43 protein-coding genes (1 of these 43 running past the window's edge) are annotated in these 57,671 nt (G+C 63.2%); 23 read left to right on the top strand and 20 right to left on the bottom strand.

Going from position 1 to position 57,671, the window contains the following annotated elements; translation table 11 throughout:
* From VFO93_RS04125 to VFO93_RS04115, 3 genes are all read right to left on the bottom strand, one after another.
* Window positions 1-976, bottom strand: the beginning of a protein-coding gene (locus tag VFO93_RS04125) for a T9SS type A sorting domain-containing protein (protein WP_325133052.1). Its footprint begins 2,837 nt before the window's first position; only the first 976 of its 3,813 coding nucleotides appear in the window; its start codon is at window positions 974-976; the stop codon falls past the left edge of the window.
* Window positions 977-1,150: 174 nt separating this feature from the next.
* A complete protein-coding gene (nagA, locus tag VFO93_RS04120) occupies window positions 1,151-2,266 on the bottom strand; it encodes an N-acetylglucosamine-6-phosphate deacetylase (protein WP_325133051.1) in 1,116 nt (371 codons plus the stop codon).
* Between the two features lie 180 nt (window positions 2,267-2,446).
* Complete coding sequence (locus VFO93_RS04115; RefSeq protein WP_325133050.1) at window positions 2,447-3,811, bottom strand: UDP-N-acetylmuramate--L-alanine ligase; 1,365 nt, start codon at window positions 3,809-3,811, stop codon at window positions 2,447-2,449.
* A 441-nt stretch (window positions 3,812-4,252) separates the two neighbouring features.
* Here VFO93_RS04115 and dnaB point away from each other — a divergent pair, with 441 nt between their 5' ends.
* Together dnaB and VFO93_RS04105 are read left to right on the top strand one after the other, a co-directional pair.
* Complete coding sequence (gene dnaB, locus VFO93_RS04110; protein WP_325133054.1) at window positions 4,253-5,809, top strand: replicative DNA helicase; 1,557 nt, start codon at window positions 4,253-4,255, stop codon at window positions 5,807-5,809.
* A gap of 121 nt (window positions 5,810-5,930) precedes the next feature.
* Window positions 5,931-6,701, top strand: coding sequence for a sulfite exporter TauE/SafE family protein (locus tag VFO93_RS04105; RefSeq protein WP_325133049.1), 771 nt, complete (start codon window positions 5,931-5,933; stop codon window positions 6,699-6,701).
* A gap of 131 nt (window positions 6,702-6,832) precedes the next feature.
* Here the strand turns inward: VFO93_RS04105 and VFO93_RS04100 are convergent, their stop codons facing one another.
* Both VFO93_RS04100 and VFO93_RS04095 read right to left on the bottom strand, forming a co-directional pair.
* A complete protein-coding gene (locus VFO93_RS04100; protein ID WP_325133048.1) occupies window positions 6,833-8,059 on the bottom strand; it encodes a PepSY-associated TM helix domain-containing protein in 1,227 nt (408 codons plus the stop codon).
* 105 nt (window positions 8,060-8,164) lie between these two features.
* A complete protein-coding gene (locus VFO93_RS04095) occupies window positions 8,165-10,705 on the bottom strand; it encodes a TonB-dependent receptor (RefSeq protein WP_325133047.1) in 2,541 nt (846 codons plus the stop codon).
* Between the two features lie 292 nt (window positions 10,706-10,997).
* Here VFO93_RS04095 and VFO93_RS04090 point away from each other — a divergent pair, with 292 nt between their 5' ends.
* Together VFO93_RS04090 and VFO93_RS04085 are read left to right on the top strand one after the other, a co-directional pair.
* Window positions 10,998-11,711: a dienelactone hydrolase family protein gene (locus VFO93_RS04090; protein ID WP_325133046.1), complete on the top strand. Its 714-nt coding sequence runs from the start codon at window positions 10,998-11,000 to the stop codon at window positions 11,709-11,711.
* 173 nt (window positions 11,712-11,884) lie between these two features.
* A complete protein-coding gene (locus tag VFO93_RS04085; protein WP_325133045.1) occupies window positions 11,885-12,922 on the top strand; it encodes an SDR family oxidoreductase in 1,038 nt (345 codons plus the stop codon).
* A 115-nt stretch (window positions 12,923-13,037) separates the two neighbouring features.
* Here the strand turns inward: VFO93_RS04085 and VFO93_RS04080 are convergent, their stop codons facing one another.
* From VFO93_RS04080 to VFO93_RS04065, 4 genes are all read right to left on the bottom strand, one after another.
* The gene (locus VFO93_RS04080) at window positions 13,038-13,505 is read right to left on the bottom strand and encodes a hypothetical protein (protein WP_325133044.1); all 468 of its coding nucleotides are present in this window, start codon (window positions 13,503-13,505) and stop codon (window positions 13,038-13,040) included.
* Between the two features lie 189 nt (window positions 13,506-13,694).
* Window positions 13,695-14,522, bottom strand: a complete 828-nt coding sequence (locus VFO93_RS04075; RefSeq protein WP_325133043.1) for a SusE domain-containing protein — start codon at window positions 14,520-14,522, stop codon at window positions 13,695-13,697.
* Between the two features lie 79 nt (window positions 14,523-14,601).
* A complete protein-coding gene (locus VFO93_RS04070) occupies window positions 14,602-16,251 on the bottom strand; it encodes a RagB/SusD family nutrient uptake outer membrane protein (RefSeq protein ID WP_325133042.1) in 1,650 nt (549 codons plus the stop codon).
* Window positions 16,252-16,264: 13 nt separating this feature from the next.
* Window positions 16,265-19,324 (bottom strand): SusC/RagA family TonB-linked outer membrane protein, encoded by a 3,060-nt coding sequence (locus VFO93_RS04065; RefSeq protein WP_325133041.1) that lies wholly within the window; start codon window positions 19,322-19,324, stop codon window positions 16,265-16,267.
* A 590-nt stretch (window positions 19,325-19,914) separates the two neighbouring features.
* On the opposite strand from VFO93_RS04065, the gene VFO93_RS04060 reads away from it, so the two are divergent.
* From VFO93_RS04060 to VFO93_RS04050, 3 genes are all read left to right on the top strand, one after another.
* On the top strand, window positions 19,915-20,634 hold the full coding sequence (locus VFO93_RS04060) for a hypothetical protein (RefSeq protein WP_325133040.1): 720 nt from the start codon (window positions 19,915-19,917) through the stop codon (window positions 20,632-20,634).
* 24 nt (window positions 20,635-20,658) lie between these two features.
* On the top strand, window positions 20,659-21,840 hold the full coding sequence (locus tag VFO93_RS04055) for an alpha/beta hydrolase-fold protein (RefSeq protein WP_325133039.1): 1,182 nt from the start codon (window positions 20,659-20,661) through the stop codon (window positions 21,838-21,840).
* Between the two features lie 239 nt (window positions 21,841-22,079).
* The gene (locus VFO93_RS04050) at window positions 22,080-22,934 is read left to right on the top strand and encodes a hypothetical protein (RefSeq protein ID WP_325133038.1); all 855 of its coding nucleotides are present in this window, start codon (window positions 22,080-22,082) and stop codon (window positions 22,932-22,934) included.
* 201 nt (window positions 22,935-23,135) lie between these two features.
* On the opposite strand, the gene VFO93_RS04045 is transcribed toward VFO93_RS04050, so the two are convergent.
* Complete coding sequence (locus VFO93_RS04045) at window positions 23,136-23,993, bottom strand: dienelactone hydrolase family protein (RefSeq protein WP_325133037.1); 858 nt, start codon at window positions 23,991-23,993, stop codon at window positions 23,136-23,138.
* A gap of 215 nt (window positions 23,994-24,208) precedes the next feature.
* On the opposite strand from VFO93_RS04045, the gene uxuA reads away from it, so the two are divergent.
* Window positions 24,209-25,372 (top strand): mannonate dehydratase, encoded by a 1,164-nt coding sequence (gene uxuA, locus VFO93_RS04040; protein WP_325133036.1) that lies wholly within the window; start codon window positions 24,209-24,211, stop codon window positions 25,370-25,372.
* Between the two features lie 92 nt (window positions 25,373-25,464).
* Here the strand turns inward: uxuA and VFO93_RS04035 are convergent, their stop codons facing one another.
* From VFO93_RS04035 to VFO93_RS04005, 7 genes are all read right to left on the bottom strand, one after another.
* Entirely contained in the window at window positions 25,465-26,775 is a 1,311-nt protein-coding gene (locus VFO93_RS04035; protein WP_325133035.1) for an AarF/ABC1/UbiB kinase family protein, read from the bottom strand.
* 63 nt (window positions 26,776-26,838) lie between these two features.
* Window positions 26,839-27,480, bottom strand: coding sequence for a TetR family transcriptional regulator C-terminal domain-containing protein (locus VFO93_RS04030; protein WP_325133034.1), 642 nt, complete (start codon window positions 27,478-27,480; stop codon window positions 26,839-26,841).
* A 135-nt stretch (window positions 27,481-27,615) separates the two neighbouring features.
* Window positions 27,616-28,926, bottom strand: coding sequence for a deoxyribodipyrimidine photo-lyase (locus VFO93_RS04025; RefSeq protein WP_325133033.1), 1,311 nt, complete (start codon window positions 28,924-28,926; stop codon window positions 27,616-27,618).
* A 78-nt stretch (window positions 28,927-29,004) separates the two neighbouring features.
* Window positions 29,005-29,721, bottom strand: coding sequence for an SDR family oxidoreductase (locus tag VFO93_RS04020; protein ID WP_325133053.1), 717 nt, complete (start codon window positions 29,719-29,721; stop codon window positions 29,005-29,007).
* A 60-nt stretch (window positions 29,722-29,781) separates the two neighbouring features.
* Window positions 29,782-30,192: a PIN domain-containing protein gene (locus VFO93_RS04015; protein ID WP_325133032.1), complete on the bottom strand. Its 411-nt coding sequence runs from the start codon at window positions 30,190-30,192 to the stop codon at window positions 29,782-29,784.
* Entirely contained in the window at window positions 30,182-30,376 is a 195-nt protein-coding gene (locus VFO93_RS04010) for a hypothetical protein (RefSeq protein ID WP_325133031.1), read from the bottom strand. Before VFO93_RS04010 ends, VFO93_RS04015 begins: the two co-directional genes overlap by 11 nt.
* Before the next feature lie 53 nt (window positions 30,377-30,429).
* Window positions 30,430-31,347: a DMT family transporter gene (locus VFO93_RS04005; RefSeq protein ID WP_325133030.1), complete on the bottom strand. Its 918-nt coding sequence runs from the start codon at window positions 31,345-31,347 to the stop codon at window positions 30,430-30,432.
* A 151-nt stretch (window positions 31,348-31,498) separates the two neighbouring features.
* Between VFO93_RS04005 and VFO93_RS04000 the strand changes: the two genes are divergently transcribed.
* The 12 genes from VFO93_RS04000 to VFO93_RS03945 all read left to right on the top strand — a co-directional run bounded on the left by VFO93_RS04000 (window position 31,499) and on the right by VFO93_RS03945 (window position 51,148).
* On the top strand, window positions 31,499-32,794 hold the full coding sequence (locus VFO93_RS04000; protein ID WP_325133029.1) for a replication-associated recombination protein A: 1,296 nt from the start codon (window positions 31,499-31,501) through the stop codon (window positions 32,792-32,794).
* Window positions 32,795-33,068: 274 nt separating this feature from the next.
* Window positions 33,069-34,844, top strand: a complete 1,776-nt coding sequence (sppA, locus tag VFO93_RS03995) for a signal peptide peptidase SppA (RefSeq protein WP_325133028.1) — start codon at window positions 33,069-33,071, stop codon at window positions 34,842-34,844.
* 192 nt (window positions 34,845-35,036) lie between these two features.
* Window positions 35,037-36,929 carry a M1 family metallopeptidase gene (locus VFO93_RS03990; protein ID WP_325133027.1) on the top strand — a complete coding sequence of 631 codons (1,893 nt, stop codon included), beginning with the start codon at window positions 35,037-35,039 and terminating at the stop codon, window positions 36,927-36,929.
* A gap of 93 nt (window positions 36,930-37,022) precedes the next feature.
* Window positions 37,023-37,841, top strand: coding sequence for a purine-nucleoside phosphorylase (locus VFO93_RS03985; protein ID WP_325133026.1), 819 nt, complete (start codon window positions 37,023-37,025; stop codon window positions 37,839-37,841).
* A gap of 142 nt (window positions 37,842-37,983) precedes the next feature.
* Window positions 37,984-39,144, top strand: a complete 1,161-nt coding sequence (lepB, locus tag VFO93_RS03980; RefSeq protein WP_325133025.1) for a signal peptidase I — start codon at window positions 37,984-37,986, stop codon at window positions 39,142-39,144.
* 255 nt (window positions 39,145-39,399) lie between these two features.
* Window positions 39,400-40,731, top strand: coding sequence for a tetratricopeptide repeat protein (locus VFO93_RS03975; protein ID WP_325133024.1), 1,332 nt, complete (start codon window positions 39,400-39,402; stop codon window positions 40,729-40,731).
* 112 nt (window positions 40,732-40,843) lie between these two features.
* Window positions 40,844-41,521, top strand: coding sequence for a HupE/UreJ family protein (locus VFO93_RS03970; protein ID WP_325133023.1), 678 nt, complete (start codon window positions 40,844-40,846; stop codon window positions 41,519-41,521).
* Window positions 41,522-41,675: 154 nt separating this feature from the next.
* A complete protein-coding gene (locus tag VFO93_RS03965) occupies window positions 41,676-42,071 on the top strand; it encodes a hypothetical protein (protein WP_325133022.1) in 396 nt (131 codons plus the stop codon).
* Window positions 42,072-42,216: 145 nt separating this feature from the next.
* The gene (locus VFO93_RS03960) at window positions 42,217-44,535 is read left to right on the top strand and encodes a TonB-dependent receptor (protein ID WP_325133021.1); all 2,319 of its coding nucleotides are present in this window, start codon (window positions 42,217-42,219) and stop codon (window positions 44,533-44,535) included.
* Window positions 44,536-45,266: 731 nt separating this feature from the next.
* Window positions 45,267-46,985, top strand: a complete 1,719-nt coding sequence (locus tag VFO93_RS03955; protein WP_325133020.1) for a DUF4331 domain-containing protein — start codon at window positions 45,267-45,269, stop codon at window positions 46,983-46,985.
* 33 nt (window positions 46,986-47,018) lie between these two features.
* On the top strand, window positions 47,019-50,849 hold the full coding sequence (locus tag VFO93_RS03950) for a DUF4331 family protein (RefSeq protein WP_325133019.1): 3,831 nt from the start codon (window positions 47,019-47,021) through the stop codon (window positions 50,847-50,849).
* 83 nt (window positions 50,850-50,932) lie between these two features.
* On the top strand, window positions 50,933-51,148 hold the full coding sequence (locus tag VFO93_RS03945; protein ID WP_325133018.1) for a PID-CTERM protein-sorting domain-containing protein: 216 nt from the start codon (window positions 50,933-50,935) through the stop codon (window positions 51,146-51,148).
* A gap of 261 nt (window positions 51,149-51,409) precedes the next feature.
* Here the strand turns inward: VFO93_RS03945 and VFO93_RS03940 are convergent, their stop codons facing one another.
* The 3 genes from VFO93_RS03940 to trxA form a co-directional block, all read right to left on the bottom strand.
* On the bottom strand, window positions 51,410-52,276 hold the full coding sequence (locus tag VFO93_RS03940; RefSeq protein WP_325133017.1) for a DUF4249 family protein: 867 nt from the start codon (window positions 52,274-52,276) through the stop codon (window positions 51,410-51,412).
* A 96-nt stretch (window positions 52,277-52,372) separates the two neighbouring features.
* On the bottom strand, window positions 52,373-54,721 hold the full coding sequence (locus tag VFO93_RS03935; protein WP_325133016.1) for a TonB-dependent receptor: 2,349 nt from the start codon (window positions 54,719-54,721) through the stop codon (window positions 52,373-52,375).
* 81 nt (window positions 54,722-54,802) lie between these two features.
* Complete coding sequence (trxA, locus tag VFO93_RS03930) at window positions 54,803-55,108, bottom strand: thioredoxin (RefSeq protein ID WP_325133015.1); 306 nt, start codon at window positions 55,106-55,108, stop codon at window positions 54,803-54,805.
* Window positions 55,109-55,268: 160 nt separating this feature from the next.
* On the opposite strand from trxA, the gene VFO93_RS03925 reads away from it, so the two are divergent.
* The 3 genes from VFO93_RS03925 to VFO93_RS03915 form a co-directional block, all read left to right on the top strand.
* Complete coding sequence (locus VFO93_RS03925) at window positions 55,269-56,000, top strand: polysaccharide deacetylase family protein (RefSeq protein ID WP_325133014.1); 732 nt, start codon at window positions 55,269-55,271, stop codon at window positions 55,998-56,000.
* A gap of 18 nt (window positions 56,001-56,018) precedes the next feature.
* Window positions 56,019-57,140, top strand: a complete 1,122-nt coding sequence (locus VFO93_RS03920) for a glycosyltransferase (protein ID WP_325133013.1) — start codon at window positions 56,019-56,021, stop codon at window positions 57,138-57,140.
* A gap of 85 nt (window positions 57,141-57,225) precedes the next feature.
* A partial coding sequence (locus tag VFO93_RS03915; RefSeq protein WP_325133012.1) for a deoxynucleoside kinase occupies window positions 57,226-57,671 on the top strand: 446 nt, incomplete at its 3' end.

The following is a 57,671-nucleotide window of genomic DNA, read 5'->3' as shown; positions in this document are numbered from 1 at the left end:
GGCCCATCACGAGGCTGGGCCGCACCCCGTCGAGGTACGCCACGGTGGCCAGAAAGCGGTCTACCCGGTTGCCGTAGTTGTCGCCCCAGCTGCTCACGGTGCCGCGGGCGGGCAGGTAGTTGGTAGTGGCCATCGCGGCCCCAGTCTGGCCGTTGAAGATGGTCAGAAATTCCGGTCCGCTCAGCACGTAGCCCGCCGAGTTGCGGTAGTCGGCGTTGGCATTGCCGATGACTACCCCGGCCCCGTCGATGGTAGCGTCGGCGGTGCGGCAGGCCACCTCCGCCTTGCCGTCGCTGTCGAGGTCGTACACCATAAACTGCGTGTAGTGCGCCCCCGCCCGGATGTTGCGGCCCAGGTCGATGCGCCACAGCCGGGTGCCGTCGAGCTTGTAGGCGTCGAGGTACACGTTGCCGGTGTAGCCGCTCTGCGAGTTGTCTTTGGCGTTAGAAGGGTCCCACTTGAGAATAATCTCGTACTCGCCGTCGCCATCCACGTCGCCCACGCTGGCATCGTTGGCCGAGTAGGTGTAAGCCACGCCATCGGGGGTAGTGCCCCCGGCGGGCCGCTGAATCGGGATGCGCAAAAACTTGTCGGCCCAGGGGCTGGCGGCGGCCGAGGCGGCCTGCTCCACGCCATTGAGCACCGGGCGCACGGTGTAGGTGGCCGTGCTGGTAGTGGCGTCGGTGAGGTTAGTAGCGCCGGTGAGGGGCGCGGCGTTGAGTTTCGTGGTGCCGCGGTACACGTTGAAAGCCAGGCCGGCCGGGTCGGTGCCCAGCAAGCGCCAGCTTACAAACACCGTGTTAGCATCGGTGCGCATGGCCACGACGCTGCGGCCCAGCTTTTCGACGTAGCGCTGGGCGTGGGCCGGCGTGGCCAGCAGCAGCGGCAGGGCCAGCAGGCCCGGCACGCCGGCCCGGCCGCGCGCGTAGAGGGCGGCGCACACGCGCGCGCCTTTCACCAGAGAGGAGAGCTTCATCAAGATAGGGTGGGAAAAGGGTGAGTAGACGCTGCGAAGTAGCGGCGACTACCCCGGGCCACCAACCTGTACCCTCCTGCCTAACCGCCTGACTATCTCTGGTTAATGGGTAGCTAAACGGAGCGATAGCCGTTGCTCAGGTAGCTTGAATGAGCGCATTAGGCGCGTCTAGCGCTACTCGTGCCACTCGCCGCCCTGCACGGTAGCCAGCACGTTGAAGTCGTTATCAAACAAGCACATGTCGGCCCGCGCGCCGGCGCTGAGCTGGCCTATTTCGCCATCCAGGCCCAGCAGGCGGGCTGGGTAGAGGGTAGCCATGCGCAGGGCTTCCTCCAGGGCAATGCCGGCGTGGCGCACGCAGTTGGCCACGGCCTGCGGCATGGTGAGGGCCGAGCCGGCCAGTGTGCCGTTCTCATTTACAAAGTGGTCGCCCTCGCGGTGAAAGCGGTACGCGCCGTGGTTGCTGCTATCTACCGCATCGGTGATGAGAAAGAGCCGCTCGCCCAGCATTTTCTGGCTGATGCGCAGGGCCGCGTAGTCGCAGTGCACGCCGTCGGCAATGATGCTGGCCACGGCCGTGGGGTGGTCGTACACGGCCCCTACCAGGCCAGGCGCGCGGCTCTCGAAACCCGACATGGCGTTGAACAAGTGCGTGGCCGCCCGGTAGTTGCTATCAAAAGCGGCCGTAGCCTGGGCATACGTAGCCAGCGAGTGGCCCGCCGACAGCACCACGCCGGCCCGCCGCAGCCGCAGCGCCAACTCGGGTGCCACGCACTCGGGGGCCAGCGTCAGGATGCGCAGCACGTCTTGGGTTTCGGCTAGTAGCGCGGCTACCGTTTCAGCAGTAGGAGTTTGAATAAATTCGGCTTGGTGCGCGCCTTTTTTGGCGGGGTTAATGTAGGGGCCTTCAAGGTGCAAGCCCAGCAGGCCGGGCACGGTGGCCTGGGCCGCGCGCACGGCCTGCGCGGCAGCGCTCATCAGCTCGGGCGCGTTGGTGGGCATGGTGGGTATGAAGCTGGTGGTGCCGTGGCGGCGCAGGTGCGCGCCCAGCGTGGCCAGCACCTCCACCGTGGGCTCGGTGGAGAACAGCACGCCCCCGCCGCCATACACCTGCACGTCCACGAAGCCAGGGCTCAGGTGCAGGTCGTGCCCGTCGCGGCGGGGCAGGTCGCGCGGGGCGGCCACGGCGGGCAGCAGCGCCTCGATGCGGTCGCCATCGACTACCACCGCATGGTGGGGCAGGGTAGAAGTGCCCGTGTACACGGTGCAGGGCGAAATGAGGTAGCGCATGGGGTGGTGCTTGGTCGGGTTGGTGCTTAGGGCCTGATTGTCATGCTGAGCGCAGCGCAGCGGAGTTGAAGCATCTCTACCGCTTCGTTGCTGGCGTTAGAAATTAGTCTGCTAAAGAGATGCTTCGACTCCGCTGCGCTGCGCTCAGCATGACGGGCGGAAACCGCCGTATGCCATCAATTACCCGACCACCTCGGCCGCGAGCGCCCCCAAATCCAGCCCGTCAAACGTGCCGCTCGTCATCAGCAGCAGGTTGGTATCGGCCCACTGCTGCGTGTGCAGAAACTTGGCCAGCGCGGCCGAGTCGGTAAACACTTTCAGGTCGGGCCGCTGGAAAGCTTGCTGCACGGCCTCGGGGGCGAGTGGCGGCAAGCGCTTGTGCTCCAGCACGTGGGGGTTGAAATACACCACGGCCACGTCGGGCGCGTCGAAGCAGTGCGCGTACTGCGGCAGAAAATCGGGGTTGAGCGAGCTGAAGGTGTGCAACTCGAGGCAGGCCACCAGCCGCCGCTCGGGAAACTGCTTTTTCAGGGCCGCCGCCGTGGCCTTGAGCTTGCTGGGCGCGTGGGCAAAGTCCTTGTACACCACCGACGTAGCGCCGGCCTGCACCAGCTCCAGCCGCCGCGCCGCGCCCTTGAAGCTCGCGATGGCCTGGTAGAAGTCCTTGCCCTTGATGCCCAGCTGCTTGCACACCTCTTTGGCGGCCGAGATATTGCGCAAATTGTGCTCGCCGAAGACCTGAATGGGTACTTCCTCGTCGCGCTTGGTGATGAGAAAAGTTTGACCATTGCGAATGACGTGCTCGTGCGGGCCGTAACCCACGTAGGTAACGTCGGGGCTGGTGGGCACGGCCACGAGCTGGGTTTGCTCGTCGTCGCGGTCGTAGATGAGGGTGCCGGCCTTGGGCGTTTGGCGGGCAAAAATCTCGAACTGCTGCCGGTAGATTTCCTCGGTCGGAAACACGTTAATGTGGTCCCAGCTGATGCCCGAAATCACCCCGATGTGGTGCTGGTAGAGGTGAAACTTGGGCCGCCTGTCCACCGGCGACGACAGGTATTCGTCGCCCTCGATGATGATAATCGGCGCGTCGTCGGTGAGCTGCACCATGAGGTCGAAGCCCGCTAGCTGTGCGCCCACCGCGTAGTCGAACTGCCGCCCGTGAAACCGCAATACGTGCAGAATCAGCGCGGTAATACTCGTTTTGCCGTGCGAGCCGCCGATAACGACGCGCTGCTTGTCCTTGCTGGCCTCGTAGATGTACTCGGGAAATGAATAGATTTTTAAGCCCAGCTCCTGGGCCCGCGCCAGCTCGGGGTTGTCGGGCCGGGCGTGCATGCCCACGATGACGGCCGCGAGGCCGGCGTGGATTTTTTCGGGAAACCAGCCTTCGGCTTCGGGCAAAATGCCGGCCTTGGCGAGGCGCGCGCGGGCGGGCTCAAAAATCTCGTCGTCGGAGCCCGTGACGTGGGCGCCGCGCTGGTGCAGGGCCAGCGCCAGGTTGTGCATGATGCTGCCGCCAACGGCAATCAGGTGAATACTTTCCAAGGGAAAAAAAGGGCTATTTGCGGGGGGCGAAAGTACGGCCCGCCGCCAACTTGGGCGCGGGGCCGAGCCGTAGAAGGTAACCCCAAAAAACTGCAAAACCCAGCTTTATTTTTCCGGGCTTGGCAGTGAAGTAGTTGCCGGTCAGACTTGCAGGTATCGCCAGGCCAGCGAGCAGCGCAAGCGTTGTAAGCTTTTCCCGAATGGGTTAGCTTTGTTAGTTCCGGCGCTCGCGCCGGGGTGCTGCGCCTGACCCTTAAAATTCAGCCGCAGTGGAATTGAAACCGGCCGCCGCGGGTTACGCGCGGCCGCCGCGCTGTTACTTTCTGATTCGCCTTCCCGCTACTACCTATGTCTGACCGTATGGACGACCGCCTCAAGCAATCCGCGGCCCGCGCCGCCGCCGCCTTCCAGGGCGTGCGCGGCAGCCGCGTGCCCGTGCCCATGTCGCCCACCGGCAAGCTACCCCCGCAGCGCCTCGAAATGGAAGCCGCCGTGCTCGGCGCGCTCATGCTCGAAAAAGACGCGCTTACTACGGTAGTCGATATTCTGAAGCCGGTGAGCTTCTACAAGGATGGCCACCAGCGCATCTACAAGGCCATCAGCAACTTGTTTGACAAGTCGGAGCCCATTGACCAGCTCACGGTAGTGCAGGAACTGCGCGAAATGGGCGAGCTCGAAGCCGCTGGCGGCGTGGGCTACGTGGCCGGCCTGACGATGCACATCAACTCGGCGGCCAACATCGAGGCGCACTCCCGCGTGATTCTGGAGGCGGCCATCAAGCGCGAGCTCATCCGCATGGCTACCGATGTGCTGCGCGACGCCTACGAAGAAACTACGGACGTATTTGAGCTGCTCGACGCAACCGAGAAAAACATCTTCCAGGTGTCGGAAGACAACATGCGCAAGGGTGTGGACTCGATGCAGGATTTGATGGTGAAAGCCATCAAAGAGCTCGAAGAAAAGAAGCACCAGAAGGACGGCCTCACCGGCGTGCCCACCGGCTTCTCGGCGCTCGACCGCGTCACGAGCGGCTGGCAACCATCTGACTTGGTGATTGTTGCGGCTCGGCCAGGTATGGGCAAAACTGCCTTCGTAGTGTCGGCCATGCGCAACGCGGCGGTCGATTTCAAGAAGCCGGTGGCCATTTTCTCGCTGGAAATGTCGTCGTTGCAGCTCGTCAACCGTCTGATTTCGGCCGAGGCGGAACTGGATTCCGAGAAAATCAAGAAGGGCAACCTCGCCGACTACGAGTGGTCGCAGCTCAACCACAAGATTTCGGCGCTCTCGTCGGCTCCGATTTTTATTGATGATACGCCCGCGCTCAGCATCCGTGAGCTGCGGGCCAAGTGCCGGCGCCTCAAGTCGCAGCACGATATTCAGCTTATTATCATCGACTACTTGCAGCTGATGAGCGGCAACGAGGGGGGCAAAAACGGCAACCGTGAACAGGAAATCGCCAGCATCTCGCGGGCGCTCAAGGGCATTGCGAAGGAGCTGAACGTGCCGGTAATTGCCCTGTCGCAGCTCTCGCGCTCGGTAGAAACGCGGGGTGGCGACAAGAAGCCGCAGCTGAGTGACCTTCGTGAATCGGGCTCTATCGAGCAGGACGCCGACATGGTTATCTTTCTCTATCGCCCTGAGTACTATAAGATAACCGAAGACGAAATGGGCAACCCGACTCAGGGCATGGGCGAGGTTATCATTGCCAAGCACCGAAACGGCTCGCTCGAAACGGTGCAGCTCAAGTTTATCGGTCGCTTCACCAAGTTTGCCGACCTCGACGGCTTCGATGGCGGCGGCGACGCGGGCGGCTTTGGCGGGGGCGGCTACACGCCGGGCGCGCTGCCTGGTAGCAGCTTCGACAGCGAAGGGCCGGCTGGCGGCGGCGACGCGGGCGGCTTTGGCCAGCCGCAGACCATCCGGCTGGGCTCGCGCATGAACGAGCCCACTACCTCGTTCCCCAAGAGCAATAGCTTTGGCGAGGAGCCGCCGTTTTAACGGAGCGCTTTCTAACAGCAAACGCCCGCGCAGCCAAGCTGCGCGGGCGTTTGCATTTTGCTGGCAACACGCCTTCCAAGAGGCGGGGGCGGTATTTTTGCCCGCTATGGCTGCCACGTTCATGCTTCCTCTGCTTTGTTTTTTCGCCTTTCTGGCCGGCCTCATCGATGGCATGGTGGGCGGCGGGGGCCTCATTCAGCTACCCGCGCTACTGCTGCTACTGCCCAAGGAAGTGCCGGTGCCCACGGCCCTTGGTACGGGTAAGGTAGCCAGCCTGGCGGGCACGGCTGCTTCGCTTCAGCGCTACCTCAGCGGGGCGGGGGCGGTGCCCATGCGCTGGCGCACGGTGGCCGTGGCGGCGGTGGTGGCGGGCTGCTTCGCGCTGCTGGGGGCGCAGGCCGTAAGTCATTTTGATAAAAACCTAGTGCGCCCGCTGGTGCTGGCGCTGCTGGTGCTCATGGCCGTTTATACCTTCTGGCGCAAGGACTTTGGCAGCCTGCACGCACCGCGCCTGCACGGCCGCCGCGAGCTGCTGACGGGCGTGGCGCTGGGGGCGGCGCTGGGGTTTTACGACGGGTTTTTTGGGCCGGGCACGGGTAGCTTGCTGCTGTTCGCGTTCGTGGGGTTGTTTGGCTACGATTTTCTGTCGGCCTCGGCGTCGGCCAAGGTCGTGAACGTGGCCACCAACGTGGCCGGGCTGGCGTATTTCATCTCGACCGGGCAGGTGCTTTACCGCATCGCGCTGCCCATGGCGGTGTGCAACATGCTGGGCTCGGCGCTGGGGGCGCGGCTGGCCTTGCGGCGGGGCACGGGCTTCGTGCGGGTGCTGTTTCTGGTGGTCGTGAGCGGGTTTATTCTGAAATTGGGCTACGACGCCTGGCAGGCGTGGTAGGGACGTAGGCGTGAGCTTGCGGGCGGCTGCCCGACCAGTAAAAAAACCTTATTCATAGTAAAGAGCCGCCTTTCGTGCTTGGTACGAAAGGCGGCTCTTTACTATGAAGCCCTGATAGCACCCGCTGAAGCTTAGGCGACCGAGGCCACGCGGGGCAGTGGTTTCTTCTTGGTTTTGCGGGTGCGGTTCAGCCACATGATGGTGCCCGTGATGGGAAACGTAACGCCCAGCAGCGTGAATACAAACGCCAGCACCTTGGTCGGCCAGCCGAAAATAGCGCCCGTATGCACGGGCTTAAAGAAGCCGCGAATGCGCTGGCCCACGGGCTTTTCGGCATAGGGCTGCTGGCGCAATACCTGGCCGGTGTGCTGGTCGAGGTAAGTGTCGTTGGTAGCGCGCTCGGTAAGCGCATCGGCGGGTAAAATACCAACCTGGATGCTGCCGGTAGGCTCTTTGGGCAGCTGCACGGTGTAGCTGCGAGCGTTGGCATCCTGGCGGCGGGCCAGGGCCAGCGCGGCATCGGCCCTGAAAGTGGGCGCACCGGGCGCGGCTGCGGCCGAGGTAGGCGGCTCAAGCCGCTGCTGGGGCGAATGGGTGAGGGTATTGATGGTTTGGCCGACCCAATCGAACGACATGCCCACGCCCGTGGCGGCCATGATGAACAAAAACACCGAGGCATAAAAGCCCAGCACGACGTGAAAATCGTGGTTCAGCCGCTTCCAGCTGCTGCCCCACTTGATGCGCAGGCGCTGCGAAAACGCCTGCTTCGCCGCCGGCCACCATAACACAATGCCCGTGCCCAGGATGAAGAGAAAAATGATGGAGTTGATGCCCATGATGAGCTTGCCCACCCGGCCCGCCACCAGCCCCCGGTGTATCTCCTCGATGAAGTGAAAGCCCGATTTGTGCGAGTCGTACTCGCCCAGAATAGCCCCGGTGTAGGGGTTTAGAAACAGGGTAGGGCCGCGCTCGGCTTTGCCCCCTTTGCCGCCTTTGGCGTTGGGGCCGCCCATTGGGGCGCGGCCTTCGGCGCGCGGGGCGCGCTCGCTGCGGCCTTCCCCTTTGGGGCCGCCGGGCCGGCCGCCGGCCAGCATTATCTCGACGGTGCGGGCGGGGTCGGCGTAGACTTTGATGGCGTTGATTTTGGCCTTGGGGCGGGCGGCGCGCACGGTTTCGCTGAGCTGGGCCAGCGAGAGGCGCGGCGTGGCGGCTACCTCCACCGTGTAGCGCCCGGGGTTGAAGGCGTGCGTCAGCTCTTCCTCAAAAACCAGGATGGTGCCGGTGAGACACACTACCACCAGAAACAGCCCCGACACCAGCCCGAGGTACAAGTGAATGCGGCGAAAAAAGAGCTTCATAAGCAAACGTAAATTTCAGCAAAGAACCCACCGGGAAGCCCGGTGGGTCAAGGGTTTGGCGACGAAAAGGCGAAAAGTAGCGGCCGGGCGCGACGCTTTGCCTACCTACAGCCGGAAGCTGAGCGTGGTCGAGTAGTTGCGCGGCGCAATGGGGTTCACGCTGTTGTCGTCGTGCACGTTGTAGCTGAGCTTGCCCAGTAGGTTGGCGGCCTTGGCGCGCAGCGTGAAGCGCTGGTAGCTGTAGCCGATGCTGGCATCGAGCTGGAAGTAGTTGGGCAGGGCGATGAGCTGGAAGGGCTCGGGTTTGGCGGCCGTCCAGGGCTTGCCGGTGCTGGGGTCGAGCAGGCGGTTGTTGCGGCCGGCCAGGCGGTCGCCCACGTAGTAGCCGGTAGTACCCAGCGAGAGGCCGCGCAAAAAGCCACTCGCGGCCAAGGAACTGAAGTTGTAGAACACGCTGGCGTTAGCGGTGTGCGCGGGGGCGTAGCGCAGGCGGCTGCCCTCGGCGTAGAGGTTGCTGCCGGTGTAGGCGGTGTTGTTGTAGCTGTAGCCCGCCAGCACCGACCAGCCCAGGTAGGGCTTGGTTTGCACATCGACCTCCAGGCCCTTGCTGGTAACCTGGCCCGCCATTTCCTGGGCGCTGGGGTAGGTGGGGTTGTAGTTGGGCGCGCCGGGTAGGATGGTCTGCGTCTGGTTGCTGTTCACGATGCGGTACAGCGTTACGTTGGCCGACAGCGCGCCCTTCAGCAGGTCGTTTTTGATGCCTACCTCGTATTGGTCGATGATAGACGGCGGCAGCGCCGCGCCGGTAGCATCGATGCCCGAGTTGGGCGAAAACGAATTGGAATAAGAGGCAAACACCGCCGACGTTTTAATGGGCTGGTACACCACGCCCAGGCGTGGCGAAAAGGCGTTGTCGTAGCGGCGGTTCTCAACGTATTTGCCGGCCGTGCCCGCGCTGCGGCTGGCCACGGTCGAGTAGGTGTACACGTCGCTAGGCGTTTCCTGGTAGCTCCAGCGCAGGCCGGCCAGCACTTTCACTTTCTCGCCGAGGCTTATCAGGTCCTGGGCATAAAAGCCGGCGCGGCGGGTATTATCCTTGGTGATGCTGGCCGAAACGAGGTCGTCGAAGCCATTCAGACGCAGGGCCGGCTGGGTCAGCACGCGGCTGCGGTCGAGCACGTTGATGACGTCGTAGGCCGATACGGCCACGGTAGTGCTGCCGGGCGCGTCGGGGTTGGTGTAGGCCAGGGTATTGCCCTGGTACTGGTCGGCATCAGCCCCCACCAGCAGCGTGTGCCCGATGGCCCCGGTGCGGAACTGCCCGGTGAGGTCAACTTCGGCCAGAAAGTAGTTCTGGCTGGTTTCGGTGCGCTGCAAGGTGCGCGTCCAGTTGCCGTAGGTAGCGCCGGCCGTGCCCACGATGTTGGTGGGGCGGGCCCCGCTTTTCAGCTCGTTATCATAACGCTGAAAGCCGCCGATGGCCCGGATGCTCCACGCGTCGTTGATTCGGCTGGTGAGGGTAGCCGTGGCGCTGGTTTGGTTGGTTGAGTTGAGCGCGCCGGGCACGTTGAGAAAGCGCGTGCGCGAGTCGATAATCTGGTAGTTGATGGCCCCGATGCCGAAGTCGGGCGTGCGGCGGTCGCGCAGGTAGTCGCCTTCCAGCACCAGGCTCGTCTTGGGCGTGAGCTGAAAAAGCAGCGAGGGGTTGACGTACACGCGGTTGCCCCTCACCTCATCGCGGAAGCTGTCGCCGCGCTCGTAGGTGCCATTAAGCCGAAAAGCCACCTTGTCGCTCGCGCCCACCGCGCCGTACACGTCAAAGGTTGGCTTCACGAAGCCGAAGCTGCCCACCCGCAAGCCCACCGAGCCGCCGCGCTCGAAGCGCGGCTTTTTGGTCACGAGGTTGAGCACGCCGCCCGCCGCCACGTTGCCGTAGAGAATGGCCGCGCTGCCCTTCAGCACTTCCAGCCGCTCCAAGGAGCTGGCTTCGGGGAAGATGGCGTTGTTGTAGCGCACCCCGTTTTTAAAGGTATTATTGCTGGTGTAGGCAAAGCCCCGGCTAGCCAGCTCTTCCTGGGTGCCGCCGGTGCTGCCCATCACATACAGGCCGGGCGTGTTCACCACCGCATCGCTGAGGCGCAGCACCTGCTGCTGCTCCAGCACCTGCCGCTCTACCGTGATGGCCGACTGCGGCAAATCGAGCGGGGCCACCGGCATTTTGCCCACGGCGGTGGGGCGCTGGTTCAGGGTTTTGGTGCCGGTCACGCTCACCTCGTCGAGCTGGCGGGTGCCGCGGACCAGCGTCAGGGTAGGGGCGGTCACGGCCTGGCCATTCTGTACCTCTACTGTCACTTCCTGGGTGGCGTAGCCCAGGCCCGATACCGTCAGTACCTGCCAGCCGGCGGGCGCTTCGAGGCGGAAGTTGCCGCTGGCATCGGGCGTGGTGCCGCGCGTGGTGCCCTTCACCAGCACCGACACGTGGTCGGGCGACTGCCCATCGGCCAGCGCCACGCGGCCCACTATGGTACCCGTGCGGCCGTGGTGGCCCCGATGGCCGCTGGGCTGCGGAGTAGTAGTAGTTTGGGCAGAAAGCAGGGCTGGCAGCAGGCTGCCCGAAAGCAGCAGAGGAAGTACAAGTGGGCGCATTCGCTTATTTAGAATCATTCAATACAGCTGCAAAGGTGCAGCGTGTTTAGAAAAATTCCAAATAAATAAAATCGGTTACTGCCTTAAAAGCAGCTGTTTATGATGAAGATTGGATGAAATTTAGGCGAAAGTGTGTACAGTTGATGCCGCCTTTTCGGCAGTGCTTTAGCTCGTGCGCAGCCAATGAACACACTCAATATGAATAGATTTAAACCAAAAGGCCAAGGGCAAGAAACAACCCATCCGGCGCGGTGTTGCTGGCGGTAACTTTCATTCACTTGTCTCTCTCTCAATGAGCACTCCCAATACCCTTGTGCTGACGGCCGCCGACGGTACCCAGCTGCACGCCTACGTGGCCTGGCCGCAGGCCAGCGGCCCCGCGCCCGGCATCATCCTCTTGCAAGAAGCCTTCGGCGTGAACGGCCACATCCGCCGCGTGGCCGACCGCCTGGCCGCCGCCGGCTACGTGGTGGTGGCGCCCGAGCTGTTTCACCGCACCGCCGCGCCGGGCCTCGAAATCCCGTACAGCGAGTTTGCCACCCAGGCCATGCCGCACTACGGCGCCCTCACGCCCGACGGCCTCAACCAGGATTTGCACGCGGCCTACGACTGGCTACAAACCCAGCCCGACGTGCAGCACGACAAAATCGGCAGCATCGGCTTTTGCCTGGGCGGGCAGGTGTCGTTTCGGGCCAATGCCGTGCTGCCGCTGGCAGCGGCCGTGTCATACTACGGCGGCGGCACCCACACCATCACTAGCCTGGCCCCGGACCTGCACGCGCCGCACCTGTTCTTCTGGGGCGGCCTCGACCAGCACATCAGCCAAGAGAACATCAAGCAGGTAACCGACGCCGTGGGCGCGGCCGGCAAGCCCTACCTCAACACCGTCATCTCCTACGCCGACCACGGCTTCCACTGCGACGAGCGCCCCAGCTATAACAAGGACGCCGCCGCCGAAGCCTGGGCGCTCACGCTGGCCTTTTTCAAGCAGAAGCTCGGCGCGTAGCATAGTCTGAGGCTACTGGGCCAACCCGCCAGTGCCGCCAGCTGCCTTCGGGTGCTGGCGGTGCTGGTAGAGGCAGGTGCCTTCATTAAAAGAAACCAGGCTCGAGCTGAAAACAGCCGCATTTTGCACGTTGCCCGCGCAACCTTTCGGCCCCCAAATGCATACAGCCTAGCATGAAACCAACTACCCGCACTTCCTCCTGGCTGTGGGCCGCCGGCTTTGGCCTGGCCGCTCTGGCTACCACCGTTTGGCGCAATCGCCGGGGCTCGTATGAGCTGGCCGGGCGCACCGTGCTCATCACCGGCGGCTCGCGGGGGCTGGGCCTGGTGCTGGCCCGCCGCGCGGTGGCCGAGGGCGCGCGCGTGGCCATTTGTGCCCGCGACGAGCAGGAGCTGGCCCGCGCCCGGCAGGACTTGCTCGACTGCGGCGCCACGGAGCGCGACGTGCTGGCCCTCGGCCGCGACCTCACCAATGCCGACGAGGTACGCTCGCTGGTGGCCGAGGTCGAAAGCCGGTTGGGCAGCATCGATGTGCTCATCAACAACGCGGGCATCATTCTGGGCGGGCCGCTGGAGAATATGGACGCCCGCGACTTCGAAGACTCGATGAACACGCACTTCTGGGCACCTTTCCATGCCATGCAGGCCGTGCTGCCGGGCATGAAGCGGCGCGGTGAGGGGCGCATCGTCAACATCTCGTCGCTGGGCGGCAAGGTGGCCATTCCGCACCTCACGGCCTACAGCGCCAGCAAGTTTGCCTTGGTGGGCTTGTCGGAAGGCTTCCGGGCCGAGCTCAATCAGCACGGCATCTACGTCACCACCGTGTGCCCCGGCCTGCTGCGCACCGGCAGCACTGGCCACGCCGAAGTAAAGGGCCAGCACAAAAAAGAGTACGCCTGGTTTAGCATCGCCGATGCCATGCCGGGTTTCACGATGAGCGCCGAGCAAGCCGCCCGCAGCATCTGGAACGCCACCCGCCGCGGCGACGGCGAGCTCATTTTGTCGCTACCGGCCAAGCTGCTCGCAGCCTTCCACGGCCTGCTACCCGGCACCACCGTCGACGTGCTGGCTTGGGTCAACCGCGCCCTGCCCGCCACCGGCGAAAGCGACGCCGCCAACGAGCGCCGCTCGGGCTACGAAAGCGAAACGCCCCTGACGCGCTCCTTCCTCACTACCCTCAACCAGCAGGAAGCCCGCCGGAACAACGAATAAGAACGTGAGGAGGTAAGAAGGTGAAGATGTGAGAATGTGAAAAATGTGCAGATGTGACAATGGTGCTTAAGCCCTTGACACATCTGCACATTTTCCACATTCTCAAATTTTTAACCTACTCTTCACCACCCCGGCCGCCGAGGCTGGGCGGGGGCGTGCCCTGGTAGCCGCGCACGGTCGGAATGCCGAGCTTTTCCTCCCGCTTTTGCTGGTAGCGGCTGAACTGCGCGGGCGTCAGCACGTCCTTTAGCTGTTCGAGGCGGGCCAGGCCAATGTCCTCAATGGCCCCGCGCAGCTTGGCGGCGGGCTCGCCGGCAAAGCGCTGGCGGGCCGCCTCTACCTTGCGTACCGACTTGGTATTGATGTCGCGCACTTTCTCGGTTTGGGCGGGCGTGAGGCCCAGTGCCTGCGTCATGCTGGCGGTGAGGGCGGCTACCCGTTCCTCCGAGCTGACGGGGGCGGCGGGCCGGGACGCCGGGGCCGCTACGGGTGGCTTTTTGGCTGGGGGCGTTACTTGGGCCGCCGCCAGGCCAGCACTCAGAAACAAGGATAGGGAGAAGGCGAAAAAAGGCTTGCGAAGCATGTCTACTATAAAAAATGAGCGTGCAATGATAGAACGTGCAAAGGCGATAATAAAATGCCCCTGAAGCGTTCGATACCCCTAGCCACTATAATGCCGAAAACCAGCGGGCACAAAAAAGCCGCTGACGAGCAGCGGCTTTTTGAGAATTATAGCAAATGACTAGCCTTGTATAGCAAGCGCTCGTTGTAGCTACGGCTTTAGGGTAACGGTGCCACCGGTGAGGCTGCCACTGGCGTTGTTGGTTAGGGTTAGGGTTACGGTGTAAGTGCCGGGGGTGGTAATCATTAGGTCACCTCCGGAGGTAGAGAGTGCTACGCCTGCGGGGTAGCTGTAGGTGGCAGTAGCGGCACCCAAGCTAGTGCTCCAGGCTTTATTAGCTCGAAGCTTGAAGGCACCGGCGGTGAACGTGGTGCGCAACGTGAACGTCTGCGTATAGCAGTCATAGGTTAGCATCCGGTCGGGCTGAGTGGCCGGCAGGGGGTTGCCAGGCCAGCCATCCACCGCCGTCCCCACAATGCCCCAATCGCCATTGGTGTTGGCGATGCACAGCGGCACCGGCGTGCCGGTGAGGGTAACGACCGGCGAAATGGCAGGGGCCACGGCCGCGCTCACTGAGGCCACTACCCGCACATCCACCTGCGAGGCGCTGTTGAAGGGATAGCCCAGCGAAGAAAAAATATTGACGAGTTGCGCCGTAGTCACCGGCGTGGCTCCAGCCACCGTGCCGCCGGGCAAGGTAATCGGGCTGGCAAAATTGCCCCCTTTCTTATCGAACTGCAAGGTATAGGTAGCGGCCGGCGAATAGCCAAAGTCCGCCGCCGAATAAGTCAGCGTCACGGCGGCCGCGTCTTTGTTGGCTGTGGTTAGGGCCAGGTCGGGCGTCGTGGTGGAGGCCTTCAGCGTGGGGGCCGCGCCGGGCGTCAGCACCGCGCGGGTTTCCTCTTTATTGCAGGCCGAGGTGAGACCGAGCAGGACTAGCGCGCACAAGCCAAGCCCCTGGGTAAGCCAATTTTTCATAATAAGGATGCCTAAAAAGTAGGGTGGGAAATACTGAAATCAGCTTCCGGCCCCGCAGGGCCAGAAGCTGATAAAGAGGTTAGTAGCCGGGGTTTTGCGTCAGGTTCGGGTTCACGCTCAGGTCGCTGGTCGGGATGGGCAGCAGCGCGCGGTAGGCCGGCACGGTAGTGCCCGCCATCACCCCGCCCTTCCAGGGCCAGGTGTAGGACGTGGCCGACACCGAACTGCCCACGAAGCGGTCGAAACGGATGAGGTCGCTGCGGCGCGTGCCTTCCCAGTGCAGTTCACGGGCGCGCTCGTTCAGAATGAAATAAGGGTCGCTGGTCATGGTGGCCAGCGTCACGTCGCCGGCCGCCGAGCCTTGGTAGGCGCGGCGGCGCACCAGGTTCATGTAGGTAACGGCCAGGGTCTGGTCGCCACCGCCGTTGAGGGCGGCCTCAGCGTACATCAGGTAGGCGTCGGCCAGGCGGAACATAGGGAAGTCGGTGTCCACGAAGGTGGGATCGGAGCCGGCCACGCCCGTCGAAGTCAGGTTGCGGTACTTAATCGGCACGTAGCCGTACTTGAAGTCCGTCTGTGAAGTGATGTCCAGCGTCTGGCCGGCGGTCTGGAACTTGCCGCGCGAGTCGGCCACCGTGTCCGGAAACAGGTCGTAGAGGCGGTGCGTGGTGCGGATGCCGCCCCAGCCACCCCCGATGCCGTAGCGCGAAGGCTTCCAGTTGGCATCGGCCGTGCCCGATACTGCGGCGTGGGTCAGGAAGGTAGTGCCCCCGTAGGTCTGGGTCAGCTTGCCATCGTACACAATCGGGAAAATGATTTCCGGCTTGCCGGTGCTGCTGGTCGCGTTACGGTTGTTATCGGCCCGAAACAGGTTGGTGTAGCGGGTAGCCAAGCCGTAGGCGTTCGAGTCGATTACCTTTTTGCTGTACGTGGCGCAGTCGGCGTAGCGAGCCGCGCCGGTGTAGGTTTTGGCATTGAGGTAGAGGCGGGCCAGCAGCATCCAAGCGGCACCCTGGTCGGCGCGGCCGTACTGATTTTGGCCGGGGGCCACCAGCGTGGTCTCGATGGCTTTCAGCTCGGTTTCGATGTAGGCAAACAAGTCGGCCCGCGCAATGCGGCGGGGCGGCGTGGTGCCCCCAATCTGGTCGGCCTCGGTTGGGAAAGGCACGTTGCCGTACAAGTCCAGCGCGTGGTAATAAGCCAGCGCCCGCAAAAAGCGCACCTCCGAGCGGAAGGCCTGCACCTGCTGCGTTTCGGTGGCGCTCAGGCCCCGGCTCGCAATTTTGGCGTCGGTAGCCTCGGCCAGAAAGCCGTTGCAGAGGGTTATCTCGTACAGGATGCGGCTATACAGGCCTTGGATAAACACACCGTTCGAGGTCCAGTTCATGTTGTGCCAGTCCTGCACGCCGGGGTCGCTCCAGGCAATTACCGCCTCGTCGGTGGTCAGCTCCTGCGCGCTCCACAGCTGGCGGATGTAGTCAGACGTGCCCTGGTCGATGCCCAATACGTCGCCCGAGGTGGCGTCGGGGCCGTTGGGGCCGGTTACGGCAAAGCCGCTGTACACCTTGGCCGCCACGGCCTGGTAGCCCGCGAAGTTTTTATAAACGGCGTCGGTAGTCAGGTCGTAGGTCGGCGTGCGGTCCAGGTCTTTGGTGCACGAAGGGGCAACAGCCAGGATGGCGGTAGAAAACCCGGCCAGCGCGGCGCTTTTGCGAAGAATACGATTCATAGAACGGTGGGAATTAAAGAGTCAGATTCAAGCCCAGCGTGTAGGTGCGCGGCCGGGGATACACGTTGTTGTCGATGCCGTTCGGAATCTCGGGGTCGAGGCCCGTGTACTTGGTGATTACGAACACGTTCTGAACAGCGCCGGTAATGCGCAGGTTCGCCTTGGACTTGAATACTTTGCCCAGGTTGTAGCCAATCGTGGCGTTGTCCATGCGCAGGAACGAAGCGTTCTGGATGTAGTAGTCGGAGGCGTACTTGTTCTGCGAGTTCAGGGCAAAGTTGGTGTACAGCGCGTCCTGCGCCACGTTGCCCAGGAAGTTGGTCGAGCCGTTGATGCCCTGGTAGGTGCCGTAGTTCGAGTTGATGTTGTTGTACACGTAGTTGTCGAAGTTGCCGCGCATCGAGAACGAAGCAAACACGTGCTTGTAGTTCAGGTTCGAGCTAAAGCCGAGCAGGAACTTGGGCGCGGCTTGCTGGTACTGGTAGCGGTCGTTGTCGTTGATGATGCCGTCGCCGTTGCGGTCCACGTACACGTCGTCGAGCGGCTTGCCATCGGTGCCATACACTTGCTGGTACACGTAGTACGAGGTAGCCTGATTACCCACCTGGTAGTTGAAGAGCTGCGTGCCCGTGCCGCCCGATACCGTGCCGCCGTTGTTGTTGCGGATGCCCGAAAAGCCTTCTACCTGCGGCCCGAGCGAGGTGATGCGGTTCACGTTGTAGGTGCCGTTCAGGTTCACCGTCCAGTCGAAGCCTTCCTGCTTGATGAGCGAAGCGGCGATGTTCACCTCAATACCCTTGTTCTCGAGCGTGCCCACGTTTGATACCAGCTGGTTGGTGTAGTTGGTGCCCAGCGCAATCGGAATCACGGCCAGCAAGTCCTTGGTTTTGCGGTAGTATGCATCTACCGACGCCGTGAGGCGGCCATCAAGGAAGCCAAAGTCCAGGCCAGCGTTGTAGGTCGTCGTCTGCTCCCACTTCAGGTTGCTGTTGAAGCCCAGCGGCGAGTAGGGCTGAATCGGCGTATTGCCAAATAGGTACTGCGCGTTCAGCACGTTGAGGGCGTAGCGCTGGATGTAGGGGTAGTCGCCGGCCGCGCCCGCGATGTCCTGCTGGCCCGTGATGCCGTAGCCCAAACGCAGTTTCAGGTCCGACAGCACTTTGGTGTCTTTCAGGAACGCCTCGTCCTTGATGCGCCACGCGAATGAGGCGGCCGGGAACAAGGCGTTGCGGTTGCTGTACGGAAAGCGCGACGACGCATCATTACGCAGCGTGCCGGTGAAAATGTAACGGTCAAACAGCGTGAGGTTGGCACGGCCGTAGTACGACAAGATGGTGTACTGCGTGCGGAACGGGTTGATGTTGGCGCGGCGGTACGTCACGGTGTCGGGCGATACGCCCAGGTAAGTGGCGTAGGCCGGCTCTACCCGCACGAAGTCCTGGTACGAGTAGCCCGCCAGCAATTCGAGGCGGCTGTTGGTGCCAAACTGCTTGGTGTAGTTCAAGTACAGCTCCAGCAGCTTGTTGTCGCGCTGCTGCGCATACTTGCTCGACGTGCCCCCGCGGAGGTTGGCCGTCAGCGGGTTGCTATAAAAAGGGGTATTGGTGTAAGTGCCGGCCGAGTTGGGGTCAACCGAGTTCATCCCATTAGCCCGCGTGATGTCGTAGCCAATGTTCACGTTGGCGTGCAGGTCGGGCAAAAAGTGCAGCTTGTAGTCGAGCTGCAGGTTGCCGATGCTGCGCTTCACCGAGCTGCGGTCGCGGCGCAGGTTCAGCAAAGCCACCGGGTTGCGGGGCACGTTGAGCTGGGGCGGGCCGCCAGCGCTTTGCAGGTATTCGAAGTAGCCGCCGTAGGCCGAGTTGCCGCTGAGTACCGGCTGGGTGGGGTCGAAGGCCGCCGCCGCGCCGATAGCGCCGTTGTCGGCAAAGTTGTTGTCAATCCACGAGCCCTTCACGTTCATGTTGATACGCAGGTGGTTGTCGAATAGCACCGGATTCAGGCTCAGCGCGCCCGTGTTCCGAATCAGGCGGTTGGTAATCAGAATGCCCTGCTGCTGCAGGTTGCCGATAGAAGCGCGGAAGGGCAGCTTGCCCACGGCCCCGGCCAGGCTCACGTTGTTGTCAAACGACCAGGCCGAGCGGAAAATCTCGTCCTGCCAGTTGGTGTTGGCCGAGCCCAGCAGGTTGGCCTTGCCGGGGGCCACGCGCTGCACGGCCGCCCGAAACTCGTCGGCCGATAGCACCGGCACCGCGTTGTAGCGGCGGGCCACCGAAGTGTTCTGCGACACGTTCACCGTCAGCGCCTCGCCAATCACGCCGCGCTTGGTGGTGATGAGAATAACGCCGTTGGAAGCGCGCGAACCGTAGATGGCGGTAGCCGAGGCGTCCTTCAGCACCGTGAAGGTTTCGATGTCGTTGGGGTTAATCAAGCTCAGCGGGTTCGATACGCCGCTGGCGTTCGAGTTGTCCACCGGCACGCCGTCGATGACGATGAGCGGGTCGTTGCTGGCGTTCAGCGACGAACCCCCGCGAATGCGGATGGTAGTGCCCGCGCCGGGCGCGCCGCCCGCGGTCGAAATCTGCACGCCGGCTACCTTGCCCTGCACCAACTGCTCGGGGTTGGTAATCTGGCCCTGCACAAACTCCTTCGATGTTACGGTGGTCAGCGCGCCGGTTACGTCCTGCTTGCGCACCGTGCCGTAGCCCACTACCACGGCCTCGCCCAGGGCCGTCGCATTTTCAGCCAGCTGCTGCGTGGCTACCGAGGTGGTTTTGCCAGCAGCCACTGTAACGGGCTGGCGTACCGTAGTATAGCCCACAAACGAGATGACGACCGTTTGCGGCCCGGCCGGCACGTTGCTGATGTTGTAATTGCCCTCAAGGTCAGTCGAGCCGCCGAGCGTCGTGCCTTCAATCACGACTGTTACGCCCGGAATGCCTTCGTTTTTCGTGTCCGTAATGCGGCCGGCTACCGTGCCGCCGGTGGCCTGTGCCCAGGCGGTGCCCCAGGAGGCGGCCAGGCCGAGTAATAGAAAAAGCAGAAACCGGAGTTTCGGCAGGTAGGGTTGCTTCATAAACAACTAGGTTGGGTGGGGAAAAAAGTGGAAAACAAAAGCGGGGTAGAATGGCCGCGACCAGCAGCCAGAACGAATAACGTCTTTGGGGAAATCAACCCTTGCGGCCGTGGAAACAGCGAAGCCGACGCAGGGTTTGCGTGGCCGCAGCACAGGACCGGAATCGATTTCGCAAAATTACGTGGTAAGCCGGGTAATTATTCGGTAACGCGCTAAAGTGTTGTAAATAATATTCTCCTTGAGGTGCCCACGGTAGCGCTTAGGCAGTCTGGCCAACTCGGTTTCGCAGGCTGGGCTGGGAGGCGAAAGCAGGCACCAGTAGGCTGTTTTGTGCGTGAATCCGCAGCCTGTAAGGTTGGCCGAAGACATGAAAAAATAGTACGCCAGCAAGTTGCATCCTGCCGCAGTGCCCAGGAGCAGAACGGGGGCCGGGTAGCCCCGCCGCCAAGCTGCGAGCTTAACTAGCAGGAGAATAAGCCAAAGACGCGGATAGTTGCTGCGCTGCTACCGCAGCAACTGACTCAGGCCAGTGGCGCGAATGTTGCGAAAAGCGGCCCGCGTTTTGTACTTTTGAGCGATTCTGCCTCGCCATGAAAATCACCCGTTGCTCTTTCTTCCTCGCCGTGGCCCTGCTAGGGGCTGGCACCCGGCACGCGGTGGCCCAGGTGCGCAAGCCCGCGCCCGCCAAGCCTGCGCCCGGCAAAGCGCCGGTGAAGGGCAAGCCCGGCGCGAAAACGCCCCCGCCGCCGCCCCCGCCCGTGGAGGCCGCCCGCCGAGTAGTGGAAGAGGAAATCAAGCCCCCGCTGATTATCAGCAAGGTGAAAATCAAGGAGCCTGTGCTCGTCTTCTACCAGCAGGCCGCGCCCGGCACGGCCGTGCAGCAGCTCCTGATGGAAGAGAAAAACCTGCCCCTGCTCAAAACCACCTCGCTCGAAGACCTAGTGGCCCGCCGCGAGGTTTTCGTGGATGGCCTCGGCAACTACGACCCGCCCGGCCAGGCCGCCGCCGAGGCCGGCAAATACCGCCTGGCCGGCGTGAGCCTGCTGGCCAGCAGCGACAAGCGCACTACCGCCCCCGACGGCCGCAGCACCTACGTGCGCCTCAAGGTGCCCAGCCCCGGCGAGCTCTACGTGGTGCGCGAGTCGGCTGAAGACTACCGCCACTTCGTGAGCGGCCCGCAAAAGAAAGGCTCGCGCATCGACTTCGAAACCAACGGCTTGCCGGGCGTCGATTCCATCCGGGCCATCTACACGCTGCGCAAAATCGACCAGTCGGAGCGCGGCGCGGGCAGCGGCGAGGTTATCCGCTAACGGCCCGCTTTGGGGCCAGGGCTTATGAACAAATTGCGAAGAATAGGACTGGCGGTGGCCAGCCTGCTGGCCCTGCGCGGCGCCCCGGCCCCCGCCCAGACCACCCTGCGCCTGACGCCTGGCGCGGCCGTGCCAGCGGGGCAAAAAATCTACGTAGCGGGCTCATTTAATGAGTGGAACCCTGCCGCGCCCGGCTTCGCCCTCGCGCCCCGGCCCGATGGCTCGTACCAGCTTACGCTGCCCGCCACGGTGCGCGGGCCGCAGGAATTTAAGTTTACGCGGGGCTCGTGGGACACCGGCGAAACCGACGCCAGCTGGCAGCCGCTGGCCAACCGGCAGGCCGATTTCGGCACCGGCACGCTTACTTTGCAGGTAGCTGCCTGGCAAGACCAGCGCCCCGGCGGCGCTCCTCCCTTGGCCGCCCAGCCCCACTCCGCCACCCCCAACGTGCGTATTCTGGCCGACTCGTTTCGGCTGCCGCAGCTGGGCGGGCGCAAGCGCCGCATCTGGCTCTACCTGCCGCCCGGCTACGACGCCAGCCAGCGCCGCTACCCGGTGCTGTATTTGCACGACGGCCAGAATATCTTTGACCGCGCTACCGCCTACGCCGGTGAGTGGGGCGTCGACGAAACCCTCAACGCGCTGCTGGCCAGTAAGGAAGATGCTACCGGCTGCCTGGTAGTGGCTATCGACAACGGCGGCGAGCGCCGCCTCGACGAGTACTCGCCCTGGAAAAACGAGCGCTTGAAAAAAGGCGGCGAGGGCCAGCAGTACGTCGAGTTTCTGGTCGAAACCCTCAAGCCCTACATCGACCAGCACTACCGCACCCGGCCCGACGCGGCGCACACGGCCATCATGGGCTCCAGTATGGGTGGGCTGATTTCGTTTTACGCCGGGATGAAGTACCCGCAGGTGTTCGGCAGGGTAGGGGTGTTTTCGCCGGCGTTCTGGTTTGCCAAAGACGCGGTGCTGCGCCAGGTGCGGCAGCAGCGCGCGGTGCCGGTGGCCAGCAAATTCTACTTTTTGGCCGGCCCGGCCGAGGGCCCGACGATGGTGCCCAACATGGCAGAAGTGCGCGACGCGCTACTCAAGCGCGGCGTGCCCGCCAGCCACGTCAGCTTCAAAACCCCCGCCGACGGCCAGCACGCCGAATGGTTTTGGCGGCGCGAGTTTGGGCCGGCCTACCAGTGGTTGTTAACGAAATAAGCTCGTCGTTATCTTTTTTTGAAAAAAACGGGCGCGCAGTTGCAGAAATCACAAGCGCCCGTATATTTGCCCCGACATGATGACCACCTGCCAGATGTATTGCCTAGTGATTAAGCGACCCAATATGGGTATCGGAATCGTGCGGCATGGCCGGTCAGCAGGGAAATAATCAGATGCTTTTTCCCAGCTTTTCCTCCTAAGCTTTCGCCCGATTCCTCTCCCAGGAATCGGGCTTTTTTTTGTCCCATTATACTTTTCCGAAGATGACCTTGCACCAGCTAGCCCGCCCCTACCACCCCACCGCCCCCGCCGCCGCCGGCGTCTGGAAAATGCTGTTCGACCGCCAGCTGGCCTTGCTGCACAGGCGGGCGCACCCGGCCTTCGCGGCCGGGGTAGCGGCCCTGGGCTTGCGGCGCGAGGAGGTGCCGACCCTGGCCCGCCTCGCCCCGCTTGTGCAGCAGCACACCGGCTGGACGCTGCGCGCCGCCGGCGGCCCCCTGCCCGAGGCCGAGTACTACGCCGCCCTGGCCCGGCGCGAGCTGCCGCTCGTGACGCGCCTGCGCACCTTCGCCGAGTTTGACCACCCGCCCCACGGCGTCGATTTGTTTTCGGAAGTAATGGGGCGGCTGCCGCTGCTGCTCGAGCCCGGCTACGCCCAGGCGCTCCAGGCGCTGGGCCAGGTGTGGGCGCTGGCTACCACGCCGGCCACGGCGGCGCTGCTGCGGCGCTTCACCCGCGCCACCTTCGAGCTGGGTTTGCTGGCCCCGGCCGGCGAGCGGCCGCAGTTCTACGGGGCCACGCTGCTGACCTCGACGCGGCACCTGCACGCGGCGGCCGCCGCCGAGGCCAGCCGGGTGCAGCCCCTGGCCGGTGCTGCCCAGCAACTGCGGCTGCTGGCCGTGCCCACCGCTGGCTTCGCGGCCGAGGCCCAGCCTTATTTCGTGGCTCAGAGTTGGGCTGAGTTGCTCGAAGAAATCGAGCAACTGCGCGCTGAGCTGGCGCACGGCCAGTTCTCTGGGCCGGGCTCTCTTGCATTGCCTACCCCGGCGCGCAGCTTTGCCCAGCGCCCGGCTACGCTGCGGCAGGTAGGGTAGGAAGGGGGATATTCTTTCGCTTTTTAGGGGGTAGCTGGCTGCTAGCCCCAGCGGGGCAACCCGTCGATAGGTTATAAGGACAACAAACTCAAAGCCCCAGCGGGGCGACCCTGACGCCAGGGTTGCCCCGCTGGGGCTTTGTTGTGGTGCGCGGTGCCTTTGCTACCGACGGGCCGCCCCGCTGGGGCTATGAGCCGTTCCTTACGCCTTCAGCCGCGCCTTGAGGTAGGTCAGTGCGCGCTGGTGGGCGTCTTCGGCCAGGGCCTGGTCGTATTTGGGGTTGGAGGGGTTGGCGAAGGCGTGGACGGCGGGATACTCCTTCACGGTCAGCTTCTTGCCAGCGGCGGCCATATTCTTCTCAAACTGCGCTACCACCTCGGGGCTTATCGACTTGTCGTACTCGGCAAAGAGACCCAGCACGTCCGAATTCAGAGTTTTGAGCTTGGCCACATCCTTTTCGGGCATGCCGTAGTACATCACGCAGCCCACGGTTTGCTTGCCGCCGAGCAGGGCGCTTTGCAAGCTCCAGCCGCCGCCGAAGCACCAGCCCACCGAGGCAATCCGGGCCTTGGGGCCGGCGTGCAGCTGCGCGCCTTTTACGATGGCCATGGCCCGGTCGGTGTTAATGCTTTGCATCAGCTTGCCGGCTTCTTCGGGCGAGCCGGCCACGCGGCCGTCGTAGAGGTCCACGGCCAGCACGTTCACGCCGGGCATTTCCTCGGCAAAGCGGGCGGCTTCTTTTTTGATGTAGTCGTTGAGGCCCCACCACTCCTGGTACACCAGGAGGTACTTGTTGCTGGGCGTGGCGCTTTTGATTTCGAAGCCCCGGCCCGATTTGCCGTCAGGCGTTTTAAATTCTACCATCTCGCCTTCGCCGGCGTAGGTGTAGGGTAGCGGCGCGTCGTGCCCGCCCACAAACTCCTGGTTGCTAGCCAACATCGCGAAGGCTTCGGTGGCGCTGGGGCCGGCTGGGCGGGTGCAGCAGCTGAGGGCGGCCGTTTGGGCCTGGGCGGTGCCGAAAGCCAGGGCCGCGGCGGCAAGGAGCAGTAGTTTTTTCATGGGTAAGGGGGAAGTGTCGGAATACGCTGCCATAACAGTTAGCTGGTGCAATGTTACCGCGCTGGGTGTGTGCATTCGAGGCCTATGTTTGCACACGTTCGCGCGTTCGAAATTGGTTTCGTTGGCCGATAATCGGCAGGCTTCGACGATAAAGCCCGCCGCCTGTCGGTTGCCGCTTGTTCATTACGTCTTATTAATTGCTCATTCTAAAACACATGCCCCTTATCCAAAGCTGGCGCTGGTTTGGCCCCAACGACCCCGTAAGCCTCGCCGACATCCGCCAGGCCGGCGCTACCGACCTGGTATCGGCCCTGCACCACATCCCCAACGGCGAAGTGTGGCCGGTGGCCGAAATTCAGGCGCGCCAGCAGCTCATCGCCGCCGTCGGCCTGACGTGGAGCGTGGTCGAAAGCGTGCCCGTGCACGAAAATATTAAAACGCGCACCGGCGATTTTCAGCGATACATTGCTAACTACCAGCAGTCTATTCGCAACCTGGCGGCCTGCGGTATCCGCACCGTTACCTACAACTTCATGCCCGTGCTCGACTGGACGCGCACGGATTTGGCCTACGAAGTAGCAGATGGCTCGAAAGCCCTGCGCTTCGAAAAAGCCGCCTTCATTGCCTTCGATGCGCTGCTACTTCAGCGCCAAGGCGCAACCCAGGACTACGCGCCCGACGAGCTGGCCCGCGCCCAGGCCCGCTTCGACGCCATGAGCGACGCCGAGAAGCAACTGCTTCAGCGCAACATCATTGCCGGGCTGCCGGGCAGTGAGGAGAGCTTCACGCTCGCGCAGTTTCAGCAGGCGCTCGATGCGTATGCGGGCATTGACGCGGAAAAATTGCGGCAGCACCTGATTTTATTTCTACAGGAAATCGTGCCCGTGGCCGAAGAGGTGGGCGTAAACCTCGCCATTCACCCCGACGACCCGCCGTACCCGATTCTGGGCTTGCCGCGCGTGGTGAGTACGGCCGCCGACGTGGCCGCGCTGGCGGCCGCCGTGCCCTCGTTGCGCAATGGCCTGTGCTTCTGCACCGGCTCATTTGGCGTGCGGGCCGATAATGATTTGCCTGGCATGGTGCGCCAGTTTGCCGACCGCATTCACTTCATTCACCTGCGCAGCACGCAGCGCGACGAATACGGCAACTTCTACGAGGCCAACCACCTGGAAGGCGACGTGGACATGTACGCCGTGATGCGCGAGCTGGTGCAGACCATGCGTCAGCGCCAAACCAGCCTGCCCATGCGCCCCGACCACGGCCACCAGATGCTCGACGACCTGCACAAGAAAACCAACCCCGGCTACTCGGCCATAGGCCGCCTGCGCGGCCTCGCCGAGCTGCGCGGGCTGGAGCTGGGCATCAGCCGCAGCATTTGAAATTAAGAAGTGGATAAAACTAAAAAGGCCGCTCCCGTTAGGGGCGGCCTTTTTGATGTGCTGTCACAAATCGCAGGCTTGCGCCGACAGCCTTAGTCTGCGTAGCTCGTCCGCACTACCGCGCCCAGCTCGGTGAGCAGCGAAAACAGCCCCACATAAGTCCGGTTCAAATACACGAAGTGGGCCGAGCCGCGCGGCTCGCGCTGCTGGCGCAGCTCCTGGTCCTGCATCAGGTCGTCGCCCAAGGCGTAGAGACTCTGCATGTAAGCCGGGTCGCCGAAGTCAAACGAGTCTTGCCGGAAGGGCCGGCCCACCAGCTCCAGCGACTGCGTGAGGGTGCGCAAATACATATTGCGCAGGGCGGGCGCGTCGCCGGGGCGCAGCACGCCGGCCTCGGTGAGCAGGGCTTCGAGGCGGGAGGGGTCGGCAAGGGTAGCCGGGTCGAGTAGGGCCAGAAACTGCTGCTGCTCCAGCGGCGGCACGTCTTTCACGCAGCCGAAGTCGAGCACGCCTACCGTACCGCCGTTGGTGTGGCTGAAGAGAAAGTTGCCGGGGTGCGGGTCGGCGTGCAGCTGGCGCAGTTCGCGGAGCTGGTACTGGTAGAAATCCCAGAGGGCCTGGCCGAGCTGGTTGCGCACTTCCTGCGGCGGGTTGTCGGCCAGAAACTCCTGCATGTGCTGGCCGGGCAGCCAGTCCATCGTGAGGATGCGAGCCGACGACAAGGCGGGGTAGTAGGCCGGAAACTGGAGGTGCGGCAGGTGGCCGCACTTGGCCGCCACGGCCTGGCCGCGGCTCAGTTCAAGCTTGTAGTCAGTTTCTTCAATCAGTCGCGCCTCGACCTCGGCGATGTAGGGGCGCAGCGTTTCCTCCTTGAGGCCCATGATGCGCAGCGCCACCGGCTTCACCATCGCAATGTCGGACTTAATGCTCGCGCCCACGCCGGGGTACTGCACCTTCACGGCCAGCGCCTTGCCCATTTTGCGCGCAAAATGCACCTGCCCGATGCTGGCCGCCTGCCGCGCCTGTGGGTCAAACTCGTCGAACACCTCGCTGGGCGAGTGCCCGAAGGCGTCGCGGAACGCCTTCACCACCAGCGGTCCCGACAGCGGCGGCGTCTGGTACTGCGCCTGCTGAAACTGCTTGGCGTAGGCCGGGGGTAGCAGGTTTTTTTCCATGGCCAGCATCTGGGCTACTTTCAGCACCGAGCCTTTCATCTCGCTCAGCGTGCTGTAGAGCTCCTCGGCGTTGGCTTGGTGTAGGTCGGCGGCGGTGGCGTCGGCGCCCACGGCTTTTTTGGCGTAGTGCTGCACGTAGTTGGCGCCTACCTTAAAGCCGGTTTTGGCGAAGCGGGCGGCGCGGGCCACCTTGCTGGTGGGCAGCGATTCTTGCGGTTGGTCGGACATGTAGGGTAAGCTTTAGCTTGCCAGCGACAGGCTGATGAAGACGAGAAAAAGGCAAGCTAAAGCTTACCCTACGCTGGTACGTTGCAGCAAAAACCGTCCGAAATCCAGCGCCGAATCAAACGTATTGCGCCCCACCAAATCGAAGCTCAGCGTCACCGCCTTTTCCACGGCCGCATCCGTCCGCTCGAAGCCGGCCGACTCGTCGCGCACAAAAAACAGGAGGATGAATTGCAGCTGGCGCAGGAAGATGCGCCCGTAGCCATCCTGCAAAAACGGCCGGCTGGCGACTTCGCCCGTGCTGCGGCCCTCGTGCAGTATCTCCTCCACAAAGTCCTTGAAATCAGCCTCAAACTGGTCGAGCACCTTGGGCACCACGGCCAGCCGGCGCTGCTGCGAGCGCTTGAGCGTGAGCAACACGAAACTGCGGTTGTTCTTCAAAATCTCCAGCAGCGTGTAGTAGAAGGCCAGCAGCTTTTCGCGGCTGCCGTAGCCCTGCCACGCGGGCTCCTGGGCCGCCTGGGCGCGGGCCTCGCGGCCAAACTCCACCCACGCCTCGCGCTCGATGGCGGCGAAGGAAGCGTAGTGGCGATAAAACTCGCCCTCCGTGATGCCCTGCGCATCGGCAAAGACAAAAACGGTTTTGGGGGCGTGGCCGTGGCGGCGCAGGTAGTCGAGGTAAGCGGGTTTCAGCAAAGTCGGTTCCATGCGGGTATAACCGCCACGGCACTAGCAGGGTTCGGGGCGGCTGGGGTTATTTAGTGTAACACCAAGCTCCTGCTTGGTGCGGCGTTAGGACGGTTTCAGGCGTGCCCTTACGTGGCACCAAGCAGGAGCTTGGTGTTACTTCCGGCCCTTCCTAATGGCCTCTATCGCCCGCTCGCGGGCAAACTTATGCTCGACTATCGGCTGGGGGTATTTGTCCGTCCCAAACTCGGGCACCCACTGCTTCACATACTCGTAGTCAGGGTCGTACTGCTTTTGCTGGCTGTCGGGGCTGTACACCCGGAACCACGGCGCGGCCACGGCCCCGGTGCCGGCCATCCACTGCCAGTTGCCCACGTTGTTGCTCATGTCGTAGTCGATGAGCTTTTCCGAGAAGTAGTGCTCGCCCACCTTCCAGTCCATAAACAAGTGCTTGACCAGGAAGCCCGCCGCCGCGATGCGGGCGCGGTTGTGCATGTAGCCCGACTCGTTGAGCTGGCGCATGCCCGCATCCACGAGTGGGTAGCCGGTGCGGCCCTCCGTCCAGGCCCGGTATTGCGCGGGGTCGTCGCGGTAGGGGAGGTGGCGCATCTTGGGGTCGTAGGCCTCCTCGGCTGTGTTGGGAAAGTGCCAGAGCAACATCATGAAGAAGTCGCGCCATATCATCTCGTTCAAAAGCTTGCTATTGACTTCCTCGGCCTGCTTCATCAGCTGGCGCACGCTCATGGTGCCAAAGCGCAGGTGCACCGACATGTGCGTAGTGCCCTTGTTATCAGCCGGAAAGTCGCGCGTCTTATCGTAGTGCTTCACCACCTCGGCGGCGGGTAGCTTGGCGGGCGGCGTGGGCTGCTCGTGCCGCTCAAAGCCCAGGTCTTTAAGATTCGGGCGCTTGGCGTCGCCAGCCTTCGGCTTGGCTAAGTCCTCTTTCTTGAACAGCCGCGCCGACGGATGCGGCTCGAAGTCCTCGGGCTTCGCCTTGGCCTGCCAGGCTTTCGAGTACGCGCCGAAGACCTTCGACGGCTTGCCGTTCTTGGTCAGCACCTCGTCTTTGGCAAAAATCACCTGGTCCTTAAACGCTTTGAACTCCGCGCCGGCCTTCTCGGCGAGCTGGGCCACGGCCGCGTCGCGGGTGGTGGCGTAGGGCTCGTAGTCCTCGTTGGTGTAGATGGCGGCCACGTCGTAGTCTTTCAGCAATTGCTTGAATACCGCTTCTACCTTACCGTGTATTGCCAGAAAGCCGCCGCCAGCCTCCTTAGCCTCGGCGGCCAGGCGCTCGACCTGGTCGAAGATGAAGGTGAGCCGGGCGTCCTGCTTATCCAGCTTTTCGAGGATGGTCTCGTCGTAGATGAACAGCGGCAGCACGGGGTGCCCGCTTTGCAGGGCGGCGGCCAGGCCGGCGTTGTCCTGGAAGCGCAGGTCGCGCCGGTGCCAGAAGAGGGTGATTTTCATAATCGTAGTTAGTGCCTAGTGCGCAGTGCTTAGTACGTAGTGGAAAGGTGCTAAGCACTAAGCACCAACTGCTAAGCACTACTTCAGCTTGCCCATGCCGCCGTCTACGGCCAGCGTCTGGCCGGTGATGAAGCTGGCCTGGTCCGAAAGCAGGAAGGCGGCCATGCTGGCCAGGTCATCCGGACGGCCCACGCGCTGCAAGGGGTGGCGCTTGGCGCCGGCCTCGGCTTTCTCGGGGGTGTTGAGCAGGGCAGCGGCCAGGGGCGTATCGGTGAGGCTGGGGGCCAGGCAATTGATGCGCACGCCGCTGGCGGCGTACTCGGCGGCCAGGGCGCGGGTGAGGCCTTCCACGGCGGCTTTGGCAGTAGCGATGCTGGTGTGGAAGCTCATGCCCACCGCCGCCGCCACCGTGCTAAACAGCACCACGCTGGCCCCGCTTTCGGCCTTCTTGAGGCGCTTGATGGTGGCTTGCAGTACCTGCACCGCGCCGAGCACGTTCAGCTCAAAGTCGGCCCGGAAGTCTTCGACCGGCACCCGCTCGAAGGGCCGCAGCTTGATGGAGCCGGGGCAGTACACGAGGCCGTGCAGCTGCTCGGGCAGCGCGTCGAAGGCAGTGCCCACGGGCTGCGTGGCGTCGTAGGTAAAATGGGTGGTGCCGAGGGCGGCGAGCTCGGGCGAGAGCTGGCGCGAGGCGGTGAAGAGCGTGGCCCCGGCCGCGTGCAGCGCCTGGGCAGTGGCCAGCCCGATGCCGGACGAAGCCCCCACGAGAAGAATGTTTTTACCAGTAGAAGTCACGGCGACGAGTAGCAAATAAGCAGTGGAGCTTAGCTAACGGCCGGGCTTGGGCAAGGTTGTTTAGGTAGCGAAGGGATTGACGACGCGTAGCGTGCCTTCAATCACTTGCCCCGCGCTCAGGTCTTCCGAATACAATGTGTCGCAGCCGCATTCGAGCGCGGCGGCCACGATGAGCGCGTCAAACCACGAAAAGCCGTAGCGGTGCGCCAGCCGCGTGGCGTGGGCGATGGTATCAGCGTTAGTGGTGTGAACTGCGTTGTCGTTGATTATCTCAATGAGTGCAATCTGAATATCGGGCCAGCTCGTTTTCAGCTTGCGTGAGAAGACATTGGCAAACTCAATCAGCACTTGCGTGGACAGCCAGCGGTCGGGAATGCTGCCGAGCGTCAGCGCAACCTGCCGCTTCACCAGGTCGTCGCTGGAGTAAGCGTACACCAGTACGTTGGTGTCGAAGAAAACCCTACCGTTCATTTGCCTCTTCGCGGTTAAACTTGAAGTCTTTCGTGGAAACGCTGATGGCGCTGAACGTAGCGGGTGGGCGGGGGGCGATGGGCTGCTGGGTAGCCGCCTGAATCGTAAGCACGCCAAGTGCCTGAAGTTCTTCCAGAACGCGGCGAGCGTGTTCGTTTTGAAGGGTGATGGTGAGCGTTTCCATATCAAGCAAAGGATTAGAGTACTAAGCTACGCGAAACGGTGGTTGTCCGTTCCTCAGTCGGCCGCTTCGGCCTCGGCGGCTGCCGCCTTCGGCTTGCGGCCTACCAGCCACACACCCAGTAAAATAATGGCCGCCTGCCACGCCTTGTCGAAGGTCACGGTATCGGTGCCCAGCGCCACCGCGATAACCACCACCAGCACCTGCTGCACGTAGATGTACACCCCCGACAACGCCGGCGAGGCGTACTTCAAGGCCCAGTTGTTGAGCAGATAAGCCAGGATGGTGAGGAAGACCACCATGTAGCCCAGCTCGGCCCAGATTTTGGGCGTGAAGCGGCCGTAGTCGGTAGCGATGGCATCGGGCAGGCCCAGCAGCAGCACCAGCACCGCCCCTACCAAGAAGCAGCGCGCCAGCACCGTGAAGGCGTGGTACTTGCGCATGAGCGGCCCCACCAGCACCACGTAGAGCCCGAACACCGAGGCGTTGCCCATCAGATACAAGTTGCCGAGCAGCGGGTCGGCGGCGGCGGCCCCGGCTGCGGGGCGGCTCAGGATGAGCAGGGCCGCGCCCAGCGTGCCCAGCCCCACGCCCAGCACGCGCGCCGGCGTGAGGCGTTCGCCCAGCAGCGCGGCCGAGGCCAGCACCACCACGATGGGCGTCAGGGTTTGCAGCAGCGCCGCGTTGATGGGCGTAGTGAGGGCCAGCCCCTTGAAGAAAGCCACCTGATTGAGCGCGATGCCCAGCACGCCGCACGCGATGGCCCGCCACGTATCGGCCCCGGCCGCGATGCGCTCGTGCGGCGCGGCCCAGCGCTTGAGGGCCGCGAACACCAGCGCCGCCCCCACCACACGCCACACCACCGCCGCCTGCGGCTCGATGTAGGCGGGCATCAGGTCTTTGGCCAGGCTGTAGGTGGCGGCGTAGATGAGGGCGGCCCCGAACAGGGCCAGGTGAATGCGGAAGGGCGACATTTTTAGTGCTTGGTGCGTAGTGCCTGGTGCTTGGGACTTGAGCGCAAAGGTCGTCATGCTATCCGTCAGAAGGCTTTGCGCCCGGCCGACGTGTGGATAGCTACCCGTTCTTTGTAGCCAAGCACTACGCACCAAGCACTACGCACTAACCATGCCTTCCCTGTTCGATACCCCCACTACCGCCCCCTTGGCCGAGCGCCGCCGCCCCCGCCGCCTGCCCGACTACGCCGGCCAGACGCACCTGCTCGGCCCCGAGGGCGTGCTGCGCCGCTACCTGGCCGCCGGCCGCCTACCCTCGCTCATCCTCTGGGGGCCGCCGGGCGTGGGCAAAACCACCCTGGCGCTCTTGCTGGCCGAGGAATTGAAGCGGCCCTTCGCCATGCTCTCGGCCATCAGCGCGGGCGTGAAGGACGTGCGCGAGGTGATTGAGAGGGCGAAGAAGCAGACGGGCACCATCCTCTTTATCGACGAAATCCACCGCTTCTCGAAGGCGCAGCAGGATGCCTTGCTGGGCGCGGTAGAGCAGGGCGTGGTTACGCTCATTGGGGCTACTACCGAGAACCCGTCGTTTGAGGTGATTCCGGCCTTGCTCTCGCGCTGCCAGGTTTACACCTTGCAGGCGCTCAGCGCCGATACGCTGCGCGAAATCGTGCGCCGGGCGCTGGCCGAAGATGAGATTCTCAGCAAAATCCCCGTCGATGTCATTGAAGACCACGCCCTGCTGGCCCTCAGCGGGGGCGACGCCCGCAAGCTGCTCGGCCTGCTGGAGCTGGTGGTGGAGGGCACCGCGCCCGACCCCGCCACCGGCCGCGTGCAGCTCACCGACGCGGCCGTGCAGCGCACCGCCCAGCGCCCCATCGCGCGCTACGACAAGGGTGGCGAGATGCACTACGACGTGATTTCGGCCTTCATCAAGAGCATCCGCGGCTCGGACCCCAACGCCGCGCTCTACTACCTGGCCGTGATGCTGGAAGGCGGCGAAGACGTGAAATTCATCGCCCGGCGCCTGCTCATTCTGGCCAGTGAGGACATCGGCAACGCCAACCCCAATGCGCTGCTGCTGGCCACGAGCTGCTTCCAGGCCTGCACCTTCATCGGCCTGCCCGAGTCGGACTTGATTCTCAGCCAGACCGTGATTTACCTGGCCACCTCGCCCAAAAGCAACGCTGCCTACTCGGCCATCCGGGCGGCGCAGGCGCAGGTGCGGCAGCAAGGCGTGCACCCCGTGCCGGTTCCCTTGCGCAACGCCCCCACCAAGCTGATGAAGGAGCTGGGCTACGGCGACGCCTACCAGTACTCGCACAACGCAGCGGGCAACTTCGCTTATCAGGAATTCCTGCCCGAGGCCCTGGCCGGCACCCGCTTCTACGACCCCGGCGACAACCCCGCCGAGGCCAAAATACGCGAGCGCCTGCGCGGCTGGTGGCAGGAGAAATACAACTATTGACCACAGATTCAAACGGATTTTTAGGATGTAACGGATACGCCCGCTGCGCGGGCTGGCTAGGCTAGCGTGGTAGCAGCGGTTGAGTACCAGTTGTAAAACAGTACTCAGTATGTAATGTGGTGGGAGGAGCTGCGATAAGCCTATTAGTTGGCGAGTAGTCGGCTAGTAGCTAGCCAGCGTCCGTATCTTGCCGCCCGCTCAGCCAGCACGACGCTAGCCTAGCCAGCCTGCGCAGCAGGCGTATCCGTTACATCCTAAAAATCCGTTTGAATCTGTGGGACAATTCTTCAAGTTTGTGCTGGCTACCGTGGTGGGGCTGGTGGTGTTTTCGGTGCTGGGGTTTGTGGTGCTGGCCGCGTCTATCGCGGCCATTGGGGCGAGCGCGCCCGACAAGACGGTGGCCGCCAACTCGGTGCTGGAATTGAAGCTCGACAAGCCTTTGTCGGAACGCAAGCAGAGCGCCGACCTGCTGGGCGGCCAAAGCAGCCTCGGGCTGGTGGGCTTGAAAGAGGTAATCAAGCGCGCCAAAACCGATGACGATATCAAGGGCATTCTGCTGAATCTGACGCTGGTGCAGGGCGGCATGGCTTCGCTGGAGGAAGTGCGCGATGCGCTGCTCGACTTCAAGAAGTCGGGCAAGTTCGTGGTGGCTTACCACGAAATCGCGTCCGAGAAAAGCTACTACCTCTCGTCGGTGGCCGATGAGATTTACTTGCACCCGCAGGGCACGTTGGAGTTCAATGGGCTGAGCTCAGAGGTGATGTTCTACAAGCGCCTGTTCGACAAGGCGGGCATTCAGCCCTACATCTTCCGCGTGGGCTCCTTTAAGAGCGCTGTGGAGCCGTTTTTCCGCGAAAGCTTTTCCGACTCGGCCCGCTACCAGACGGTGTCGTACCTCAACTCGCTCAACGGCCACATGCTGAGCCAGGTGGCGGCCAGCCGCCAGATACCCGAGCCGCGCCTCAAGGTTATTTCCGACTCGATGCTGGTGCACAACGCCAAGGACGCGCTGCGCCTGAAGCTGATAACCAGGCTCGGCTACTTCGACGAGGTGCAGGACTACATCCGGGGCAAGCTGGGTTTGGCCAAGGACAAAAAACCGGGCCTCATCTCGTTCAGCGACTACCAGGACGCCGACCGCGCCGATGAAAAAGAGGGCAGCACCAGCGGCAACCGCATCGCCGTCATCTACGCCGAGGGCGACATCGTGACGGGCCGGGGCTCGGACGACAACATCGGCAGCGACAAGTTTGCCGAGGCCATCCGCAAGGCGCGGATGGATGATAAGGTGAAAGCCGTGGTGCTGCGCATCAACTCGCCGGGCGGCTCGTCGCTGGCCTCCGACATTATCTATCGCGAGGTGGTCTTGACCAAGAAAGTGAAGCCCATCATCGCCAGCATGAGCGACGTGGCGGCCTCAGGCGGCTACTACATTGCGATGGCCTGCGATACCATCGTGGCCCACCCCAATACCATCACGGGTAGTATCGGGGTCTTCGGCGTGCTGCCCAACATCCAGCCGCTGCTGGCCGATAAGCTTGGCGTGACGGTGGACCGCGTGACTACCGGTAAGTTCTCCGACCTGCCCACCATCACCCGCGCCCTCACCGACTACGAGAAGCAGCAGCTCCAGCTGGAGGTGAACGAGATTTACGCCGACTTCACCACCAAGGCCGCCCAGGGCCGCCACATGCCCGTGGAGCGCCTGCGCCGCGTGGCCTCGGGCCGCGTGTGGAGCGGTACCGAAGGCAAGGCCATCGGCCTCGTCGACGTGCTGGGCTCGTATGAGGACGCCCTCAAAATCGCGGCCCGCCGCGCCCACCTCCAGGCCGACGACTACCGCGTGCAGCGCCTGCCGCGCACCAAGTCGAGCGTCGAGAAGTTCATCAGCCGTTTCATCGATACCGACGACGACGACCAGGCCGCCGCCGAGGCCCGCGTGCTGCAAGCCAAGCTGGGGCCGCTGTATCCGGCGTATCACCAGTATCAGCAGCTGATGCAGATGAAAGGCGTGCAGGCAAGGTTGCCGTATGAGCTGGAGATAAAGTAAGTAGTATAGTTGGCGGGCTCGCCGGGCGCGGACCTCACCCCCTAGCCCCCTCTCCAAAAAAGAGGGGGGGCTAGCTTTAGCCTAATCTTTAGCTTTAGAATAGAGGCTAGAACTAGAGACTAGTCCCCCCTCTTTTTTGGAGAGGGGGCTAGGGGGTGAGGTTCACGGGCGGGCCGGCAAAACCTTTCCTTAATGCGAAACACCCTGAAACACCCGGCGCTGCTCGGTGCCCTGACCCTGGCCAGCCTCACGCACTCGGCCGCCCAAACGCAGCCCCTCTACCAGCCCCGCGACATCCAGCGGGCCTTTGCCAAGGGCACCCGCGCCGCCGACGGCCGCCCCGGCCCCAGGTACTGGCAGAACCACGCCCGCTACGACATCACAGTGCGGGCCGCGCCGCCCGCCGCCGACATCCGGGGGCGCGAAACCATTACCTACTTCAACAACAGCCCCGACACGCTGAAAACGCTCGTGTTCCGGCTGATTCAAAACATCCACCAGCCGGGCGCGGCGCGCGAGGGCGACGCCGGGGCCGACTACCTCACCACGGGCGTCAGCATCGACTCATTCAGCGTGGCGGGGCAGGCGCGGCCCACCGCCTGGCCCGGCCCGGCCACCGTGAAGGGCGTGCGCCTGCCGCGCCCGCTCGCGCCCCACGACTCGGTGCGGATGCAAGTGAGCTGGCACTTCCCCCTCGCCAAGCAAAGCGGGCGCGAGGGCATGATAGACCCCACGACCTACTTTCTGGCCTATTTCTACCCCCGCGTGGCCGTGTACGACGACTACGCCGGCTGGGACCGCCTGCCCTTCCTCGACAGCAAGGAGTTTTACAACGACTTCAATGACTACACGCTGCGCGTGCAGGCCCCGGCCAACTATATCGTGTGGGCCACCGGCACTTTGCAAAACCCTAAGCAGGTGTTGCAGCCGGCCTTTGCCAAGAAGCTGGAGAAGTCGATGACCAGCGACGAGCTCATGCACGTGGCCACGGCCGCCGACCTGGCGAAGAAAAATATCACCGCCCAAAAGCCGCTCAATACCTGGGTGTGGAAAGCCACCGATATTTCGGACGTCACCTTCGGGCTGAGCGACCACTACGTGTGGGACGCGGCCAGCGTGGTGGTAGACCCCGCCACCAAGCGCCGGGCCAGCGTGCAGGCCGCCTTTGCCGACTCGACCAAGGACTTCCACTCGTCGGTGAAGTTTGGGCAGAACGCGCTGGGCTGGTTTTCGCGCAACTGGCCGGGCGTGCCCTACCCGTTTCCGAAGATGACGGCCTTCCAGGGCTTTGCCGACATGGAGTATCCGATGATGGTGAACGACAGCCCGCAGGGCGATATGAAGTTCGCGCAGCTGGTGCAAGACCACGAAATCGCGCACACGTACTTCCCCTTCTACATGGGCATCAACGAGAGCCGCTACGCCTTCATGGACGAGGGCTGGGCCACCACGTTTGAGCTGCTCATCGGCCGGGCCGAGAACGGCCCGGCGGCGGCCGACGACTTCTACCGCAAGTTCCGGGTAGTCGGCTACATCAACGACCCCAGCACGGCCGAAGACCTGCCCATCATCACGCCCAGCAGCGAGCTCAAGGCCGGCTACGGCAACAACTCCTACGGCAAGGCCTCGCTGAGCTATCTGGCCCTCAAGGATATGCTCGGCGACGAGCTGTTCAAGAAATGTCTGCACGAGTACATGGCCCGCTGGCACAGCAAGCACCCCATCCCGTGGGACTACTTCAACACCATGACCAATGCCTCGGGGCAGGACTTGACGTGGTTTTTCCAGAACTGGTTTTTCACCAACAACTACATCGACCTGGCGCTGACCAGCGCCGAAAAGACGCCCCAAGGCACCGCAATAACGGTGAAAAACGTGGGCGGCTTCGCCGTGCCCGTTGACCTCAAAATCGACTACGCCGACGGCAGCACCGAAACCCTGCACCGCTCGCCCGAGGTGTGGAAGGCCAACCAGCAGCGGGCTACCATCACGGTGCCGGCTGGCAAGGTGGTACGGGCCGTGGCCTTTGACCACGGCATCTATCTGGATGCTGATAGAAAGAACGACCGGCTGACGGTGCAGTAACACCAAGCTCCAGCTTGGTGACGCGCTGGCCCGGCCCCGGCGAGTGCCATCCTCACGCGGCACCAAGCTGGAGCTTGGTGTTACATTTCGCTTATGCAAGACCTCCTCGCCGCCGTCGCCTACATCCAGGCCCACGCCCCCAACTTCCAGCCCACCACCGGCATCATCCTCGGCACGGGCCTGGGCGCGCTGGCCAAAGAAGTGGCCGTGCAGTACGAAATCAGCTACGCCGACATTCCGCACTTCCCGGTGAGCACGGTGGAAAGCCACGCGGGCCGGCTGCTGCTGGGCACGCTGGGCGGCGTGGCGGTGGCGGTGCTGCAAGGCCGCTTCCACTTTTACGAAGGCTACTCGATGCAGCAGGTAGCCATGCCCGTGCGGGTGCTGAAGCTGCTGGGCATCGGGCAGTTGTTCATCAGCAACGCGGCGGGCGGGCTGAACCCGGAGTTCGGTATTTCGGATTTGATGCTGATTGACGACCACATCAACCTACTGCCCGGCAACCCGCTCATCGGCCCCAACGACGCCAGGCTCGGCCCGCGCTTCCCCGATATGTTCGCCGCCTACGACCCCGCCTTGCTCACCCGCGCCCGCGCCGCCGCCGTGGCCCTGGGCCAAAACGCTACCACCCAGCGCGGCGTGTACGCGGCCGTGCCCGGCCCCATGCTCGAAACCCCCGCCGAGTACCGCTACCTGCGCACCATCGGGGCCGATGCCGTGGGCATGAGTACCGTGCCCGAAGTCATTGCGGCCCGACACCTGGGGCTGCCGGTGCTGGCCGTCTCAGTCATTACTGACCTCTGCTACCCCGGCCAGCTCAAGCCCGTGCAACTGCCCGAGATACTGGCCGCCGCGGCGGCGGCCGAGCCGCGACTCACGGCTTTGATGAAGGCCGTGCTGGCGGCGGGGTAGGGTAGTGCGGGTGGCAGTTGCACGGACTTTGTAGTCCCGCGTATGCGCAGTGCAAAAACGCGGACTACAAAGTCCGCGCAACGGCGGGCCGCTGCGCAAAAAGCCAGTACTTTGCGCTGCCCGCTGCTTTAGCCTTCTCCCCATGCCCAGCCCATTGGCCGAACGCCCCACCCCGCCGCCCGTGGCCGCGCCCGCGCGGCCGCCCCGCAGCGGCCTGGGCTGGCTGCTGTGGCTGGCGCTGCTGCTGGTGGTAGTGCGCTGGGCGGCTTTCGAGCCCTACCTCGTGCCCTCGGCCAGCATGGAGCATTCGCTGCTGGTGGGCGACTACATCCTGGTCAGCAAGCTGGCCTACGGCCCCCGCACGCCCCAGACGCCGCTGCAAATGCCGCTTTTGTTTCAGCGGGTGCCGGGGCTGGGCTGGCCCAGCTACTCGGCGCGCGTGCAGCTGCCCACCTACCGGCTGCCCGGCCTGGGCCCGGTGCGCCGCAACGATGTGCTGGTGTTTCACGTGCCCCACGAGCAGCAGCACCCCGCCGACCTGCGCACGCACTACCTCAAGCGCTGCGTGGCGCTGCCCGGCGACACCTTTGCGCTGCGCCAGGGCCGGGTGTTTGTCAATGGCCAGCCCGCGCCCGTGGCCGGCGCGCCCCAAACCAGCTACTTCGCCGAGGTAGCCAACCCCAGCCCCGAGCTAGGGCAGGCGCTGCACGCCCGGTATATCACCGACTACACCCAGCCCGGCGGCCTGCCGACGCCAGCGCTCGACCCCGAAACCGGCCGGCTGGGCTACGCCCTTAATTGCCCGGCCGCCGTGGCCGACTCGCTGCGCCGCCAGCCCTACGTGCAGGCGCTGCGGCCCACTAGTCCGCGCGTGGCGGCGCTGTTTCCCGACGTGGCCGACTTCCGGGTGTCGGGCATCCGCAGCGCGGTGCCGCGCCGCTGGCAGCTCGATGAGTACGGCCCGCTGCCCGTGCCCCGGCAGGGGCAGGTGGTAGCGCTGAGCCCAGCCAACGCGGCTATCTATTATAAGATAATCGCGCAGTACGAGCATAATAAGGAAGTGACCTGGCTCAATGGCATGGTATACCAGCACGGCCGGCCGCTCACACAGTATACTATTAAGCAGAACTACTACTTCGTGCTGGGCGACAACCGCCACGACTCGGAAGACTCGCGCTTCTGGGGCTTCGTGCCCGAAGACCATCTCGTGGGCAAGGCCGTGCGCGTCTGGCTTTCGCTCGACCCGTATGCCGGCTGGCGGCATAAATTTCGCTGGGAGCGCATGGGGCAAGCCGTTGAGTAACACCAAGCTCTAGCTTGGTGCCGCGCCCGCTCCAAAGCAAGGGTTTCACCTCCTGTCTACCAGAATGCAACTATATTCGGGTGTGCTCAAACTGCTCTTTCCGCAATTTCGTAGCTGGGTTGCCGCGCCAAGCTGCAAGCGCCACGGTTGGCGGGCAAAGCGCACTGTATAGTGTCCTCACTTCCCTACCAACAACCGGCGCGCGGTACCTCGCCGTACTGCTTTGCTTTATTAGCTGACCCCACCCGTTTTTCTATGCAAAAAAAGCTTTACCCTGCGCTGCTGCTGGCTTTCGGGCTGGCCGTGGCAGCCATCGTCTTCTTCAAAAAGCAAGGTCCGCCCGCCCTGCCCGAGCCCAAAAACCGCATCGGCACCCTGGCGATGGGCGGCGAGTGGCTGAACACCAAAGCTGCCATGGAAGGCCTGCTGGCCAAGCTGCGCGCCGACCCCAGCGACCAGAAAAGCCGCCTGCTACTGGCCGAAGCCTACATGCAGGAGGGCCGCGTGACCGGCAACCACCCCTACTACGACGCCGCCGCCATGCAGCTGCTGCAAGAGGTGCTGAAGGCCGAGCCCGAAAGCTTCGAGGCGCTGTGCTGCCAGGCTTCGCTGAGCCTCACGCAGCACCACTTTTCGCAGGGCCTGGCGCTGGCCGAAAAGGCCCAGGCCCTCAACCCCAACAGCGGCTATGTCTATGGCCTGCTGACCGATGCCAACGTGGAGCTGGGCCACTACGACCAAGCCGTGAAGATGGCCGACAAGATGAACCAGGTGCGCCCCGACCTCACGGCCTACGCCCGCGTGAGCTACCTGCGCGAGATTCACGGCGACGTGCCAGGCGCCATTCAGGCGATGGACATGGCCGTGAAAGCCGGCTTCGCGGGCCTCGAACAAACCGAGTGGAGCCGCGTGGCCCTGGGCCACCTCTACGAAGTGAGCGGCCACCTCGACCAGGCCCAGGGCTACTACCAGCAGGCCCTGGCTTTGCGCCCCAACTACGCCTACGCCCTGGCCGGCCTGGCCCGCGTGGCCGCCGCCCGTAAGGATTATGCTACCGCCATCCACAACCTCAACCTGGCCCGCGCCACGGTCAAAGACTACGCCTTCACCGACGAGTTGGTGGACGTGTACCGCCTGAATAAGCAGCCCGCCGAAGCCACCAAAATGGCTCAGGAGTCGGTAGCCATGCTGGCCGACGCCGCCCAGCAAGCCAATGACAACGAGGAACTGGGCCACTACACCGACCGCGAGCTGGCCTACGCCTACCTCAAAACCAACGAGCTGGATAAAGCCCTGGAGCACGCCAAAATTGAGTATGCCCGCCGCCCCGATAATATTGACGTCAACGAAACGCTGGCCTGGGTGCACTACAAGCGCGGCGAGTACGCCGAGGCCCAGAAATACATGACGGTGGCCCGCCGCACCAACTCCCAAAACCCCGTGTTGCTGTGCCGCGCCGGCCTCATCCTGAGCAAAACCGGCCAGCCCGCCGAGGGCCGCGCCCTCATCGAGAAAGCCGTGCAGGTCGCGCCCTACCTCAACCCCGAGGTAACGGCCGAAGGCGAACACCTGCTGGCCGCGCGGTAGGAATTCGGTAAGTAATAATGAAAACGGTTGTCATGCTGAACGCAGTGAAGCATCTCTACCGCTTCATCTGCCTTGCCATAAAATTTGACCAAGATGCTTCACTGCGTTCAGCATGACATTCGTTCGTAAACACAAGGCTAGGGCGACTGCCTGGCTGCTGGTAGCAGCGCTACTACTTGCTTTGCCCGCCGCCGCCCACGTCATTGATGCCGACCTGAGCAAGCTCTCGCGCACCGAGATTTTCTGGACGTACATCAAGCTTGGCTTCACCCACATTCTGCCGCTGGGGTTCGACCATATCCTGTTCATCGTCAGCCTTTACATTCTGGAGCCGCGGCTGAAGCCGGTGCTGTGGCAGGCCACGGCGTTCACGGTGGCGCACTCCATCACGCTGGGGCTGGCGATGTACGGCATCATCAAGCCGCCAGGCAGCGTGGTCGAGCCGATTATTGCGCTCTCCATCCTGTTTGTGGCGCTCGAAAACATCATTACTACCCGGCTCAGCCCGTGGCGGCTGGCCATCGTGTTCGGCTTCGGGCTGATTCACGGGATGGGCTTCGCCGGCGCGCTCACCGGGCTGGGGCTGCCGCAAAAGGACTATTTTGGCTCGCTCATTTCCTTCAACGTGGGCGTCGAGTTGGGGCAGATTTCCATTATCCTGCTGTGCTGGGCGCTAATCGGGCGCTGGGCCGCCGACCGGTCCTGGTACCGGGCGCGGGTGGTAGTGCCCGTGTCGGTGGTAGTGGGCCTAGTGGCCGCCTACTGGACGGTCGAGCGGCTATTGGCCTAGCAGGCGGGTAGTTTTACCGTTTGCTCTTAATAAAAACCGCATAAAAAACGATTGTCATTGCGAGCGCAGCGAAGCAATCGCATCACAACGAGCCGTTCAGATGCGATTGCTTCGCTACGCTCGCAATGACAGTTAAATAACCTTCAGAAACAACATGCTGCGTCCGCTCCTCACCTGGCTTTTGCTGCTCAACTACCTGCTGGTAGTGGGGGCGGGGCTGGTCGTGAGCCGGCCGCCCGAGTCGCTTTTTTCGGCCGCGCACCCCTACGTGCACAGCCACGAGTGCCAGCAGCATAACTACCTGCGCCTCGACTGCTTCGAGCGCTGCAACGGCGACCAGGCCGCTGCCCACCGGCCCGTGCCCACTGGCACCGGCCTGCACTACCTGGCCCAACTCAAGGGGCTCGATGTGCATTTTGCCACTCCAACCGTGGCGGCTATTACGCCACCGCTGCGATGGGCCGGCCTGGTGCGGCACCCCGTAGCGGCGCAAGCGGCCTGGGCCGCCTGGGTTGGCCCTCACGACTACCCCCCGCCCCAATGTGCCTAAAACTACCCGCCCCAACGGCCGCCCGGCCGCTGGCTGCCCGGTCGTGCCCTAGCCCAAGGCTGGCGCGGCGGGCTGGTTTTAGTTGAAGCTTAACGCCAGTAATACGCCCGTTCGGGTGTGCGCTGGCTGTTGTTATTGCGTTGGTATGCAGCTTAATAAATTACTGAAAAATAGTAGTGCTTGGTGGGTTTTGGGTCTGGGGCTGCTGAGTGCCCAAGTGGCCGTGGCGCAGCGCCCGGCCGCGCTGCGCGGCACGGTTACGGATTCCTTATCGGGGCAGCCGCTGGCGGGCGTGCGCGTGGGTTTGCTGGGGCAGCCGAGCGGCACGGCTACCGATGCGCTCGGGCAGTTTCGGCTGGCGGGGCTGGCGGCGGGCACCTACCGGGTGCAACTGGGGGCGCTGGGCTACCGGCTCAAAATCAACGAAATAACGCTGGTGGCCGGCGAAACGCGGGGCCTCACTACCGCGCTCGCCACCACCAACCTCAACTTGGCCGAAGTAACCGTGAGCCAGCCCCGCGACCCCAACCAGACGCTGGCCGCCATCTCGCACATCGACCAGACCCTGCGGCCCATCAATTCGGCGCAGGACCTGCTGCGGCTGGTGCCGGGGCTGTTTATTGCGCAGCACGCGGGTGGGGGCAAGGCCGAGCAGATTTTTGTGCGGGGCTTCGATGCCGACCACGGCACCGACTTTGCGGTGAGCATCGACGGGCTGCCGGTGAACATGGTGAGCCACGCCCACGGCCAGGGCTACGCCGATTTTCACTTCGTAATCCCCGAAACGGTAGAGCAACTTCGGGTGTACAAAGGCCCCTACACGGCCCGTTTCGGCGATTTTGCCACGGCCGGCGCGGGTGAGTTCACCACCAAAACCAGCCTCGACCGCAGCCAGGTAAAGCTCGAAGTGGGCCGCTTCGACACGCGCCGGGCGCTGGTGATGCTTGACCTATTGGGTACGCACCACCTGTTCAGCAAAAAGCCGGAAAGCGCCTACGTGGCCGCCGAGTACAACTTCACCAACTCCTACTTCGATGCGCCGCAGCACTTCAAGCGCTTCAACGGGCTGGTCAAATACACCGGCCAGCTCACTGACCGCACCGCCCTCACGCTGCTCGGCTCGCACTTCACCTCCAGCTGGGATGCCAGCGGCCAGATACCCGACCGCGCAGTAGCTGAAGGCCTTATCTCACGCTTCGGTAGCCTCGACCCCAGCGAGGGCGGCAGCACCAGCCGCACCAATGCCTCGGTAGTGCTCACTACCGCGCTGCCGCACGACGCGGTGCTGCGCCAACAGGCGTACTACTCGCGCTACAATTTCAGTTTGTTCTCGAACTTCACGTTCTTCAAAAACGACCCCGTCAACGGTGACGAAATCGACCAAACCGACCACCGCAACCTCTACGGCTACACCGCCACCTACGACCGCGACGACCGCCTCGGCCACCGGGGCCGCAGCCTGCACACGGTAGCGGGCCTAGGCACCCGCATCGACGCTTCCGACCTGGGCTTGCGCCGCGCCGTGCAGCGCCGCATCCTGGATACGGTGAGTACCGGCCGCCTCTATGAGCAGAATATCAACGCCTATCTCGACGAAACGCTGGAGCTGACCGACCGCCTGACCGTGAACGCAGCCGTGCGCGCCGATTTGTTCATCTTCCAGTTTCGGGGGCAGAAATCCGACTCGGCGGCCGGCTTCGTGCCGCTCACGGGCCGCGTCACGCGGGGCCGGGTGTCGCCCAAGCTCAACTTTTACTACCAACTGTCGCCGGCCGTGCAGCTATTTGTGCGCTCGGGGCTGGGCTTCCACTCCAACGATGCGCGGGGCGTAGTGCAGGGCACGGGTGGCTTCAACGCGCTGCCCCGCGCCACCGGGGCCGAGGTGGGCAGCACCTTCAAGCCCGTGCCCAGCCTGGTGGTGAACGCCGCTCTCTGGACGCTGCACCTGCAAGACGAGCTGGTGTACTCGGGCGATGAAGGCACCACCGAAAGCGCAGGCCCCACCCGCCGCTACGGCGTCGATGTGTCGGCCCGCTACCAGCTCACGGGCCGGCTTTTTCTTGATGCCGACGTCAACTACAGCCACGGCCGCATCGTGAACGCGCCGGAAGGCGAAAACCGCATCCCGTTGGCGCCCAGCTTCACAAGCATCGGCGGGCTCACGCTCAAGAACCCCAACGGGCTGAGCGCCAGCCTGCGCTACCGCCACATCGACAGCCGCCCGGCCCAGGAAGACAACGCCATCCGGGCGCGGGGCTACTTCCTGCTCGATGCCGTGGCCAACTACACCCGGCCGCGCTTCCAACTCGGCGCTACTGCCGAAAACCTATTGAACGTGGCCTGGAACGAGGCGCAGTTTGCCACCGACAGCCAGCTGCGCGGCGAGGCCGCGTCGGTCAATGAATTGAATTTTACGCCCGGTACGCCGTTCTTTATTAAGCTCAACGCCAGCGTGTTCTTTTAGTCGCAGTCGCTTTTGCCAAGTAGCCCAGCCAGGGTGCCGGAAAGTAGGTCTTCCGGTACCCTGGCTGGGCTACTTGGTGCCAGCTGGTAAAGCTGAGCCGCTCGCTGTCTAAAAAGTAGGTAACTGTATGGTGAATGTAAGGTGAAGTTTTGGGGATTTACTGAAGAGTTTTTGTGGAAGGAGTACAATTAAGCGATATCAGGTATTCGAGCTGGGGAGCCCGAATTATGTACAAAAAAGCTGTTTGAAATATTTTTCAGAAAAAAGTTCATTTCCTAAAGTCCAAGCCGAGATTATTCCCGTAGATGTCAACACTAGGGAATTTATATGTATTGGTAGGCTGACTAGCAACTATTGCTAGTGAATCAGTTAATTGGTATAGTTTAATGCGCAAGCTTTTTGTGCGAAAAAGGAGGCAGTGAAAACCTGCCTTTTTTATCGCAATTGCACGTTTTCGGACGATTTACGCGCCCTTTCTCTCTCTACTCACGCGAGGCTAATTTAAATTTTCTCCTCACTGCCACTAGTTTTTTTTAGCAAGTTGGCGGTGCAGGAGGGCTTGCTATTATCTAATTGTTTCCCTGCAGGCATCTGGGTGCTGCGGGGCGGTGTTGTTGGCTGATTTTTCCTACCCTTTCACCCCTTTTTTTCTCTCCATGAACAGATTTACCAGACCTCTTCAGTGGGCGGTCGGGGCATGTGCAATCACGGCGCTCGCTACTTGGGGCACCGTGCAGTACACCCCGCTCGAAGCCAGTAGCCACCGCGAGGCGCCGCTGATTGCCGACGACCCGCTGGCCGACAACACGGACGTGTACGCCTTCAAGGACCCCAATAATTCGGAGCGAATTATCCTGATTGCCGATTACATCCCGTTTCAACTAGCACAGGGCGGGCCGAACTATTACACCTTTGGCGAGAATATTCGCTACGAGATTCACGTCAAGAACAACGCCTCTACCACGGGCGACGACATCGTTTATCGCTTCACCTTCACGCGGACCAATGGCGACCCCACCACGTTTTTCAACGTGCGGCTGGGCGCGCAAAACCTGAAAACTACCTACACCTGCGAGAAAATCGTGGCGGGCGGCACGCCGGTTACCATCGTCAGCAATGGCGTGGTGCCGGCGTATAACATTGGGCCGCGCTCGGTGAATACGGGCGTGGGCTTGGCGCAGGCTTCGTACACGGCCTATCGGCAGGGCGCCGTAACCAATGCCAGCGGCGGTGGCGGCGAGCAGGTGTTCTGCGGCTCGTCCGACGACCCATTCTACGTGGATTTGGGCGCGATTTTCGACCTCGCCGGTTTGCGCGCCAACCGCGGCGCTCGTGATGGCCTGGCCAAGTACAACGTGCATTCGATAGCCCTGAGCATTCCGGTGGCTACGCTGCAAAAGAGTGGGCAGCCGGCTTCGGCGGCGGCTAACATCCTGGATGGCAATTATGTAATTGGCGTGTGGGCCTCGGCCAGCCGCCCCGCCATGCGCACGCTGAACGGCGGCACCACGGGTACTACCAGCACCTCGGGCACCTACACGCAGGTGTCGCGCCTGGGTATGCCGCTGCTCAACGAGGCCATCAACCCCATCGGGGCCAAGGACGCCTGGAACCGCACCACGCCCTACAACGAGGCGGCCGTGACTGACGACTACCTCTCGAACCCGGAACTGGGTTTGTACATGGCCGATAACACCCCGGTGAACGGCGCGGCCCCCAAGCCCACCGGCCAAACCTACTTTGGCGAGGCGGTGCCGGCCCTAAGCGCGCTGCGCATTCAAACCAAGTCGCTGGGTGCGTTTGACTTCCGTAATGGCGCGGCCGGCCTGTCGGGCCTTACCAGCGCCCAGCGGGCGAACACAGTTTTTGCCGACCCCACGTTTGGCCCCTACCTGCTGGTGGCGGGCAAGCCGCGCTCGGTGGATATTAAGCCGATTTTCCACACCGGCGTGCCGAACATAGCGCCGTACCAGCTGGCGACGGGTAAGAATGGCAACCCGCTGGCGGCCGGCAAGCCGTTCATCAACAACTTTCTGCCGACCCTGGGCGACATGCTGCGCCTGAACATGGCCGTGCCGGCCACCCCGCGCAACTCGCCCGATTTCAGCAATCAGGGCCTGCTGGCCGCGGCGGTGCTGGGCATCACCGACCCGCGCTATAATGGCAGCACGGCGCTGCAAAACATCCCGAACATGGACGGCTTCCCCAACGGCCGCCGCCTGGAGGATGAGGTAGTGAAGATTGAGCTACAGGCAGTGAGTGGGGCCGTGCTGGCCGCCATCGGTCTGTGGTACGACGACTACACGCCGGGCACCTCGCCCAGCCCCGCTACCTCGCAGCTGAAGGGCGTGCTGAATTTCACGGCGGGCGTCGAGAAAAACGACACCACGTTCAGCGCTAGCTTCCCCTACGTGCAAACGCCGTGGCAGGGCATGCGCGTGCGTCGCTAACTCATTGTCTCACTTTGCTATCGCCTATCTAAAATGACTACCAACCAGTTACGTACCTACGTCGCGCTGCCCGCGCTCGCGACGGCGGTAGTCGGCGGCGCCCTCTGGAGCCAGCTGCGCTACACGCCCCTGGAGGCCTCCTCGCACCGCGAGGCCCCGCTGATTGCCGACGACCCGGTGGCCGACAACACCGACCTCTACGCCTTCAAAGACCCCAATGATGCCGCCAAGGTCATCATTATTGCCAACTACATCCCGTTTGAGCTACCGCAGGGCGGGCCCAACTACTCGACCTTTGGTGAGAATGTGCGCTACGAGATTCACATCAAAAACAACACCGCCACCACCGGCGACGACGTGACGTACCGCTTCACCTTCACGCGGACCAACCAGGACCCGAGCACGTTTTTCAACATCCGGCTGGGGCAGCAAAACCTGAAAACCACCTACACCTGCGAGAAAATCGTGGCTGGCGGTTCGCCGGTGGCCATTATTACCAACGGCGTGGTGCCGGCCAATAACATCGGGCCGCGCTCCATCAACGGGGCGGCGGGTCTGAACTCGGGCATCTCGTACACCGACCGCCGCCTGAACGCCATTACGCTGGCCTCGACGGGCGAGCGCGTACTGTGCGGGCCGTCGGACGACCCGTTTTTTGCCGACCTGGGGGCCATTTTTGACTTGGCCAACATTCGCGGTGCATCGGGCGGGGCGGGCACGCCCACCGATGGGCTCTCGCGCAAAAACTGCCACAGCATCGCGCTCAGCATTCCGGTGGAGAACCTGCAAAAATCTGGCAAGCCCATCAACCAGGCGGCCAATATTCTGGACCCCGACTACGTGATTGGGGTGTGGGCCTCGGCCAGCCGCCCGGCCATGCAAACCCTGAGCAGTACCGGCAACCCCACCAACAGCGGCAGCTGGGTGCAGGTATCACGCTTGGGGATGCCGCTCACCAACGAGGTTATCAACCCCATCGGGGCCAAGGACGCATGGAACGCCCGCACCCCCGGCAACGAGGCGGCCGTGACCGACAACTACCTCTCGAACCCCGAGCTGGGCTTATACATGGCTGATAACGTGCCCGTAAACGGCGCGGCCCCCAAGCCCACCGGCCAGACGTACTACGGCGAAGCGATTCCGAACATCTCGAAGCTGCGCATCCAAACCAAGTCGCTGGCCGGGCGGTCGGGTTTACCCGCCAATGGCTTCGACTTCCGCAACGGGGCACCGGGTTTGAGCGCGCTGTACAGCAGTGCTAATGGGGCCAACGCGGGCACGGCCTTCGCGCCGGCCCCGGCGGGCTTTGGCGAGTATTTGCTGAATAGCGGCGTGGCTGGTAGCCCGCGCTCGGTGGACATCAAGCCGATTTTCCACACGGGCGTGCCGAATTTGATTCCGTACCAGCTGGCGACGGGCAAGGGCGGGAACCCGCTGGCGGCGGGTAAGCCGTTCATCAACAACTTCCTGCCGGTAATTGGCGACATGCTGCGCCTGAACATGGCCGTGCCGACTACCCCGCGCAACTCGCCTGACTTCAGCAACCAGGGCCTGCTGGCTGCCGCCGCGCTGGGCCTCACCGATGCGCGCTACAACACGAATACCAACCTACAATTCATCCCCAACATGGACGGCTTTCCCAACGGCCGCCGCCTGGAGGATGCCGTGGACCAGATTGAGCTGAAAGCCGTGAGCGGCGTGGTACTGGCCGCCATCGGCCTGTGGTACGATGACTTTAGCGCCACCGCTACCAACCCCGTGACGCCGCAGCTCGGCAACGTGCTGGGCTTCACCACGGGCGTGGAAGCCAACGACACGACCATCCGGGCCGAGTTCCCGTTTGTGCAAACGCCCTGGGTAGGCACCGGCTCGGCCAGCGGCCCGACCAACACGTTGGTTGTGCCCGACCTGACGGTGAGCACGACCATGAACGTGGAATCCGGCACGTATAACAACGTGACTATCACCAGTAGCGGCGTGGCGGCCTTCAACGGCCCCATCGTGGTAAACGGCACCCTGCGCGTGCAAACGGGCGGCGTGATGAGCACCCGCGGCGTGCTGGCTACCAACTGCAACCCCATCACGGGCTCGGGCAGCTTTATTCTGGAAGCCGGTGCTACGCTGCGCATCTGCGATAGTAATGGCATTACTACGGCGGGCACGGCTGCGGGCGCGATTCAGCTCACGGGCTCGCGGCAGTTTTCGAGCGATGCTAACTACGAGTACATCGGCACCGATGCCCAGGTGAGCGGCAACGCCCTGCCCAGCCGCGTGCGCAACCTGACGGTGAATAACAGCGCCGGCCTGACGCTGAACAACGGCGGCGTGGGCGTGGCCCAGGTGTTGACGCTGACCAACGGCAACCTCGCCAGCAGCGCCGCCCAACTGGTAACGCTGCTCTCGACACCGACTAACGGCACGGCTCTGGTGGTGAACACCAACGGCGCGGTAACGGGCCTGGCGACCATGCAGCGGGCCATCGACCCGGCCTTTAACAGCGGCGCGGGCTATCGCCACTACTCGTCGCCGGTGCTCAGCACCATGCTTAGCGACCTGGCCAGCAATACGCCGAGCTTCAACCCAGTCTTCAACCAGGCTTATAACACGGCGGCTGACCCCACGCTGGTTACGCCCTTCCCCAACGTGTATGCCTACGACCAGAGCCGCGTGACGATGGCCGCCAACACCGCGGCGGCCTTTGATATGGGCTTCGTGGTGCCGCAGGCCAGCGACGTGATGACGGTGCTCGGTGGCTACACCGTAAATATTCCGGCCAGCGCGGTAGTCGACCTCTCGGGCAACCTCACTACCGGCACTATCACGCGCAGCGGCCTGGCCCGCGGCACCCAGCCCCAAAGCGGCTGGCAGCTGCTCGGCAACCCGTATCCGAGCCCGCTCGATTTCAGCCAGACCAGCGCCATCACGCGCACCAACCTCGACGATGCCGTGTACGTGTACCAGAGCACCGGCCAGTACACCGGCCAGTACCGCAGCTACGTCAATGGCTTTGGCAACCCGCTGGTGGCGGCCATGCAGGGCTTCTTTATGCGCGTTACCACGCCCGGCACCAGCAATGGCAGCCTGGCCCTGACCAACGCCGCCCGCGTCACGACGTTCAGCACCACGCCGAGCTTCAACCGCACTACCGCCGACCCGCGCCCGCAGGTAACGCTGAGTTTGCAAGGCAACTCGCTGCAATTGGCCGACGAAACGTCGGTGTACTTCGAGCAGGGCGCTACGGCTGGCTTCGACGCCAAGTTTGACGCCTACAAGCTGCCCAACTCGTCGGGTATGAACGTAGGTAGCCTCATCACCGGCGATGAGCTGTCCATCAGCGGCCTCGCGCCGCTGGATGTGGCCGTGGCTACCACTGTGCCGCTCAACGTGCGCGTGCCTTCTACCGGCACTTACACCCTGAGCGCTACCAGCCTCGCCAACTTTGCCAGCGCTACCACGGTGCTGCTGCTCGACGCCGCAACCGGCGCCCGCATCAACCTCGCGCAGCAGCCGCAGTACAGCTTCACGGCGGCCGCTACGGCGCTGCCGGGCCGCTTCAGCCTGTACTTCGGCCCGGCCACGCCGCTGGCCGTCAGCAACGCCGCGCTGGCGCAACAGGTACAGCTTTTCCCAAACCCGGCCCGCGGCAGCTTCACGGTAGTGGTGCCCGCCGAGCTTGGCCGGGGCACCGTAACGGCCACGCTCTACAACCAGCTCGGCCAGGCCGTGGCCCAGCGCAAGCTCGCCATGACCGCCGCCGGCGCTACCTCGCAGTTCGACGTGGTAGGCATGGCGCTGGGTGTCTATACCTTGCAGCTGTCGGGCAGCGATGCCAAAGTAACCAAGCGTCTGGTTATCCAGCAGTAAGTAAAATGCCCTGGCCCAGGCCGCGAGTTGCAGCCTGGGCCAGGACTAGCTGGTTTTTTGGTTTTCCCATCCAAGCTTCTTCCATGAAAAACTATACCCTTTTGCCCGCCCTTGCCAGCGCGCTGGTCCTAGGCTTGCTCACGATGGCCCCGGCCCAGGCGCAGCCCGGCACGGGCGGCCCCGCGCCCGGTACGCCGCCCGCCGCCGTGCCCCTCGATGGGGGCGCTTCGCTGCTGCTGGCCAGCGGCGTGGCCTTCGGCCTCAAAAAGCTGCGCGACCGCCGCCGGGCGCGTCAGTAGCAGCCCGTTTCTAGGTTAGTAAAAAGCTAGCCGAACCGTTACTAAAACTCCCAACTAAGGATTTCGGCAACGGTTCGGCTAGCTTTTGTGATGGCTGGCCAGCGTGCGGTTTGCAATAGCCGCGAAGCGGCGACATGTTGGTAGCAGAAATGAAAATAAATAGAGCCGCAAAGCGGTGGTACCTTATCATTTGGTGCCGCCGCTTTGCGGCTCTGTTCTTTCAAAAACGGCTTGGGCTACCAACATGCCGCCGCTTCGTGGCTACTTCAAAATCAAGGTTTTCTGGTCTTTCACCAGCACCGAAAACACGCCCACGCCGCCCTGTACCGTGCTGCGAATGCCGGCGGGCTGCGCGAAGGGGTTGCCGTTGGCATTGCGGGCATCGCGCACCGACTGCCGGAAGTTGAAGTACGCCGAATCGACGTGGTAGAGCGTGGCCGTGATGGTGTCGTTGGGGTCGAAGCGATAGCGCGTGACCTGCGCGTAGGCCTGCCCGTTGAAAAGTCGGTCGCGCACGTCGTTGTCGGTTTCGGAGTTGTTGGAGGGCTTGCCTTTATGCAGCTGAATGCGGTAGAAATCGGTAGTAGCGGCCGGGTCGGTCCACTTGGTGAGGAAATACGCCTTACGGTCAACGGCGGTGTTGAACTTGTACTTCACCGAGTCGATGGGCACAAAGGTGGGCACCACGGCCGTGCCCACCACGTGCCGCCCGCGCTTGTCCTGCACATCGAGGGCGAACTGCTGGCCGGCCGCCGCCGCCAGGGCCGCCGTGCCCGAGTGGGTGTAGTACTTGCCGGTGGCCGCGTCGAGGCCGGGCCGGAAAGGCAGGTTCACGACGCGCCCGCCGGGCAGCGTCAAATTCACGGTTACGTCGGTGGGTAGCTGCACGGTCTGGCCATTGGGTAGCGCCAGCACCTGCGAGCCAGCAGCGGCGGCCTGCCCATTGTCGAGGTAAGGCACCGACTCCGTCACGCTGAGGCGCGGCACCGCGCCATTTTCGAGGTAGCACTCTACCACCAATTGGTTTTGGTAGTTGGGCAGCGGCACGTCGATGCTCTTCTGAAAGTCGTTGCACCCGGCCAGCCCTACGGCAGCCACCAGCAAGCCCAAACCCAAAGCCTTATTCATACGAGTCGTCATAAAAACAAACCTAAAAACCACCCAGCCAGCCCGGCGCAGCCGGGCGTATCCGTTAAATCCTAAAAATCCGTTTTAATCTGCGGTCTAGAAGCGAAAGTTATAAGTAATAGACGGAATAATCGGAAACAGCGACACCTGCCGCGCCCGGTAGCCCGTTATCTTATCCGTAGCCTTGTCGCGCGTCTGCTCAAAGTAAATAAAATACGCATTACGCCGATTATAAGCATTATAAATACTGAACGTGAGGTCGCGGTCGCCGCCGATGCGCGAAGGCCGCAGCTTGTAGACCATGCCCAAATCGAGGCGGTGGTAGGGGATGAGGCGGTAGGTATTGCGGTCGGGGTAGAGGGGTACGGCCTGCACGCTGCCCTGGTAAATATCCTGAATAGCAAAGCGCCCTTCGGGGAGTGTGGTAGGCGCGCCGCTGGTGTACACAAAGCTGGCCGTGAGGTCGATGCGTGCGTTGAGCTTGTGCAGCACCACGGCCGTGAGGTTGTGGCGGCGGTCGTAGTTGGGGTAGAAATCGCGCCCCCCGTTGATGCCCGTGGTGCCAAGCTGGGGCGGAAAATTGCGCTTGGTCCAGGCCAGGGTGTAGCCGAGCCAGCCGGTGGTTTTGCCCTCCTTCTTTTCGAGGTAGAGCTCGTTGCCGTAGGCCCAGCCGCGCCCGAACAAGAACTCGCCATCGAGGTTGTCGTTGGCAAAAATCTGGGCCCCGTCCTTGAAGTCAATCACGTTTTTGGCCCATTTGTAATAGACCTCATCGGTGAGCAAAAACTTGCCGTCGCCCAGCAAAAAGCTCACGCCGGTGCTCACCTGCTGCGAGCGCTCGGGCCGCACGCGCAGCCGCGACGGGTACCAGATATCGGTAGGCAGCGACGCGCCCGAGTTCGACACCAGGTGCACGTACTGGTACATCAGCGCGTAGCTGCCCTTCAGCGAAACCTTGTCGCTGAGCGCGTAGCGGGCTGAGGCGCGGGGCTCGATGCCGCCATAAGTATCAGTGCCACTGCGGAAACCCGACAGCCGCAGCCCGCCTTCCAACTGGAGCTTGTCGTTGATTTTGAAATTGTCGGAAGCGTAGAGGCCACCCTCCTGGCCGGTGTAGTTTACATCGGCCCCGAAGTTTACGCTACCGTCCTGCGAGCTGCGCTGAAGGCGGCCCACGCCGAAATTGTGGTGCGTGACGAGCGCGCCGAACTGGAGGCTGTGGCGCTCGTTGGGCACGTAGCTGAAATCGGTGCGCCCGGTATAATCCTGAATGGTAGAGCCCAGCTCGAAGCTGAATTGGTCGACGCCGTTGCTGAGCTGGTACTTGTAGTTGGTGACCGCCACCGAGGTATTGGCGGTGAGTCGGGGCGAAAACGTGTGCTGCCAGCGTAGCACGCCCAGCGTATTGCCCCAGGCAAAATTAGAATTGAAGCCATTGGGCGAGGTGAAGCCGAAAATATCGCGGCCCAGGTAGCCTGTCAAATACAGGTTGTCCTTTTCGCCTAGCTTATAATTAGCCTTGGCGTTGAAATCGTAGAAGTAGTAGTCGGGGATGGGGCTGTAGTCTTCCTTGCCCGCGTTGGCGCGGTTGAGGGCGCGGGTGAAAACGTCGAAATACGTGCGCCGCCCGCTCACGATAAACGAGCCCCGGCCCTTGTTTATCGGCCCCTCGAAGCTGAGGCGCGACGAAATGAGCCCGATGCCGCCCGATACCACGTACTTCTGACGGTCGCCTTCGCGCAGCTTCACATCAACCACCGACGAGAGCCGCCCGCCAAACTGGGCCGGAAAGCCCGCCTTGTACAAGTCCACCGACTGCACGGCGTCGGAGTTGAACACCGAAAACAGCCCAAATAAGTGGTTGGGGTTGTACACCAACGCGTTGTCGAGCAGTACCAAATTTTGGTCGCTGGAGCCGCCGCGCACAAACAGGCCGCTGGTGCCCTCGCCGCCGCTCTGCACGCCGGGCTTGAGCTGCAAGGTTTTCAGAATATCGACCTCGCCAAATAGCGCCGGCAGCAGCTTGGCCTCCCGAATGCTGAGGTGCTCGACGCCCATTTGGGTGGTTTGAAGCTTCTCCTTCAGCGACTGCTGCCCCTGAATGACTACCTCGCCCAGCTCGCTCTGGCTACTGGCTAGCGTGAAGCTATGCTTTTGATTGCGAACTAGGTTAAGGCTCAGCGTTTGCGGAGCGTAGCCCACGAACGATACCACTACCTGGTGCGGCCCGGCCGGCAGGTCGAGGCTATAAGTGCCATCGGCCTCGGTGGCCGTGCCCAGCGCCAGGGCCGGCACGGCTACCGAAGCGCCCGGCAGGGCCGCGCCCTGGGTATCGCGCACCACACCGCTGAGCAGGTAGCGGGCCTGCGCCCAGCTCAGGCCGGGCAGTAGTATGGTTAAAACACTAGCTATAAAAACGGTACGTAGCGCGTAAACTAAACTCATGCTGCAAGATAACAACCACACGGGCGCGGCTTTCGGCCAACGCCCACCCTCCACATTTAGTTTACGCGCTGCTGGCCGGCCCTACAAGTACGCGCCTACGGTCTGGCTTATCTGGGCGGCGGGCACCACGCCCGCCTGCCGCCACACCGGCTGGCCTTTGTGAAACAGAATGAGGGTAGGAATGCTCTGCACGCGGAATTGCTGGGCCACGGCCTGGTTTTTGTCTACGTCGATTTTGATGATGCGCAGTTTGCCTTCGTGCTGGGCGGCAACCTGTTGCAGAATCGGAGCCATCGTTTTGCACGGCCCGCACCAGTCGGCGTAGAAGTCGACCAAGACTGGCATGCCGGGGCTGTTGATGAGTTCGGAAAAAGACTTGCGGGGCATGGGCAGTTGAGTTAAGAGTGATGAGTTAAGAGTTTTGAGTTGGGGAAAGCGAAGCTCAAAACCAGCTGGCGTACCGCTCAAAAACGCGAGCGGTAAATTTGCGGTAGCAAACCAACTCCTGGCTTGCGTAGTACTTCTGCCAGCCGGCTTCGGTTTCGTTTTGTCGCTCCCCAATCCCCTCACCCGCCCGCCGGCCTGGCTGCGGCCCCTGTTTCCGGGTACCGAGTGGCGCGCTGCGCCGGCCGGCCCCGGCGGCCGGCCGCGCCTCTACCTCACCTTCGACGATGGCCCCATCCCGGAGGAAACGCCCTGGGTGCTGGAGCAGTTGGCGGCTTTCGGGGCGCAGGCCACGTTTTTTTGCGTGGGCGACAACCTGTTGCGCCACCCCGAAATACCCCGCGCCGCATTGGCCGCCGGCCACCGCCTCGGCAACCACACCCAGCACCACCGCAGCGCCTGGCGCACGCCCCGCGCCGACTACCTGGCCGGGGTGGCCGAATGCCAGCGGGCGCTGGCGTGCTTAGTGCCTGGGGCTGAGTGGTTGGGCTTTGAGTGGCAAAGGCAGTTAATAAAAAGCAACGAGTCTAAGCACCAAGCACCAGGCACCAGGCACCAAAAGCCCCTCTTCCGCCCGCCCTACGGTCGCCTCACCTGGCCGGTGCTGCGAGCGTTGCGGCCCCACTACCGCCTGATAATGTGGAGCCTGCTCACCCGCGACTACGACCCCGACCTTGCGCCCGAGCGGGCGCTGCGCCTCACGCTGGCCGCCACCCGCCCCGGCGACATCGTGGTGCTGCACGACTCGCGCAAGGCCAGCCGCTCGCTACGTTTTTTGTTGCCCCGGCTGCTGGCGCATTATAGCGAGCTAGGATACGAGTTTGCCACGCTGTAGCTCGGTCGGCTTCTGATAATGAGTGTACTGTTTTATTTCTGCGCCATCTATTGCGCCCTGTGGCTGGTTTGGCTCAGCATCATTACGCAGCGCCTGGCGGCGCGCACCGGCGCGCCCGCGCCGGTGCCGCTGCCTGTGCCGCTGCCCCGCGTGAGCATTCTCATCGCCGCCCGCAATGAAGAGGCCGCCCTGCCGCGCTGCCTGGCCAGCGTGCGCGCCCTCGACTACCCCGCGCCCCTGCTCGACGTGCTGGTGGGCGATGATGCCAGCACCGACCGCACCCGCGCCGTGGCCGAAGCCGCTATGCAGGGCTTCGCCGGAAAATTCGCCGTCATTCCCATCACCGAAAACCTGGGCCAGGCACGCGGTAAGGCCAACGTGCTGGCCCACCTGGCCCGCCACGCCGCTACCGAGTACTTGTTTATTACTGACGCCGATATTGCCCTGCCACCCACTTGGGTGCAGGGCATGCTCGCGCACGCAGCCCCACAGGTGGGCACCGTCACGGGCCTCACGGTGGTCGAAGGGTCGGGCTGGCTGGCGGGCTTGCAGGGCATCGACTGGCTGCTGTCGCTGGCGGCCGCGCAGGTAGCCACCGACAGCGGCCAGCCCATGACGGCGATGGGCAACAACATGCTCGTGACCCGCGCCGCCTACCGCGCCACCGGCGGCTACGAGGCGCTGCCGTTTTCCGTTACCGAGGATTTTGCTTTGTTTGAGGCCGTTAATGCCCAAGGCTACGGCTTTCGGCAGCTGTTCGAGCCGGCCGTGCGGGCCGCGTCGCTGCCAGCTGGTCCGTGGGCGGCGCTGCTACGGCAGCGGCTGCGCTGGATGCGCGGCGTAGCCGCGCTGCCGCGCCAGGTGCAGGCGGGGCTGATACTGTTCAGCGGCTACTGGCTGGCCCTCACGGGGCTGCTGCTGGCGGGCCGCCCGCTGTGGGCGCTAGGGGCGCTGGGGCTGAAAATAGCCGCTCAGGCCATCATGCTGCGGGCGGCCACGCGCCGGGCCGGGCTGCCCATGCCAGCCGCGCATTTGGTCGTTGGGTTTGAGTTTTTCTCGCTGGCCCTCATTACTCACGTAGCCTTCAGCCGGGTTTTGGGGCCGCGCGGGGTCGATTGGAAAGGGCGGCGCTATGAGTAGCGGCGGCGCATACCCAACCTGAAGCTTATGATACGGCTGTATCTTTGGGGTCCATTTCTCGCATCAACAATAGCCTCCCCGCGTCATGCACATCGCCATCGTCGGCAACATTGGAGCCGGCAAAACCACGCTGGCCCACAAGCTGGCCCAGCATTTTCGCTGGGATGTCTTTCTGGAAGAGGTAGATGATAATCCCTACCTCAAGGATTTCTACGCCGACATGCCGCGCTGGGCGTTCCACTTGCAGGTGTACTTTCTCAATGGCCGCTTCCGCCAGACGCAGCGCATCAAGGAGCTGGTGCAGGCGGGCAAAAGCGTGATTCAGGACCGCACGATTTACGAAGATGCCCACATCTTCGCGGCCAACCTGCACGAGTCGGGCCAGCTCGTGGAGCGCGATTACCAGAACTACTACGCCTTGTTTGAGACAATGATAGGGCTCGTGAACCCGCCCGATTTGCTGCTCTACCTGCGCGCCGATTTGCCCAAGCTCATCGGCCAGATTGAGAAGCGCGGGCGCGACTACGAAAG

Origin of the sequence: Hymenobacter sp. (assembly GCF_035709525.1) — a bacterium.
Classification (GTDB): Bacteria; Bacteroidota; Bacteroidia; order Cytophagales; family Hymenobacteraceae; genus Hymenobacter.
This window is presented reverse-complemented; position numbering and strand designations above follow the sequence as displayed.

What these genes read in the sequence shown, in the direction of transcription:
- nagA (WP_325133051.1), bottom strand. Translation starts at nt 2,266, where the DNA reads ATGCGCTACCTCATTTCGCCCTGCACCGTGTACACGGGCACTTCTACC.
- dnaB (WP_325133054.1), top strand. Translation starts at nt 4,253, where the DNA reads ATGTCGCCCACCGGCAAGCTACCCCCGCAGCGCCTCGAAATGGAAGCC.
- VFO93_RS04105 (WP_325133049.1), top strand. Translation starts at nt 5,931, where the DNA reads ATGCTTCCTCTGCTTTGTTTTTTCGCCTTTCTGGCCGGCCTCATCGAT.
- VFO93_RS04100 (WP_325133048.1), bottom strand. Translation starts at nt 8,059, where the DNA reads ATGAAGCTCTTTTTTCGCCGCATTCACTTGTACCTCGGGCTGGTGTCG.
- VFO93_RS04095 (WP_325133047.1), bottom strand. Translation starts at nt 10,705, where the DNA reads ATGCGCCCACTTGTACTTCCTCTGCTGCTTTCGGGCAGCCTGCTGCCA.
- VFO93_RS04090 (WP_325133046.1), top strand. Translation starts at nt 10,998, where the DNA reads ATGAGCACTCCCAATACCCTTGTGCTGACGGCCGCCGACGGTACCCAG.
- VFO93_RS04085 (WP_325133045.1), top strand. Translation starts at nt 11,885, where the DNA reads ATGAAACCAACTACCCGCACTTCCTCCTGGCTGTGGGCCGCCGGCTTT.
- VFO93_RS04080 (WP_325133044.1), bottom strand. Translation starts at nt 13,505, where the DNA reads ATGCTTCGCAAGCCTTTTTTCGCCTTCTCCCTATCCTTGTTTCTGAGT.
- VFO93_RS04075 (WP_325133043.1), bottom strand. Translation starts at nt 14,522, where the DNA reads ATGAAAAATTGGCTTACCCAGGGGCTTGGCTTGTGCGCGCTAGTCCTG.
- VFO93_RS04070 (WP_325133042.1), bottom strand. Translation starts at nt 16,251, where the DNA reads ATGAATCGTATTCTTCGCAAAAGCGCCGCGCTGGCCGGGTTTTCTACC.
- VFO93_RS04065 (WP_325133041.1), bottom strand. Translation starts at nt 19,324, where the DNA reads ATGAAGCAACCCTACCTGCCGAAACTCCGGTTTCTGCTTTTTCTATTA.
- VFO93_RS04060 (WP_325133040.1), top strand. Translation starts at nt 19,915, where the DNA reads ATGAAAATCACCCGTTGCTCTTTCTTCCTCGCCGTGGCCCTGCTAGGG.
- VFO93_RS04055 (WP_325133039.1), top strand. Translation starts at nt 20,659, where the DNA reads ATGAACAAATTGCGAAGAATAGGACTGGCGGTGGCCAGCCTGCTGGCC.
- VFO93_RS04045 (WP_325133037.1), bottom strand. Translation starts at nt 23,993, where the DNA reads ATGAAAAAACTACTGCTCCTTGCCGCCGCGGCCCTGGCTTTCGGCACC.
- uxuA (WP_325133036.1), top strand. Translation starts at nt 24,209, where the DNA reads ATGCCCCTTATCCAAAGCTGGCGCTGGTTTGGCCCCAACGACCCCGTA.
- VFO93_RS04035 (WP_325133035.1), bottom strand. Translation starts at nt 26,775, where the DNA reads ATGTCCGACCAACCGCAAGAATCGCTGCCCACCAGCAAGGTGGCCCGC.
- VFO93_RS04030 (WP_325133034.1), bottom strand. Translation starts at nt 27,480, where the DNA reads ATGGAACCGACTTTGCTGAAACCCGCTTACCTCGACTACCTGCGCCGC.
- VFO93_RS04025 (WP_325133033.1), bottom strand. Translation starts at nt 28,926, where the DNA reads ATGAAAATCACCCTCTTCTGGCACCGGCGCGACCTGCGCTTCCAGGAC.
- VFO93_RS04015 (WP_325133032.1), bottom strand. Translation starts at nt 30,192, where the DNA reads ATGAACGGTAGGGTTTTCTTCGACACCAACGTACTGGTGTACGCTTAC.
- VFO93_RS04010 (WP_325133031.1), bottom strand. Translation starts at nt 30,376, where the DNA reads ATGGAAACGCTCACCATCACCCTTCAAAACGAACACGCTCGCCGCGTT.
- VFO93_RS04005 (WP_325133030.1), bottom strand. Translation starts at nt 31,347, where the DNA reads ATGTCGCCCTTCCGCATTCACCTGGCCCTGTTCGGGGCCGCCCTCATC.
- VFO93_RS04000 (WP_325133029.1), top strand. Translation starts at nt 31,499, where the DNA reads ATGCCTTCCCTGTTCGATACCCCCACTACCGCCCCCTTGGCCGAGCGC.
- VFO93_RS03990 (WP_325133027.1), top strand. Translation starts at nt 35,037, where the DNA reads ATGCGAAACACCCTGAAACACCCGGCGCTGCTCGGTGCCCTGACCCTG.
- VFO93_RS03985 (WP_325133026.1), top strand. Translation starts at nt 37,023, where the DNA reads ATGCAAGACCTCCTCGCCGCCGTCGCCTACATCCAGGCCCACGCCCCC.
- lepB (WP_325133025.1), top strand. Translation starts at nt 37,984, where the DNA reads ATGCCCAGCCCATTGGCCGAACGCCCCACCCCGCCGCCCGTGGCCGCG.
- VFO93_RS03975 (WP_325133024.1), top strand. Translation starts at nt 39,400, where the DNA reads ATGCAAAAAAAGCTTTACCCTGCGCTGCTGCTGGCTTTCGGGCTGGCC.
- VFO93_RS03970 (WP_325133023.1), top strand. Translation starts at nt 40,844, where the DNA reads ATGACATTCGTTCGTAAACACAAGGCTAGGGCGACTGCCTGGCTGCTG.
- VFO93_RS03965 (WP_325133022.1), top strand. Translation starts at nt 41,676, where the DNA reads ATGCTGCGTCCGCTCCTCACCTGGCTTTTGCTGCTCAACTACCTGCTG.
- VFO93_RS03960 (WP_325133021.1), top strand. Translation starts at nt 42,217, where the DNA reads ATGCAGCTTAATAAATTACTGAAAAATAGTAGTGCTTGGTGGGTTTTG.
- VFO93_RS03950 (WP_325133019.1), top strand. Translation starts at nt 47,019, where the DNA reads ATGACTACCAACCAGTTACGTACCTACGTCGCGCTGCCCGCGCTCGCG.
- VFO93_RS03945 (WP_325133018.1), top strand. Translation starts at nt 50,933, where the DNA reads ATGAAAAACTATACCCTTTTGCCCGCCCTTGCCAGCGCGCTGGTCCTA.
- VFO93_RS03940 (WP_325133017.1), bottom strand. Translation starts at nt 52,276, where the DNA reads ATGAATAAGGCTTTGGGTTTGGGCTTGCTGGTGGCTGCCGTAGGGCTG.
- VFO93_RS03935 (WP_325133016.1), bottom strand. Translation starts at nt 54,721, where the DNA reads ATGAGTTTAGTTTACGCGCTACGTACCGTTTTTATAGCTAGTGTTTTA.
- trxA (WP_325133015.1), bottom strand. Translation starts at nt 55,108, where the DNA reads ATGCCCCGCAAGTCTTTTTCCGAACTCATCAACAGCCCCGGCATGCCA.
- VFO93_RS03920 (WP_325133013.1), top strand. Translation starts at nt 56,019, where the DNA reads ATGAGTGTACTGTTTTATTTCTGCGCCATCTATTGCGCCCTGTGGCTG.